Raw genomic sequence first — 57,671 nt, forward strand, 5'->3', positions numbered from 1 at the left:
GTAACCCGTCCCTCGACCCGTCCCAACGGGCGTGCGCGGGGGGGGGTTGGGGGGCGGCCGTTCCCGCCGCCGAACCCGCCAGAGCGATCGCGCCCACGGTCGCGACGACCGCGCGGCGCACGCCGTGGACGGCGGCCGAGCAGCGTGAACCGTCCGCGGCGGTACGCCGACCGGCGTCGGCGCAGCCCACACAGGCGCAGCCCGGGGGTCTCTCATCGGTGAAGTCGGGGGTGGTGAACCGGTGGGCGGGGTGTGCGTCGGCGGTGTCCACGGGGTCGGCGGTGTCCACGGGGTTGGCGGTGTCCAGGGGGTTGGTGGTGTCCAGGGGGTTGGTGGTGTCCAGGGGGTTGGTGGTGTCCACGTTCCTCTTCACTCCTGACGGGGGTCGGCCGGGCTGCCGCTCCGGGTGTAGAAGGCCACGGTCAAGTCCTTCACCAGGGCCTGGCGTTCGAAGTCGTCGAGTTCGACGAGACCTCGCGCGGTCAGCCGGGTCACGGTGTCGTCCACGGCGTCGATCACGCCGGTGAGGACGGAGTCCCGGTGCTTGGCGTCCAGGGCTGCGATCTGACGGCGCCGCATGGCGGCTGCGACCTCGGGGGCGTACTCGATCCGGGTCGGCTGTGCGGAGAAGACGGCGATGCCCACCGGCCGGCACTCCGCGGCGAGCACGCGCGTCAGCGCGTCGCCGACCGCCTCGGCATCCCGCAGGGTCGGCGTGCCGCCCCGGAAGGCGTCGGCGGGAAGCCGTGAGAGCACCCGTGCGACGGCGGCCTCCACCTGCTCGCGCAGATAGCCGAGATGGTCGTCGACGGAGAGCAGCGCGCGCGCCGTGTCCCGCACCGACCACACGACCAGGACGACGACGCGCAGCGCCGAACCCTCGGCGTCGACGACGGCGATCGGCTCGCTGCGCCAGTGGCGCAGGCGTACGTCGATCCGGCGGCGCAGTACGAAGGGGCTGATCCAGACGAGGCCGGTGCGGCGGACGCTGCCCCGGTAGCGGCCGAAGAGCGAGAGCACCCAGGCGGAGCCGGTCCGCCCCCGGGTCAGGCCGCCGAACGAGACGACCGCGACGACGACACAGCTCGCGAGCGCGGCCCACTGCCAGGGCAGCAGCTCGACCTCGCGGAGCGGTCGGGCCCGCCGGAGCGTGGTGGCGATGCCGGTGAGCGCCGTGAGCCCGGTCAGGACGGCCACCCAGCCGGGGACGGCGGGTCCGGGGCGTTCCCCGAGACCGGGGTCGACGGGCGGGGGACGGCGGGGGAGCGGTGCGGAGGTCGCCTCCGGCGCCCCCGGCGATGCGGAACCGGAGAGCGCCGACGGCTCCGGGAGGCCGGCGGGCTCGGGTCGGCATCCGGAGCCGGAGCCGGAGCCGGAGTTGGAGTCGGTGCCGGAGTCGGGTTCTGGTTCGGTCCGGCCCTTCGTCAGGGCCGTGCTCCTGGGCAGGGTCGTGGTCGGTCGCCGGGCGGGGTCCGACCGGAAGAGGTCGTCCATCGGTATGCCGTCCGCGTGCCGGCGCGCACGGACGGGCAGGGGCCGCTTCTGGTGCTCGGTCATGAGGCCCTTCCGGCCGTTCCTGAGGTGACGGCACGTCGGATGATCTTCAGGGACCATCGTCACAGCGGTGTATGTCCGGAATGCCGCGCCGAACGTCCCGAATGCCGGGGACTTAGGTCCTGTGGCCAAGGCTTCACCGGGGGCCGTTGTCAGTGGGTGCCCCTACCGTTTTCACCATGACGACGACGACCTATCTGGAGCTGTCGCAGGACGACGGCGGCGCCCACAAGTTCTACGAAGTGACCGTCGAGGACCTCGCGGTGTCGGTCCGTTACGGCCGGATCGGGACGGCGGGCCAGACGCAGAGCTCCACCTTCCCCACGGCGGCGAAGGCGCAGGCGGCCGCGGCGAAGAAGATAGGGGAGAAGGTCCGCAAGGGATACGCCCCGGCGGTCCGTGGACAGCGGGCGGCCCGTGCCGTGACGCGCCGCGCGGTGACCTCCGCGCCCTCCACCGCGCGCGCCGTCGCTCCCGTCCTGTGGCGCTTCCGGACCGGTTCGGCTGCCTTCGGCATCCATGTCGACGAGGAGCGCTGCTGGGTCGGCAACCAGGCGGGTGACGTCTTCACGCTGGACCGCTCCGGCGAGGTGCAGGCCCGGTTCAGCCTGCCGGACGGCGTCAAGTGCCTGGTCGCCGACGACTTCTGGATCTACGCCGGCTGTGACGACGGCAAGGTGTATGACCTGTCGTCGAAGCTGCCCTTCGCCGCGTACGACATCGCCACCGACGTCGACATCTTCTGGCTCGACATCCACGAGGGCGTCCTGCACGTCGCCGACCGCTCGGGCCGGCTCACCGTCATCGACCACGAGGACGAGCACCAGTGGGCGCGCGGCGGCCAGGGCGAGCACGCCTGGATGGTCCGCGCCGACGGGGAAGCCGTCTACTACGGGGACACGCGGGGCGTCGCCGCCCACGCACCGGACGGCGGCGGTGAGCTGTGGCACACGGCCACCGAGGGCGGGGTGCTCTTCGGCTGGCAGGAGGACACCGCGGTCTACGCGGGCACGGCCCGCAAGAAGGTCCAGCGGCTCGCGAAGAAGGACGGGCGCGTCGAGGCGGTCTACAGCTGCGACAGCCCGGTGTACTCCTGCGCCACCTCGCCCGGCGGCCGGTTCGTCTTCGCGGCCGACTCGGCCTCCTCGGTCTACTGCTTCGCGGAGGACGGCACCCGGCTGTGGAAGCTCGGTACGGGCGGGGGCTCCGCGCTCTCCATGCAGTACCGCGACGAGCGTCTCTACCTGGTGACCACGGACGGTTCGCTGGTCTGCGTGGACGCGAGCGAGGCGGCGATCCAGGCCGCGCAGGGGGGTACGGTGCCGGTCGCGCGGGACATCAAGCTCGCCGCGGCCATGCCGGTGTACGAGCCGGCGACGACGGTCACCGCCGTCACGACCGTCAGCGTCGCCCCGGCGGGATCGGTGGTCGTGGAGTGTGTGAACGAGTCGGGCAGGACGCGGGTCCGGGTCCTCTCCGAGGGCTACGACTCCGCGTGGAACGTGCAGTTCCCGCGTGCGATCCGGGAGCCCGGCGCGCGGTACGTGGTCGATGCCCTGCACGCGGCCGCGGGAGGCTTCTACCGGGTCCGTGGTGACATCCGGCGGCTGCAGTGACGGCGGGCCACGGCGGCGGCACCTTCGACGCGGCCACCGGGGACGGCCCGCCGGTCTCCCCGGCGGACGTCGAGCAGCGGTCGAGGGAGGTCAGGGCCGCCCTCGACGGGCTGCTCCAGATCAGACGGCTGACCCAACGCGCCGACGGCGGTGACCCGAAGGCCGTCCCGGCGGACTGGGAGCGCCGGCAGCCGGTCCGCGCGGTGGCCCTCGCGCTGGAGTCGGGCGGCCTCACACCCTCGGCCGTGGACGCCTCCGGGGCGCGGATCGCCACGGGCTACCGCGTCCGGCCGGGGGACCGGCCGGGGACGGCCGTGGTCGAGTGGCTCGGCCCGGCGGGCTCGGGAGCCGCCCAGGAGGAGGCGACGACCCTCGGCGGCTGCGTGCCCGCCCTGACGCGGCTCGGCTGGGAGGCCCTGCTGTACAAGGGGCCGCGCGGGCGCCGCTTCCTGGAGGTGGAGCCGATGGCGGGCTGAGGCCTTGAGGGGCAAGGGCTCCGTCGCTGGCCTCGGGCGTCCCGGTTGGTTGGCCTCGGACGTCCCGGTCGGCCTCGGACGTCCCGGTTGGTTGGCCTCGGACATCCCCTTGGCCGCGGACGTCCCGGTTGGTTGGCCTCGGACGTCCACTTGGCCTCGGACGTCTCGGAGGGATCGGACGTCCCGGTGGGATCAGGCGATCGAGGCCGAGACGATCGCCGAGACGGCGATGTTGCAGGAGGCGGTCACCCAGACCGCCGGGTGCGGCTCGGGGTCGACCAGGGTGGCGCCCAGCTTGCCCGGCGTCACCAGGTCCACGACCAGGAACGCCACGGCCATCATCACCAGGCCGAGCAGGCCGAACGCGGCCGTCGACACGAGGCCCTTGCCGAAGTTCTCGTACGTCGTCCAGATCGACGTGAAGACGATGCCGCCGATGCCCAGGAGCGCCGAGCTCAGCAGGATCGCGGCGTTGCGGTTGCGGTCCTCCCAGATCTGCCGGCGGAGCTTGCCGGGGGTCAGCAGATCCACGAGGACTATGCCGAGGATCAGCAGGACCACGCCGAGGGCGCCGTAGGCGCCGGCCCGGCCGAGGCCGTTGACGATGTCGCTCATGGTGTGCCGGTCTCCGGGGATCACGATCACGGGGGATCGGTGGTCAAGGACCGGCAAAATGTAGCGCACGCGTCAACAGCACTCGCCGCCCGCCCGGGAATCGGGCGGACGGCGAGGGGCGGGAGAGGGGCCGGGAGGGGCAGGGCGAGCGCACGGGCGGGGGAGGCGCGGAGGCCGTCAGGCCCCCGGCGGCAGGTTCTTGGCACGGCCGCGCACCTGGATCGCCGTGACGATCTCGACCGCGCCGACGGCGAGCAGCCAGATGCCTCCGAGGACCATCAGCACCCTGGCCGACTCCAGCGGGGAGACGATGAGGACCACACCGGCGAGCACGTTGACGATGCCGAGGAAGATGTGCCAGCCGCGCGCCGGCATGGTGGCGTCGGACGCCGCCGCGAGGGTCTCCGTGATGCCGCGGAAGAGCCAGCCGATCCCGATCCAGAGCGCGAGCAGCAGGATCGACTGCGTCGCGCCCCGGAAGCACAGCAGGCCGAGCAGGATCGACAGCGCGCCGCTGATGAAGGCCATGACGCGCAGCGCGGTCGTGGTGTGCGTGCCGAAGGCGGCGACCAGCTGCATCACACCGCTGAACAGCAGGAAGAGACCGAAGAGCAGGCCGGCCACGAACAGCGAGGCCTCCGGCCAGGCCAGCACGATGATGCCGAGGACCAGGGACGCGATGCCGGCGAAGAGGAGCGCCTGCCAGGCGGCGCCCGCGAGCATGCTCAGCGGTCCGGGCGGTATGTCCTGGTGCCTCGGGCCGTCTTGAGTCTGTGTCATGGACGGTTCCGTCCTTCCGTGGCGGGGGCGGAGCTGCGGGCGGTCAGCGCGGGGTGGCGTAGCCGCTGAGGAAGAGCGCCTCGGCCAGCGCCATGTGCTCGATCTCGGAGGGGTCCACGCTCTCGTTGGGCGCGTGGATGAGACAGCCGGGTTCCTCGACGCCGATCAGCGCGATCTCCGCGTGGGGGAAGTGGGCGGCGAGCACGTTGCAGAGCGGGATCGAACCACCCTGGCCCGACTGGACCATGTCCTTCCCGTACGCCTCCCGGAGCGCCGTCGCCAGGGCCCGGTAGGCGGGGCCGTCGGTCCTCGCGCGGAACGGCTGGCCGCCGCTCTCGGGCTCCACCTCCACCCGGGCGCCCCACGGCGCGGCCGAGGTCAGATGGGCGGCGAGGGCGCGCTGGGCGTCGTCGGCGTCGACCCCCGGCGGGATCCGCAGGCTGACCCGGGCGCTGACCTTCGCCTGCACGGCGGCCGAGGAACCCACCACCGGGGGGCAGTCGATGCCGAGCACCGTGACGGCGGGCCTCGCCCAGAGTTCGTCGGCGACCGAACCCGTACCGACCAGGGACACCCCGTCGAGGACGCCGACATCGGCGCGGAACTGTTCGGCCGGGTAGTCGACCCCGTCCCAGACGCCGTCGTCCGGCAGCCCCTTGATCACGGTGTTGCCGTGTTCGTCGCGAAGGCCGTCGAGGATCCGGATCAGCGCGGCCAGGGCGTCGGGCGCGGGGCCGCCGAACATGCCGGAGTGCATCGCCCCCTTGAGGGTGGAGACGGTGACGACGACGTTGGCGAGCCCGCGCAGCGAGGTGGTCGTGGTGGGCAGGCCGCGCGCGAAGTTGCCGGTGTCGCAGATCAACAGGGTGTCGGCGGCGAACAGGTCGGGCTGCAGGGGGACGAGCTGCTCCAGGCCGCCGGTGCCCTGCTCCTCCGAACCCTCCGCCACGAACTTGATGTTCACGGGGAAGCCCCGGCCGTCCGGACCGCCGAGGGCGCGGAGGGCCGTGAGGTGCATCGCGATGTTGCCCTTGCAGTCGGCCGAACCGCGGCCGTACCAGCGCCCGTCGCGCTCGGTGAGCTCGAAGGGCGGGGTCTCCCAGGCCGCGTCGTCCAGCGGCGGCTGTACGTCGTAGTGGCAGTAGAGGAGCACGGTGGGCGCCCCCTCGGGGCCCGGCGCGTGCCCCACGACCGCGTCCGAGCCGTCGGGGGTCGTCACCCGCCGCATGTCCTGGAGTCCCGCCTCCGTGAAGGCCCGTACGAGGAAGTCGGCGGTCTTCGCGCACTCCTCCGGCGGAAACTGGCGGGGGTCGGCGACGGACCGCATCGCCACGAGCTCGGTGAGGTCCTCCTTCGCCCGGGGCATCAGGGCCCGGACCTTCTCCCGCAGGGCTGCGGTCCCGGTGGACTCGGCGGTCATGCGTACCCACTTCCCTCGGGCCGTGGCGGGGCGCGGCTCGCGGAGCCCGGGACGGCGACGGCCCTCTCACCCAAGCACTCGTGGACAAACGCCGCAAAAGGTGACTCGTACGGAGTACGCGCCGGTGGTCCCGGGCGGCGGAGGCCGGACGGGCCGACGACAGTGGACCGCGTACCAGTCCGCCCCTTCCTCTTCCCGCACCTGGAGAACCCCATGGGCCACCCCAACCGACGCGACCTCGGGCTCCTCGTGCTGCGGGTCGGCACCGGAGCCGTCCTCGCCGCGCACGGCACCCAGAAGCTCTTCGGCTGGTTCGGAGGCGGCGGCATCGAGGGCACCACCAAGGCCATGGAGGCCATGGGCTTCCACCCGGGCCGGGAGAGCGCCATCGCCGCCGGTCTCGGCGAGGCCGGCGGCGGCGCCCTGCTGGCCCTCGGCCTCGCCACCCCGGCCGCCGGAGCCGCGGCCGCCGGCGCCATGACCGGCGCCGTCGCCGTCCACGCCCCGGCCGGCTTCTTCGCCCAGAGCGGCGGCTACGAGTACCCGGCGTTCCTGGGCTTCGTCGCCGCCGCGATCGGGGTCACCGGCGCCGGCCGGTACTCCCTCGACCACGTCACGGACCATGTCCTCGACCGTCCCTGGGTGGTGGTCACCGCCTTCCTCGGCACCGCGATCGCCGCCGCGGCCGTGGTCAACCGGCGGGCCGACGAGCAGGCCGCCGCCGAGGCCGCGGCGGAGGAGGCGGGGCCGGAATCCGCGTGAAGCCGCTCGAGGACGGGGGTCCGCACGCGTCCGCCGCGCGGGAGGGTTAGGCTCGCCGCAGAGGAAGGGACGGTCGCCGCGCATGAAGATCGATCTGACGGACACCAACTCCAGCAAGATCAACAAGGCGATCCTGGAAGGCCGCAGGGCCGTCGGCACGCCCGCCGCCGGTGTCGTGCTCACCCTTGTCGTCGTCACCGACGAGGAGAACGCCTACGACGCGGTCAAGGCCGCCAACGAGGCCTCCCGGGAACACCCCTCCCGCATCCTGGTGGTCATCAAGCGCCACGCCCGCTCGCCCCACGGGCGCCACGAGACCCGCCTCGACGCCGAGGTCCGGCTCGGCACGGACGCCGGTTCGGGCGAGACGGTGCTGCTCCGGCTCCACGGCGAACTCGGCGACCGGGCCGACTCCGTGGTCCTGCCGCTGCTCCTGCCCGACGCGCCCGTCGTCGTCTGGTGGCCCGTTGACGCCCCCGAGGTGCCGTCCCTCGACCCGCTGGGCTCACTCGCCCAGCGCCGCATCACCGACATGTACGCGGTCGAGGACCCCCTCGCCGCCCTGGAGAAGCGGGCCGCCTCGTACGCCCCCGGCGACACCGACCTCGCCTGGACCCGGCTCACCCCGTGGCGCTCGATGCTGGCCGCCGCGCTCGACCAGGCCCCGCAGACCGTGACCTCGGCCGCCGTCGAGAGCGAGGCGGAGAACCCGAGCGCCGAACTCCTCGCCCGCTGGTTCGAGGTGCGGCTGGGCGTCCCCGTCGACCGGGTCGTGACCGACGGGCCCGTCGTCACGGCCGTCCGCATGGGCACCGCGGACGGCGAGATCCGCATCGACCGGCCCGAGGGGCCGGTGGCGCGGCTCTCCATTCCCGGTCAGCCCGGCCGGGTCCTCGCCCTCAAGGTCCGGACCACGGCCGAGCTGATCGCCGAGGAACTGCGCCGTCTCGACCCGGACGACGCCTATGCGGCGTCCCTGCGCGGTGGCGCGGCGAGGCCGTCGGCCGACCTGCGGTCCCGCGCCTGACCTCAGGGCTTCTCGAACACCATGACGAAGTCGGCCGTCTCCCGCACGCGGGGAACGTCCGGGTCCGGGAGTGCGAGGAGCCGTTCCTGGGCCTCCGCCACCAGGCGGGTGGCGTCGCCCGTGACCGACCAGGCGCCGGTGAAGAGGCCGCCCGACAGGGATCGGGCCATCGCGCGGGGCGACACCCGGAAGGTCGTGGGCCGCTCGGAGGCCGCGCCCCGGTAGACGAGTCCCCGCGCCTCGGCGATCGGCGCGAGGGCCCACGGCCCGTCCTGACGGGTCCGCAGCGGGTCGAGCCGGTCCTCCAGCTCGCCCACCACGACCCCGACATCGTCCGTGGGGCGGGTACCCCCGGCCGGGATCACCAGGTAGCGGCCGCCCGGCCGCAGGACCCGGGCGACCTCGTCGAAGACCATGCCGTGGTCGGGCCCGGTGTGCAGCAGCCAGGTGGACACCGCCTGGCTCACCGAGGCCGTCCGTACCGGAAGGCGGCAGGCGTCCGCCACCGCCACCCGCGGACCGAGACGCTCCAGGGCCCGGGCGAGCATCCCGGTGGACAGGTCGAGTCCGTACACCGCGTGGCCGCGCGCGGTCAGTTCGGCCGCCACGATGCCCGTGCCCACCCCGATGTCGAGCACCGGGAGGGCGGGGTCGAGCAGGGGCGCGAGCTGCTCGGCGAAGCCGGCGGCCCGGGCCGTGCCGCCGCGCGAGGCGTCGTAGCCGGGGGCGATCGCGTCGAACTCCGCCGTACCGGAGGCCGAAGTCATCCGTCTGTCTCCGTTCGTCCTCGTCGTCGGGGCGGGTCAGGCCTCGGGCGTGAACGCCACGGGCAGGGTCGCCATGCCGCGCAGAATGCCCTCGCGCCGGCTCAGATCCGCGTCCGGGTCGGCGAGCCGCAGGTCGGGGAAGCGGCGCAGCAGCGTTCCGATGGCGATCCGCGCCTCCGCACGGGCCAGTGGCGCACCCAGGCAGAAGTGCACACCATGGCCGAAAGCGAGCTGTTGCGGAACCTCGCGGCGTGCGACGTCGAGGATGTCCGGACGGTCGTAACGGGCCGGGTCGCGGTTGGCGGCGGCGAGCCCGATGATGATCATCTCGCCCGCCGGGACGGTGACCCCGCCGATCTCGTACGCGTCGGTGGTGAACCGTGCGACACCACGGCTCACCGGGCCCTCGTAGCGCAGGAGTTCCTCGATCGCCCCCGGCAGCAGGGAGGGGTCGTCGCGGAGCGCGGCGAACTGGTCCGGGTGTCGCAGCAGGGCGTGGACACCGTTGGCGATGAGGCTCGCCGTCGTCTCGTGTCCGGCGAGCGTGAGCAGGATCGTCATCGCCGTCAGCTCGCGGTCGCTGATCCGCTCCTCCGCCTGCGCGGCGCACAGCGCGCTCAGCAGATCGTCCTTCGGGTCCGCCTTGCGCTGGGCGATCAACGGCTGGAAGAACTCGGTGAGTTCGGCCCGAGCGCGAGCGCCCTTGGCGAGTCGCTCCGGGGTGTTGGGCGGCATGATCAGACCGACCGCGAGACGGGCGAAGTCGGGCTGTCCCTCGGCCGGGATGCCGATGAGTTCGCTGAGGACGGCCATGGGCAGCGGCAGCGCGAACTCGGAGACCAGATCGGCGGTTCCGCGTGCCGCGAAGGAGTCGAGGAACGCGTCGGTGTGCGCCTGGACGCGGGGCGCGAGCTGCTCCACGCGGCGGGCCGTGAAGGCCTTCGACACGAGGTTGCGGAGCCGGGTGTGGTCCTCGCCGTTGGCGACGAGCATGCTGGCCATCAGGACGTTGGTGCGCTCCTGGTGGGCCATCTCCTCCTCGAGTCCGTTCACCCCGACGGGACTGCTGCTGAGCCGGGGGTCGGTGAGCGCGGCGACGGACTCGTCGTAACCGGTGACCATCCAGACTTCAAGAGTGGGATTCAGCCGCACGCGCTGGACGACACCGTGCTCACGGATGCGCTCGAAGAGCGGGTAGGGGTTGGGCTGTTGGGCAACGTTCACCGGGACATCGTGAATGATTGCCTGCTCTTGACCGGTCATCTTCCGTAACTCCCCGCAGCTTTGTGAAAGATCTCTGGCAAGTAGTCATACCAGCCACCCCAGTTGCGTGGTAGCGTCACCGGCGCTCGGCTCGCATTGATGTTCGGAAAAGCACCGGCGAACTGCCGGTGACAAGATCAGCGGGGTGCTCCACCCACCGGTGACCGGTGCCTCGTACAGCTCGACTCGGTAGCAGCCAAGGCCTCAACCAGGCCCTATGCGCAGGGGAGACGTTTCGTGGAGCAAGCGGCAGCCGTGGACCCGATTCTGGATCTGGCCCGTCCGTCGATCCTGCGGAACCCGTACCCCTCGTACGCCCGGATGCGCGAGGCCACTCCCGTCCTGTGGCACGAACTGCTCGGTTCCTGGGTCCTGACCCGGCATGCCGACTGCCTCGCCGTGCTCACCGACAGCAACCGTTTCGCCTCCGACTGGCGGCGTGCCGGGGAGGAGATCCCCGCCCCGCTGCTCAGCGTGCAGACCCTCGACCCGCCGGAGCACACCGCCATCAGGCACCTGCTGCTCGACGGTTTCCGGGCGCAGGACCGGCAGGCGCTCCATGACGACCTGGAGGGGCAGATCGCCGATCTGCTCGTGGAGTTGGCCCGGCGCCCCTCCTTCGATCTCGTCGGGGAGCTCGCCGAGCCGGTGGCGCTCCGCTTCGTGACCGCCTTCCTCGGCGTCGAGGCTCCGGAGCTCGACTGGTTCGTGCCCATGTCCCGTACCGTCGTCGACGGCATGGACGCCGGCCTCTGGCCCGAGAAGCACGAACCTGCCGTCGCCGCCCGCGCCCGGCTCGCGGAGTACGCGGGAGGGTGGCTCGTGGACCCGCCCAAGGAAGGTCTCATCGCGTACGTCGCCGAGCACGCGGCGGACAGCGGCGTGGCAGAAACGGTTCTGCGCAACAGTCTGCGCGCCGTCCTCCACGCCGGCTACGAATCCGCCTCCCGGCTCCTCGGCAACGCGGCGGCCGCCCTCCTCACCACCCCCGGCGCGCTCGAAGCGTTCCGGGCGACCCCGGCCACGGCCGTGGACGAACTCATCCGGTACGACGCACCGGTCCAGGCGGACGCCCGGGTCTGCGTCACCGACACCGAACTGGGTGGCGTCACGATGAAGGCGGGTGATCCGGTCACGCTCTTCCTGGGCGCGGCCAACCACGACCCGCTCCGTTTCGCCCACCCCACAGAGCTGCGACTCGACCGCGCCCCGAACCCTCACCTCGGGTTCGGCCGCGGGGCCCATGCCTGTCTGGGCGCGTCCATGGCGATCCGGCTCACCGGATCCGTCCTCGGCGCCCTGGCCAGGGACCATCCGCAGGCACGGGCAGTCGCGGAACCGGAACACCGGCGCAATCTGACCCTCCGCGGTCTCGACCGCTTCGAGGTCACCCTGCGTCCAGACACGGGGGAGGAGGTACGACCATGAAGTACTGGCACTGAAACCAGTGAGCGTGCGGCCCGTCCGTGAGGCGGGCACCACGCCCGTGCACGGCATCCGTGCACCCCGCCGGAGTCCGAGTCCGCTGCACGGCTCGGGCTCCGGCCCCTACGCGCGGCGCGCGCTCGGCGAACGGGTCATGCGCACGTCGTCGACGACCAGGCTCAGCGCGCCGTCGACGGGACACCGCAGGCCGACCGACAGGCGGCGCATGGATCCGTCCGGGCCCAGGGTGTAGGCGGCGGCCACCTGGAACAGGTCGTGGCCGGCGGGACACGTCACCATGTTCATGTCCGTCACCGGGGACGGAGTCGTGGGTGGCCGAAGCTCCAGGACCACCGGGTCCGCAGCGCCGCACCCGTCCTCGTGCTGGACGTCGAGCGGCAGGCAGCAGCCCTCGCAGAAGCATTCGTCCGACGTCACCTCGAACCGGTCCCAGGCGCAGTACCGGCAGACGAGCGGTCCGGTCACGACCCGCCGCCCGGCCCCGCCGACCTCCGCACCCGGCTCGGCCCCGTAGGCCGCCGCACCCGGCTCGGCCCCGTAGGTCTCCGCACCCGGCTCGGCGCCGCCGACCTCGACACCCGCCCCGGCACCGTCGGCCGCTGTACCGGGTTCGGCCCCGCCGAGCAGCCGCAGCAGACCGCCGCTCGCGGCCGCCTCGTCACCGACCGGTCCGTCACTCCACATGTGCGTGCTCTCCACGGCAGTGATCCTTTCACCACCGCCGTGCGGCTCGCGTCCACCGGAGGATGCGAGCGGACCGGGCCGCCGGTGTCCCTCACGCACTGCGCGAACCCGGCGGTGGCCCGGAGCAGATGGGTGTGCGAGGGCCGCGCCCGACGCCGTACCCGAAGAACTCCACCACGACGGGGAGCGGTTGGGAGGTGTCGGCGGGAGGACGAACCGGCCCTTGGCCGGCTGCCCGTCGAACCCGGCGACGGGGATTCACAGACGTGAGAACCGTCGGTCCGGCCGGACACCCCACGCCGTCGGCGTCACGAGAAGGGCTCCGGGCCGGTCGCCGTGGCATCCTCGGACGAACCGCCCACAGCGTGTCCAGTTGTGGGCCTTCGTCGTCCTGCGCGGAGGGACCATGCTCATCAGCCACGCCGTACGTCACCATGTGCTGCACGTGACGCTCCACCGCGACCTGGACGTCACCAACCGGGCCGCCGTCGCCCTCCAGGTCCAGGCCCTGGTCCAGACGCTCCGCCCGGTCCGGGTGACCGTCGCCGTCCCGACCGCCGATCCCACCCCGGCCACCCTCAGCGCCCTGGCCCGCGCCCATCGCATGTGCGCGAGCCTGGACATCCCGCTGACCCTGAGCGGCGCGAGCGCCCGCACCCGCGGACTCCTGGACGTCACGGCCGAGTAGCCGGCCCCGCGGCCCGTGCCGGCCGTGACGGACCCGCCGGGCGCCGGCGGGCTGCCGAAGGGTGCCAGGCGCGCAGCCGCAGGCTGTTGCCCACGACCAGGACCGAGCTCGCCGACATCGCGGCCGCCGCCACCATCGGGTTGAGCACGCCGAGCATCGCGAGGGGCACGGTCACCACGTTGTAGCCGAAGGCCCAGACGAGGTTGACGCGGATCGTGGCCAGGGTGCGCCGCGCGAGCCGCACGGCATCGGGCAGGGCCTCGATCCCCGTACGGACGAGGGTGACGTCCGCGGCACCGATGGCGGCGTCGGCTCCGCCCGCGAGGCCGATGCCCAGGTCCGCGCCGGCGAGCGCGGCGGCGTCGTTCACGCCGTCGCCCACGACCGCGACCCGATGCCCCCGTTCCCGCAGCGCGCGGACCAGAGCGGCCTTCTCCTCGGGGGCGCAGCGGGCGTGGACCTCCTCGATGCCCAGGTCGGCGGCCACGGCCAGGGCCGGAGCCTTCGCGTCCCCGGTGGCCAGGACGGGGCGTACGCCGAGGCGGCGGAGGGCGTCCACGGCGCGATAGGTCCCGGGACGCACCACGTCCCCGATCTCCACGAGAGCGACCGCCTCGCCGTCGACGCGCACGAGGACCGGCGTACGGGCGGTGGCCTCGGCCGCCGTCAGCGCGTCCGCGAGGACGGCCGGCAGGTCGCCCGTCGGCGCCCCGACTTCGATCAGCCTGCCGTCGACGACGCCGCGGGCCCCTCGTCCCGGCAGGGCGCGGAAGTCGACGACGTCGGGAAGGTCCGCCCCGGCGTTCGCCCGCGCGTAGTCGACAACCGCCCGGCCCAGCGGATGTTCCGAACCCCCTTCCAGGGCCCCGGCGTACCGCACGACGGCCCGCTCGCCGAGGCCGCCGGCACCCGGGACGACGGTGAAGCGCGCGACGGTCGTCCGGCCGGAGGTCAGCGTGCCGGTCTTGTCGAGCACCACGGTGTCGACGTGCCGGAGCCCTTCCAGCGCCCGGGCGCCGCCGACCAGGATCCCGAGCTGGGCTCCCCGTCCCGTCGCGGCCATGAGGGCCGTCGGCGTGGCCAGGCCCAGCGCGCACGGACACGCCACGACCAGGACGGCCACGCAGGCCGTGACCGCCGACTGCGCGTCCCGGCCGGTCCCCAGCCAGAAGCCGAGGGTGCCGGCGGCCAGGGCCAGGACGACGGGGACGAAGACACCGGCCACCCGGTCGGCAAGCCGCTGGGCCCGGGCCTTCCCGGCCTGGGCCTCCTCCACCATCCGGGAGATGCGGGCGAGCCGGGTGTCCGCACCGACCGCCGTGGCGCGCACGAGCAACAGCCCGGCGACGTTGACCGAGCCTCCGACGACCCGGGAGCCCGGCTCGACCTCGACCGGCTCGCTCTCCCCGGTCACCAGGGACAGGTCCACCGCCGAACCGCCCTCGACCACTTCGCCGTCGGTGGCGACCCGCTCGCCCGGCCGTACGAGGAAGGTCTGCCCGGCGCGCAACCGCTCCAGGGGTACGAGGCGTTCGCCGCCGTCCTTCTCCCGTACCGCCACGTCCTTGACGCTCAGCCCGGCCAGTGCGCGAAGGGCCGCCCCTGTACCCTGCCGGGCCCGGGCTTCGAGGAAGCGGCCCGCCCACACGAACAGCGGTACACCGACGGTCGCTTCGAGATAGACGTGCGCCATGCCGTCCGCGGCCGCCCCGGGGGCCAGGGTGAACGGCATCCGCATGCCGGGCTCTCCCGCCCCGCCGAGGAACAGCGCGTACGCGGACCAGCCGAACGAGGCCACCACACCCAGCGACACCAGCGTGTCCATGGTCGAAGCGGAGTGACGCAGCCCCCGCACCGCCCGCACGTGGAACGGCCACGCTCCCCAAACGGCCACCGGCGCGGCCAGCGCGAAGCACAGCCACTGCCAGTTGCGGAACTGCAGGGCGGGCGCCATGGACAGGACGAGCACCGGCAGAGCGAGGACCCCCGTGATCACGAGCTGTCGGCGCTCCGCCGCGGCCGTCCCCTCCTCCTCCTTCGCCTTCCCTTCGTCGCGGACCGGGGCGGGGCCGGACCGCGGGCCGGCGGAAGGCTCCGGAAGCGCAGCCGTGTAGCCGGCCTTCTCCACCGTGGCGACCAGCTCGTCGACGGGCAGACCGGACGGGTGGCACACCCGCGCCCGTCCGGTCGCCAGGTTGACCGACGCGGTGACTCCCTCCAGGCGGGAGAGCCTCTTCTCGACCCGGTTGACGCACGCGGCACACGTCATGCCGCCGACCAGGAGGTCCGTGGTGACCGAGTCGACCGTTTCCAGGTCCGCCCGGGCGACGGCCGGCCCGCGCGTCACGAGTGACCCCCGTGGTGCGGGTGCTCCGTGGCGGAGGTCGGGCCCGTCGTCGACGGCGGGTCGGGCGTGGGGCCGACCGGCCCCACCGCGGCTCCGAGCGCGTACGACCCGGTGAAGACCAGGGCAAGCAGCAGGAGGAAGCCCCCGAGGACGACGGGCGGAGATCCGAACCGCCCCGTGCCTCCCGAGGGGGAGGAGGATGCGCGTGACTTTTCCATCGGTCGCCTCTCCAGAGCGCGTCGTACGGCACCGGAGGGATCGGGCCGTGTTTCCGGAGGAGTCGGCCGGCCGCCCGGTCCGGTTCCCGAGAGAGGGGCATGTACGGGGGCACGTACGAGGACGTGTAGGGGACGGAGCCCGTACGGGGACGCGTACGGGGCGGAGCACGTACAGGCACACGTACGGGGAGTACCGGGCGGCCGGGGCCGATGCGGGCACGACGTACGGGGGCGAGGGCGGGGGCGGGGCGGATCGCGGCGCGCTGCCGCGACCCGCCCCGCCGCCCCCCGTCGGTCATGCGAGGCGGGGGGACGGACGAACGGTCAGGCGAGCGCGGGCGCCCGCGTGAACCGCTTGCGTGCCGGAATGCCGCCGCCCGGGACGAGCACCGGCGACGGCACCGGTTCCTCGGCGCCGCGCACCAGGGCGACCAGCGAGGTCCGGGCCCGTGCGACCCGTGAGCGGACCGTGCCGACGGGACAGCCGATGGCTTCGGCGGCCTCGGCGTAGGGCAGGCCGAGGAGCTGGGTGAGGACGAAGGCGTCCCTCCGCTCGGTCGGGATGGCGGCCAGGAGTTCGGCGAGCGCCACGCCGTCCTCGAAACCGGGCAGGCCCCGGGGCTGGGTGTGTTCGGCCTCCGCCTGCCAGTCGTCGCGGTCGGACAGGCGCGGGCGGGCGGCCGCGTGCCGCAGGCTGTCGACCACCGTCCGGCGGGCTATCGACAGCAGCCACGTGCGGGCCGAGGAACGTCCCTGGAAGCGGGGCAGTGCGGCGAGCGCGCGGAGGAACACCTCCTGCGTGAGGTCGTCGGCCGCCTGGCGGTCTGCACTGAGGTAGGTCACGTAGCGCCGGACGTCGCGGTGCAGAGCGCGTACGAAGAGGTCGGCCTTGGCCGGGTCGCCGTCCCGGGCGGCCAGCGCGAGCCGCGTCGTCGCCGCGTCCGTGTCGGCGTCCGGTGCGTGCGCCGAGCGGGAGGTGCTCGTCGGGCGCTGAAGGAGGGTGTCGTGGGCAGGAGTCATCGCCACAAGTCCTTAGGAGGCAAAGGGAATCCGGCCGGACGCGGAGATGAGGTCGGCGCCGTGGCCGGTGACTGGTACGGCCGGCCGCGACCGGTGGGAAGCGGCATGACCGATGCCCGAGTGACGGAACGGAGCCGTCGAGCTCGGGGAGCCGGCTGTCAGAGGACAGCGAGTGCCTGGGGAGGACCTCGGGAGATGAGCGAATGGGCGAGGAGGAGCCGGCGTGGTGGCCTCTCGTCACCGGCTCGCACCGGCCGGAAGCGGGGCCGGTTCCGTACGACGGGGACGAAGGACGCGAGCAGCGGACGCAGCGGGCGGAAGAGCCGCAGGGACGTGGCGAGCAGCAGGCGGAACGCCGCCTGCTCGCCGAACGCCATCCACAGTCCGCTCAGGAGCGCGGCCAGGATGTGGGCCGACAGCATCCCCAAGGAAGACGACATGTCTGTCATGTCGTGCCCGGCGGGCGTCTCGGACAGCATGCCGACGGACGTGGTCGATTCCCCGTGACCCATGGCCGCGTGCGCCATGTGCGCGTGCGCCGCGTGCACGTCGCTCATGGGCGGCGGCATCGGCATCCGCATCGGCAGAGCCATGGGCATCGGCATGGCCGTCGGTGCGGTCGTCGTCGGCATGGACGCCGTCTGGGACCACGAGAACACCGTGTGGAGCGTGCTCTGCACGGCCAGGCTCGCCGCGGTGACGGCCAGGAGACCGCGCTCGCGGCCCGCGAGAACCCAGGTGACCGACACGGTGGCGGCGAAGGCGAGGGAGAGGGTCCAGGCGGGCACGCCCTGGCCCGACATGAGGATGTGGCCGGTGGCAGCGAGCAGCACGCAGACGGCCGCGAACATCGCGGCCCGCACCCCTCGCGAACATCGGCCTGGTGTCATGGCGCGCCCATCCTTGCACCCTCCCCGGGGGATTGAGGGCGGGAGCGGCCGTCCCGCGGCCGCCCCCACGACCTGTCGGGACATGAGTACGCGACTGTGACGGGTCCCACAAGAGTGCCTCGGGAACTTCCGGCACGGTCGCCACGACTCCTCGAAGGCGACGGCCACGGCGACGGCCACGGCGACGGCCACGGCGACGACCACGGCCACGAAGACGTAGACGACGGTGAAGGCGAAGGCGAAGGCGTTCGGCCCGATCGCCGAACGGGGGAGGGTACGCGGTGACGAGCGCGGGTACGGCGGCGGAGGCACCTGTCGACAGCGGGCAGGGGTCGGCCCGCGGGCTCACCGCGCTCCTCACGACGGCCATGGCCTTCTCGATGATGCAGCTGTTCCTGATCGGTGCGCTGGGTCCGCGTCTCGTCGACCGACTCGGCGTCTCGGAGACCGTGTTGGGGCTCACCACCACGGTGGGCTTCGGCACGGCGGCCGTCCTCTCTCCCGTCGGAGGCCGGGTCGTCGACCGGGTCGGCCCCCGCCGGGCCCTCGTGGCCCTGCTCGCCCTCTCCGCGGTGGCGTTGGGCCTGATCGGCTCCGCGCCCGGTCCCGGAGTACTGCTCGTGGCCGTCGCGCTCGGCGGGCTGCCGCAGGCGCTCGCCAACCCGGCGACGAACAAGGCGATCCTGGCGTCCGTACCGGCGCCGAGGCGGGGCGCGGTCACCGGCACCAAGCAGTCCGGCGTCCAACTCGGGGCCTTCGTCGCCGGGTTGCCGCTCGCCGTGGCCGCCGGTGCGATCGGCTGGCGGGGCGCCGTCTGGGTGGCCGCCGGTGCCGCGCTCTTCGCGGCCCTGTGGGCCTGGAGAGCACTGCCGGTCGACGCGTCACCGCCGCCGAAGGGCGCCGCCGGTGGTCCGGCACCGTCCCGCCGCGGTGGTCCCGTGCCCTGGCTGGCCGCCTTCTCGCTCTTCCTCGGCGCGGGCATCGCCTCCGTCAACACTTACCTCGCCCTCTTCGGGGTCCAACGCCTCGGCATGGGGCCGACGGTGGCGGGAGCGCTGGTCGCCGTCCTCGGTGTCGCCGGGATCGGCGGTCGGGTCGGCTGGTCCCGGGCGGCCACGCCCGGCCGGGCTCCGTGGCTCCCGGCGCTGCTCTCGGCCGGGGCGGTGGGAGCGGCCGTGCTCCTGGCCGCCGCCGTCCACGTCGACCCCCTGGTGTGGGCGGCGGCCGTGGCGGTCGGCGTGTTCGCCGTGTCCGGCAACGCGGTCTCGATGGTCCTGGTGATGCAGCGCTCCGCGCCCGGCCGGGCCGGTCAGGACTCCGCGCTGGTCGCCGCCGGCTTCTTCGCCGGGTTCGCCGTGGGACCTCCCCTGTTCGGGCTCCTCGCGGAGCGCGGGCGCTACGGGGAGGGCTGGGCGCTGGTCGCCGCGGAGTTCGCCGTCGCGGGGGCGGTCGCACTCGCCTGGGCGGTACGGGACCGCCGTACCCGCGCGGGCGGTTCGCGGTGAACGTCACGGACCGCCGTACCCGCGCGGGCGGTTCGCGGTGAACGCCACTGACCGCCGGACGCGCGTGGACGCGCCGGGGCGACCGTCACGGGACCGCCGTACCCGCGCGGGGAGTCCGCGGTGACCGTCACGGGCTGGGCCGAGGAGGCCCTCGGACTCCTCCTGGCGCGGGTGGGGGAGACCGCGGAGCAGGTGGGTGACCGCTTTCCCCTGTACGCCGATCCGGCCGACGGCCGGTGGACGACCACAGGCCGCGGATCATGGACGGGCGGCTTCTGGGCGGGACTGCTGTGGCTCAGGGCCGGCCGCACCGGGAGCGACGCGGACCGTACGGCGGCTGCCGCCGTCACCGGCCGGCTCGCCCCCTGGGCCGAGGCGGACACCGCGACCCGAGGCCTCATCCTCTGGTACGGCACGGCCCTGGCCGCCGGGGACGCGGCGGCGCGAGCCCTTCGGGAGCGGGCGGCGCAGGCCGCCGTCGACGCCTTCGATCCCGGACTCGGGCTCGTACCCTGGGGCTCGGCCCTCGGTGGTGAGCGGCTGCGGGCCCGTGCGGACGGTGTCCCCGGTCTCGTCCCCCTGCTCGCCTCGGCCGGACCCCAGGGCCGGGGAGCGGCCGCCGGGCACCTCCACCGCCATCTGGACCTGTGCCTGCCCGGTGACGGCACCGGGCGGCCCGTCCCGGCATGGCGCCGCGACCGGACGCGCGGCTGGCTGGCCGAAGCCGATCCCGCACCCGGCTGGACCCGCGGTGAGGCCTGGCTCCTGCTGGCCGTCGCCGACGCCCTGCTGCTCGCGGACGCCCCCTCCTGGCACACGGACCGGCTGACCCGGACGGCCGAACTCCTCCTCGCCGACTGCGCGATGCTCGTCGGCCCCCCGGTCCCGCCGACGGACGTCCGTCACCCCGACGGCCCGCTCGACACCTCGGCCGCCGCCATCACCGCGGTCGCCCTCCTGAAGCTCGCGCGCGTCCCCGGAGCCGTGTGGTCGACGGCGTGCGCGGCCCGGGCGGAGGCCGTGCTGCACCGGCTCGCACACGACCACCTCACCCGCCCGGGCGGGACCCGTCCGGCCGGGATGCTCCTCGACGGCTGTTACGACGCGCACAGCGGCACGGCCGTCCGCCACGAACTCGTCTGGGGCGACTACTTCCTCGCCCTCGGTCTCGCGGCCCTCCTCGGCCGGGCCGACCTCAGACGGGTGTGACGGCGAAGTCCCGTCGGCTCCGCAGGACGCGCCGGGCGACGGAGGAGACGTGCTGCTCGTCCGGCCCGTCGAGGATCCGGGCCGTCCGCCCGGTACGGAACAGCGCCGGCAGAGGTGTGTCCGGGCCGAGCCCGGCCGCGCCGAACACCTGGACGGCCCGGTCCGCGACCTCCTGGAGGGTGCGGGCCGCCGCCGTCTTCGCCAGGCCGACCTCCACCTGGGCGTCGCGACCGTCCGCGACCAGCGCCATCGCCTCGTACACGAGCGGGCGAGCCGTCCGCAGCGCCAACAGCGCTTCGAAGACGTGCTGTTGGACGAGCTGGCGGTCCGCGAGCGGGCCCCGGGTGCCCTGCCGTTCGGCGGCGCGGTCGCAGAGGAGGTCGAAGGCCCGCTGGGCCTGCCCGATCCACCGCAACGCCCGCAGGGTGCGCCCCAGTTGGAGGCGCTCGCCCGCGACCGCCAGGGCCTGTCCCAGGCCGCCGACGAGATGGTCCTCGGCGACCTCGACGCCGTCGAAGTCGATCTCGTACTGCCCGGTCGCGCCCAGGATCGGCAGCTCGCGCACGACCCGGAAGCCGGGTGAGCCGGTCGGCACGAGGAGGAGGGAGAGTCCGGTGCGGTCTCCCGTCGATCCGCTCGTCCGGGCGAGCACGGTCACCAGGTCCGCCTGCGCCGCGTTCGACACGAACCACTTGCGGCCGGTCACCCGCCGCCCGCCGCCCGGCAGGCGCTCCGCCCGGGTCGCCGTCAGCGCCGGCTCCGTCCCGGGCGTGTCCGGCTCCGTCATCGCGTAACAGGTGCGGAGAGCTCCGGACACCAGGCCCGGGAGGTACGTCCGCCGCACCCGGGCCGAACCGTGCCGGGCCAGCATGGTCACGTCGAGGAGCGAGGCCGACCCGAGTGCCACCGGGCCGTGGTCGCTGGCGCCCTCCGCCTCGGCGATCGACGCGTACGCGCCCAAGGGCAGTCCGCCGCCGCCCAGTTCGGCCGGGAGGGGAAGCGCCCACAGACCGGCCTTGCGGGCCTCCTCGCGCAGCCGCTCGCGTAGGTCCCCGGCGTGCGGTCCGCCGGCGTCGAGCGCCTGCTCCACGGGGAACACGCGGTCACGGACGAACGCGGAGACCCGCTTCCGCAGCAGATCGGCATCCGGTACGTCATGATCCGTCACTGTTTCCTCCGTCTCGGGAACTCGGCAGAACACGCGTCCGACTGCCTGCCCGTGGAAGAGGTCGGGCCCACCGGCCCCCGAGTTCCCGTGACCGTGACAGTCCCCGCGTGCCGGCCATCACCGCCGCGCCAGGAGAGGAGAGCCATGGCGTCATCGCCGACCGCGCACACCGCGGTCCGCCGCCCGCTCGACACAGCCCGTCCGCTCGACGCGATCCGGTGCGACATCGGCGGCCCCGAGCCCCTGACCCGGGTCGTCTCCGACCACCTGCGACGACTCGGGGCGACGGTGAAGGACGGCGCCCCGGGGGACATCGCCCCGGACGGCGCGCCAGGCGACATCGCCCTGGACGGCGGGGGGTTCGCGCCCGTCCTGGCCCGGACCGCCTGGGGGACCGAGGGCTCCGGGATCGAGGACGAGGCCACCGCCCAGGCCGTCACCGGGGTCATGGCCGTCCACGGCCGCCGCCACGGGACCCCGCGCGGCCTCGCCGTCGACTACCTGGCCACCGCCACCGGCGTGCTCACCGTCCAGGGCCTGCTCGCGGGGCTCGTCGGGCAGGCCCGGGGCGGCCCGGCGGCCCCCGTGCGGACCACCACGGCCGACCGGGCCGGGCTGCTCACCGTCTCCCAGTACCTCGCGGCAGCCGGCGCCGACGAGCCGGAGGCCGTCGAACCCGCGCCGGGAGGACCGCCGTTCACCTCCGCCGACGGCGTCCTGTTCGAACTGGAGACGCTCGATCCGGGAGCCTGGGCGGCGTTCTGGCGCGCCCTGGAGGCTCCCGCCGACGCGATACGGGCGGGCTGGCGGCCCTTCCAGTTCCGGTACGCCACCGCCTGCGCGCCCTTCCCCGTCGACCTGCACGAGGTGACCCGCCGCCACCCGTGGGCACGGATCCGGCAGGCCGCCGCGCGGTCCGAGGCCGAGGTGTGCCGACTGCGGACCCTCGCCGAACGCGCCGCCGAGGACGACGGCGCCGACCCCTGGTCCCTGCGCGCGCTCGGCCAGGCCCGCCCGACGGCTGCCGGCGAACGGCCCGCCACGACGGCCACGGCGGACCGGCCGCTGGCCGGGCTGACCGTCCTGGAGGCGGGCCGCCGCATCCAGGCACCGCTCGCCGCCCACCTCCTCGGCCTGCTCGGCGCCCGCGTGATCCGGATCGAGCCCCCGGGCGGTGACCCGCTCCGGGGCATGCCGCCGGCCTGCGACGGGATCTCCGCCCGCTGGCTCGCCCTCAACCGCGGCAAGGAGGCCGTCGAGGTCGACATCAAGGCCCCCGGGGACCGGACGCGACTGCGTGAACTCGTCGCCGAGGCCGATGTGTTCCTGCACAACTGGGCCCCGGGCAAAGCGGCGGAGCTCCAGCTCGACGCCGAGCACCTCGCCACCGTGAACCCGTCCCTCGTGTACGCGTACACCGGCGGCTGGGCCGACCGGATCGACGACGCCCCCATGGGCACCGACTTCATGGTGCAGGCCCGGACCGGCGTGGGGGAGGCCGCCCACCCCGCCGGCGAACCGCCCGTGCCCTCCCTCATGACGCTCCTCGACGTCCTCGGCGGCCTGCACGGCACCGAGGCCGTCCTCGCGGGCCTGCTCCTGCGCGAGCGCACGGGCCACGGCGTGCGGGTCGAGTCCTCGCTGCTCGGCGCTGCCGACACCCTTCTCGCCCCCGCCCTGCGCCGGGCCGCCACCGGTGCCGGCCCCCGCCGCACCGCCGGGTTCCGGCACCCGCTCAGGACCTCCGACGGCTGGATCGCGCCGAGCGACAACAGCGCGGCCGCCGCCACGGCGTACGACGTCTCGGGCATGTGCACCGAGGACGCGCTCGACCAGCTGCGCGGCCACGGCCTGACCGCCACGGCCGTCACCACCGATCTGTCCGCCCTTCACCACGACCCGCGCCTGTCCGGCCCGATCGGCCGGGACGCGCACGGCGCCCCCGCCGTTCCCGACCCCTGGAGCCTCGCGTGACCGTCACCCTGACCGACCTGCTCCCCGCCGACCTCCGCCGTTCCTGGGCGGTGGACGGCATCTGTCCCGACCTCGACCTCTACAGCCTCTACCGGGCCAGACAGATCGCCGATCTGCACCGCACCGCCGTGATCGACGCCAAGGGCAAGCTCTGTTACACGGCCCTCGACCGCAAGGTCCGATCCCTTGCCGAGGGCCTTCGCGGGCTCGGCGTCGGCGCCGGCGACGTCGTGGGCGTCCAGCTGCCCAACCACCGCAACGCCGTCATCGCGGACCTGGCGCTCGCCGCACTGGGCGCGATCGCCCTCCCGTTCCCCGTCGGACGCGGGGCGGTGGAGGCCGAATGCCTGCTGCGCCGGGCGGAGGCCGTCGCGGTCATCGCCGCCGTGGAACACCGGGGACAGACCCACGCCGCCGACCTCCAGACCCTCGCTCCGGCGCTCCCGGCCCTGCGGCACGTCATCGCCGCCGGTCGCGTCCCCGCACCCGAGGGAACGATTCCGCTGTCCCAGCTGCTGCGCACCGACCCCGCCCGCTTCGTCCCGGCCCGCCCCGACCCCGACAGCGCCGCCCGCATCCTCGTCTCGTCCGGCTCGGAGGCGGAGCCGAAGATGGTGGCGTACTCCCACAACGCCCTGGCCGGAGGGCGCGGGAACTTCCTCGCCTCCCTCATGCCCGACGGCACCCCGCCCCGCTGCCTCTTCCTGGTTCCCCTGGCCTCGGCCTTCGGCTCCAACGGCACGGCCGTCGCACTCGCCCGCCACGGCGGCACGCTCGTCCTGCTCGACCACTTCACTCCCGAGGCCGCGCTCGCCGCCGTACGGGACCACCGGCCCACCCACGTCCTCGGCGTGCCCACCATGATCCGCATGATGCTGGAGGCCCTGGAGCGGACGGACGAACCGCTGCCCGCCCCGACCGCGCTGGTCCTCGGCGGCGCGCCCCTCGACGAGGCGACCGCCAAGGCGGCGGCCGACGCCTTCGGCTGTCCCGTCGTCAACCTGTACGGATCGGCCGACGGCGTCAACTGCCACACCGGGCTCCAGCACACCGTGCCGCCCACCGACCGCTCCGGTGTCGTCGCCGGCCGCCCCGACCCCCGGGTCGCCGAGATCCGCATCACCGACCCCGACACCCACGAGCCGCTGCCCGAAGGGCGGATCGGCGAGATCGTCTCCCGCGGCCCCATGACCCCGCTCTGCTACGTGGGCTCGCCCGAGCTCGACGCCCGCTACCGCACACCCGAGGGCTGGGTCAGGACCGGCGACCTCGGGTTCCTCGACGCCGACGGCGTCCTGCACGTCGCCGGCCGCCTCAAGGACGTGGTGATACGCGGCGGTGCCAACATCAGCCCCGCCGAGGTCGAGCGCGAACTCGTCTCCCACCCGGGGGTCCGGGACGCCGTCTGCGTGGGGGTGCCCGATCCGCTCATGGGCGAGCGGCTCGCCGTCTGCCTGGTCGCCAAGGACCCGACGGCCCCGTCCCTCGCCGAGCTCGGGGCGTACCTGACCGAGCGCGGACTCGACCGGCACAAGCACCCCGAGCACCTCCTCGTCCTGCCCGAACTGCCGCTCACCGCCGCCGGGAAGCCCGACCGCGCCGCGCTGCGGACCCGTATCGCGGAGGACCGGAAGTCCGTTCTCGTCCAGGCGTGACGAGGAGAGCCTGAACCTTCGGGTCGGGTGGAGAGGGCGCGGCCCCCGGGCCTGATCCGCCGGACGAACCGAAGGGGGGAGGGCCGCACCGCGGCCCTCCCCCCTTCGCTCTTCGCCCCGCCGTGCGGCCCGGGCGGTCAGGAACCGCTCATGGCCTTCTTCCACTCGGCCGCCGCGTTGCGGTACACCGCCAGCAGATCCAGGTCCTCGCCCGGGTAGTTCACGACGGTGATCTGCTTCGCGCCCGAGTCCGGCAGCACGGTGCCGGTCGACATGTGCGCGTTGTCGAGGACGAAGGCGGGCTTCTTCGCCGAGAGGGAGGCCAGCTGCGCGGGGGTGACCGGCTCGGGGCCGTACGAGCCCACCGGCGTGGCACCCGCGAGACCGGCCGCCCAGGCCGTGAAGACCTGGGACACGACCGTCGGGCTCTTGCCGTCCGGCCAGGCGGCCCTGAGGTCGCCGTTCAGCTTCGTGACCTCTTCGTCGAGACGGGTCTTCCACCGCGAGGCGGTGTCCTTCGTGCCGAACAGGCCGCCGAGGCGCGCCACTTCGGCCGCGGCCTTGGCCGGGTCGTTGTCGAGGTTCACCTCGACGAGCTTCGCCTTCGAGCCTGCCGCCTCCTTGATCTTCGCCGCGTACGGCTCGAACGGCGCGTACAGCACGAAGTCCGCCTTCGCGACGGCCGCCAGGTCGGACGGCTTCGGGTCGTAGTCCGGGGCGTGGTGCACGGACTGCGGCACGATCACCGTGACGTCCTCGGCCCCGGCGGCCTTGGCGAAGGCGCCCTCCCAAGTGGTCGTCGCGACCACCACCGGCTTGTCTCCCGCCCCCTTGGCGTCGGTGCCGGAGGCCGGCTTGTCCTCCCCGCACCCCGCGAGCAGCGGCAGGGCCGCGCTCAGTGCGACGAGGGAAGCGAGACGGGCTGTGCGGACGCGGGTGCGCGCCATGAGCTGTTTCTCCGTTCGGGAATGAGATGCGCGGCGAGGACGACAACCCCCGCCGTCAGGACGAGGACCGGGCCCGGAGGCCAGTCCAGCCACAGGGCCAGCAGGAAGCCCGTGACGTTGACCGCGACGCCGATGCCGACCGCCCACAGCGTGATCGACCCCAGCGAACGGCCCAGTCGGCGGGCCGCGAGCGCGGGCAGCAGCGTCAGCGCGTCGACCAGGAGCGCCCCGGTCAGCTTGATCGCGCCGGCGACCGCGACCGCGACCAGGACGAGAAGGGCCGTGGTGAGGAAGCGGACCGGCACACCCGAGCACTGGGCGAGCTCGCGGTCGTACAGGAGCAGCGCCACCTCGCGGCGCCGCCACCAGAACAGTGCGGGTACGACCACGGCCAGCGCGCCGAGGACCACGAGGTCCGCCGTGCCGACCGAGAGGATCGACCCCCACAGCAGGGCGAAGGCCCCCGACGCGTTGACGCCGGAGACGGCGAGGACCAGCAGCGCGGCGGCGATCGCGAGGCTCATCAGCAGACCCATCGCCCCCGAGAGCCCCGCCGGCGTCCGGGCCAGCGGCGCGACACCCGCCCCCGACAACGCGCAGGCCACGAGAGCGCACACCATCGGATCGATCCCGGTCAGCAGCCCGACCGCGATGCCGAGCAGCGCCACGTGCATCATCGCGAACCGCACCGGCATGATGTCGAGCCCCACGATGACGACGCCGATCACCGGCAGGCCGACGGCCGCGAGGAGCAGCGCCACCCCCGCCCGCTGGACCGGCACGAGCTGGAGCATGGCGCCGAGATCGGCCGCCGCGAGCGTGCTCACCGCACCTCCCGCAGCCGCCCCGCGGCCATCTCCAGGACCCGGTCGCAGCGGTCCGCCAGCGCCCGGTCGTGGGTGACGACCACGAGCGTGACCGGCAGCTCGGTCAGCACGTCGGCCGCCTCCTCCTGCCCCTCGAAGTCGAGGGCGGCGGTCGGCTCGTCCGCGAGCAGCACCTGGGCGCCCGCCGCGACACAGCCGATCGCCCGTGCCAGGTACATGCGCTGCAACTGCCCACCGGACAGGGTGCCCACGGGGCGCGAGGTCAGTGTCCCGACCCCGAGCCGTCCGGCCGCCAGCACCGCCTCGCCGGGCGCCCCGCTGCTCGCGAGCAGCTCGTCGCCCCGCAGCGGGAACCGGCCGGCGGCGGGCTTCTGCGGGATCCAGGCGCACGACCGGCGCCGCCACGCCCAGTCGGCGGCCGAGCGTGCGCCGCGCCCGCCGACCTCGATGGAGCCGCTCGTCTGCCGGTGCATCCCGAGGACGGCACGCAGCAGCGTCGTCTTCCCGGACCCGTTCGTCCCCGTGAGGGCGACCCGCTCGCCGGCGGCGATCTCCAGGTCCACGCCCACCACGGCCTCGGCGCGGCCGTGCCGACAGACGACCCCGCGCATGCGTATGTCCAGTCCGCCCATCCCGTGCCTCTCGCCGCTTCCGTGCCGGTGCGGTGGAGGAGTCGTACGGCGGAGCCGTCGAGTTCCCGGCCCCTCGCGGGAACCGGGCGGAGACGAGGCCCGACCTCCTCCCCGACGTCCCTTCCGAAGCAGGAGTCCCCATGAATCGCAGGCAGTTACTCCGCGCGACCACGGCCGTCGGCGCCACGGCCGTCGGTGCCACGGCCGTCGGCGCCACGGGCGCGCTCGCGGGCACGGCGACGGCCCACGCGCCCGCCGCCGGACCGACCGGGCCGCTGCGCGTCCACGTGGTGATGTTCGACGGCGTCGAGGAACTGGACTTCGCCGCCCCGTACGAGGTCTTCTCGGCGGCCGGGTTCTTCACCCCGCGCCCGGTCGAGGTCCGCCACGTGTCGGCGACCGGAGCCCGTTCGGTCACCGCCGCCTACGGCACGCAGGTCAGGGGCCTGCACCGCTGGGCCCCCGAAGAGGCGGACGTCCTCGTCGTCCCCGGCGGCGGCTACGCCCGCCGCGACAGCCCCGGCGTATGGGCCGAGATCGACCGGGGCACCCTGCCCCGCGCCCTCGCGGAGGCCTCGTCCCGCCCCGGCCTCACCCTCGCGGCCCTGTGCACCGGGGTCATGCTGCTCTCCGCCGCCGGGCTCACCCGTGGCCGCCCCTGCACCACGCACCACAAGGCCAAGGCCGATCTCGCCCGCCAGGGCGGCCTGGTGAAGAGCGCGCGGGTCGTCGACGACGGCGACCTCGTGACGGCGGGCGGCATCACCTCGGGCCTGGAACTCGCCCTCTGGATCGCCCGCCGCGAACTCGGCGCCGACACGGCGAACGGCCTCGAGACCATGCTGGAGTACGAGGCCCGGGGCACCGTATGGACACCGGGACCCGCCGCCTGACACCGGGACGGCGGCCCCCCCGCCTGACACCGGGACGGCGGACCCGCAGCCTGAGGCCGGGACGGCCGAGCGGCGCGACTCGGCGGGCACCACCGCCGACGTCTGCGGCGGAACCGACGGAACCGCGGACGGAACCGGGGACAGGTGATGCCGGATCAACCGTGGTTGCTAGCCTTGCAGGGCCTCGACCGAAGACCGCGGGAGTTCTTGTGAGTGATGGGCCTGCTCAGGACCTGATGGGCACGGTGCGCCGGATCGACTCGCTGTTGGACCGCATGGGATTGCAGCGCGGGGACGTGCTGAGGGTGGACGGCGAGGGCGGGCTGTCGTACGCCTCCGGGCTGGCCCCCGACGACGTACGGGAGCTGCTGCGTGGCGAGCGGCCCGCCGGACCCGGCCCCGGTGCGGACGCGGTCGAGGCGCGCCACCGGCGCGTGGTCGAGCGGATCCTGTTCCTGCGCGCGACGCGGCTGCGCTCCGCCGCGGACGGCAGCCGGCGGGCCCACTCCCTCGCGGAGATAGCGGCCGGCGCGGGAACGAGCACCCAGTGGCTCGACAAGATGATCAAGACGGGCCGGGCGCCGAACCTCGACCACGCCGCCGGGATCGCGGCGTTCTTCGGAGAGAAGATCGAGTTCCTGGTGGCCGAGCCGGCCGAGGCGCTGGACCGGGTGCTGCAGCAGATCCACAAGGACCTGCTGGAGCGGACCGTGGAGCGCCAGGACCAGGATCTGCGGCGCCTGCGGACCGCCGGGCCCGCGAGCGAGGTGGATCCCTCGCTCGGCATCGTCGCGTACGCTGCCCGGGCCCTGGCCGACGTACCGGACGACACCGCCCAGCCCCTGATCGCCCTGATCGAGTCCGTCGCACGGCGTTCCCGGGAGGAGCGCGCCCGGGAGGCCCGCGCGGCCCTCGAGAACGGGGTGGGGCACAATGACGTCGATTGACCCCGGTGGCTTGGAGACGACGTCTCACCGGCGTTAGCGCGAGAAACGGTGCACGGGGGGCTGTGCATCATCCGGTACGAGGGGACGGGTGGCACGGGGTGGGGGTCTCGCGAGAGATGAGGCGGTATCGCGATGCGCTGTTCACGGGTCTGCCGAAGCCGGCTCCCGTGCGACCGGTGGAGCTCCTGAAGGCCTTCTGCGCGTGCGCGGCGCGCGACAGCGGGCGCGAAGTGCGCCTGATGCTCGAGGAGTTCCCGCCGGACACGGTCACGGGCCTGTGGCTGGACCTGGGCGACCACGATCTGATCGTCCTCGAGGCGAACACCTCCCCCCTGCACCAGGTCGTGATCCTGGGGCACGAACTGTGGCACCTCAAGGAGGGGCACTGCGGTCACGGCGGCGCGGCCGGTGCGACGGCCGCGGCCCGCATGCTGGGGGATCGCTGGAGCCTTGCCGACGCCGTCACCCACGTCGCCGCCCGTACGGAGCCGGACCTCGAGGAGGAGCGGCGCGCGGAGAAGTTCGGCCGGATGCTGGCCGACCGGGTCAGGCCCGACCTGGAGCGCAGGCGGAGCACGAGCCCCTCCGGAGGAGTGCCCGGCCGCATCTGGGCTTCGCTCAGAGGGTGACGGGCGAGAAGCCGTGAATCTCTACATCCCGGCCGCCGCGCTCGGCATCGTACTGATCGTCAAACTTCCGTCGCTGGTGCGGCGTTGGTCCAGTCCCGTGGTCCGCAGCGTCAACGCCGTGATCCTCCTGCAGGCAGCGGCGTTCTTCTTCTCGGCGCCCCCGACCATCGCGGTCGTCAACGAGAGGACCGGCGTCAGCAACTTCTCGGCGGTCCTGGTCTACTGCATCCTCTCCGCCTACGCGTGCGCCTGCCGGGTCCTCATGGAGAACTGGCGTGAGGACGTCGACGTCCTTCCCCGTACCCGCCGCCGGGTCAGGCGTTGGATCTGGGGCCACGGTCTCGTGACCGTCCTGCTCATCGGCTGCTTCGTCTGGGGCGAGGCGCCGACCGAGCGGCAGCGTGACTTCGAGACGTACTACGCCAACACCCCCTTCATACGCGAGATGGTGCTGCTCTGCCTGTTCGCCGTCACCGCGGCCGCCGCCGCGGCGGCGGCCGCGTGCTGGAAGTGGGCGCGTGACATCCGCGGGGAGTCCCGCGAGCGGAGGACACCGGCCGGAGGCCTGCTGCGCCTGGGGCTCACCGTCCTGGCCGTCGGCTTCCTGACCAACGTCACCTACGGCGCGGCCAAGCTGGCCGCGGTCGTGGCCGCCTGGAACGGCCGGGACTGGGAACCGCTCAACCGGGCGGCCATGTCCTTCGCCTGTCTCGGCACGCTCCTCGTCGCCGCCGGCTTCCTCATCCCCATCGTCGGACCCTGGATCACCGCCCATGTCTTCGGGCCGCTGCGGACCCTGCACTCCCTGGGCCCCCTGCGGCGGGCGATGTGCCCCGTCGGCGGTCCCCGTGGCCGGATGCGGCTCCCCACCCCCTGGTACGCCGACCCCGGCCGGCGCCTCACGGACCGGATGACCGACATCCACGACCGGATGCTGGAGCTGGGGGCGTACTGCTCGGAGGAGGTACGGGCGGAGGCCTACGCCCGGGCCCGTGAGGACGGCAGGACGGAGGCCGAGAGTGTCGCCTTCGGTCTGGCCGCGATGTTCAGGGCCGCGGCGGACGCCCGCGCCTTCGGGACGCCCGCCGACAAGGAGCAGGGCGCCGAGGCGGTCCGGGCGCTGCGGGCTGCCGAGGCCACGTACGGCGACCTCCTGGTCGGCATCTCCCGGGCTCTTTCGGCCTGGCCTTCATCCCGTACGGGGCCCGAGCCGCGGCTTCCCCGAGCCGGGAACCGGCACTGCTCCGGGCAGTCTCCGGAAGGGGCCGTCGGCATGGAGGCCGCCTAGGGCCTGTCCGGCTGATCAGGTCCGGACCGGCCCCGGGTCGGACCGGCCCCGGGTCGGACCGGCCCCGGGTCGGACCGGCCCCGGGTCGGGCAGGCCTTGGGTCGGGCAGGCCTTGGGTCGGACAGGCCCCGCGTCGGGCCGCCCCGCGTGCCCATGAGGACGACCGGGCCCTCCCGGGCAGGACACGGCGGGGCCGCCGGTCACACCGGCGGCCCCGCACTGTCTCATTCGGTCCTGCGATCGCCGGCTAGGACGCCGACGGGTCGTACGCCTCCAGTTCGGCGAACTGCATCCGGTAGTGGCCGGCGGAGTCCTTGGAGAGACGGGTGCCGGTCACCCGTATGTACCGGGCGTTCTGGGTCGGGAACGGGAACTGCTGTACGGCGTTGCCGGGCTTGGGGTAGCCGGTGCGCTGGGCCACCCTGGTCCAGGTCGTACCGTCCTGCGAGACCTCGATGGTGAGGTCGACGGGGAAGCCGCTCCCCGTGTCGGCGGCACCGTCGTTGCGCGGGTAGAGGTTGATCCAGCCCACCGGCAGGGACGCGCCGAGGTCGACCTTGGCCCACTCCTGGTGGTCGGCCGTGGGCGTGTTGTCGCTGCTCCACCCCTGCAGGCCGGGCAGTGCGGACGGGTTGCCGTCGGTGAGCGCGGCGACCGTCCAGCCGGGGCCGGCGTAGCTGCTGCTGGCGGTGACCGCCGCGCCCTTCGCGACGTTGCGGCTCTCCCGGGGCAGCGACTTGCCGCTGTACGCCCCCAGCTCGCTGAACTGCATGTGGTACTCGCCGCGGCTGTCCGTGCTCAGCTTCGTCCCGGTGATCCGGACGTACCTGCCCGGCCGCGGCTCGAAGAGGAAGTGCTGCGGCGAGCCGTCGGGCTTGGGGTAGCCGCTGCGCTGGGCCACCTTGGTCCAGGTCGTACCGTCCTGGGAGGTCTCGACGGTGAAGTCGACGGGGAAGCCGTTCCCGGCGTTGACCCCGTCCGTGCGCGGCCGCAGCGTGATCCAGTTGAGGCTCTGGAGGGTGCCGAGGTCGGCCGTCACGTGCTCGGTGTGGCTCGCGCCGGTGTCGTTCGAACTGCTCCAGCCGGTGGCGGTGTTGTTGTCGACCAGGCCGCCCGGGCTCCAGGTCGCGTCCACGTAGCTGCTGCCGGCCGTGACCGCGGCGCCGAGCGCCAGGTTGGGCTGCGCCGTGTTGAAGGCCTTCTGGCCGTACACCTCGAGCTCGGCCAGCTGGAGCCGGTAGTCGCCGGGCGTTGCCAGCCTGGTCGCGTTGACCTTGACGTAGCGCGCGTTGCGGTTGTTGAACGGGAGGGCCTGGACGGCGTTCCCCGGACGGGGGTAGCCGGTGCGCTGGGCGACCTTGGTCCAGGTGGTGTTGTTCTCGGACACCTCGACGGTGAAGTCGACCGGGAAGCCGTAGCCCGTGGACTCCGGTGTGCCGGTGCGCGGGTGGAGGCTGACCCAGTTCACGGACTGGCGGGTGCCCAGATCCACGGTGACGGACTCGGTGTGGTTCGCGCCGGTGTTGTCGTTGCTGCTGAAGCCCTGCGAAGCAGTCGTGGAGTCGCGCCTGCCGTCCACGATGTTGGAGCGGCTGAAGCCGTCGGCCTCGTAACTGCTCGTCGACGTGACCGGGGCGCCCTTGGCGAGGTTGACGGCGGAGGACAGCAGGTAGCGGCCGCCGCTCGCCTCCAGCGCGGCCAACTGCATCTGGAAGCGGCCGAAGTTGTCCTGGGACAGCTTGGTTCCGGTCACCTTGATGTAGCGGGCGCTCTGCGCCTGGAACCAGAAGGACTGGCCCGCGTCACCGGGCCGGGGGTAGCCGGTCTGGCTGACGACCGGCGTCCCCCAGGTGGTGCCGTCGCCCGACAGCTGGACGGTGAAGTCGACGGGGAAGCCCATGCCGGTGTTGGCACCGTCGTTGCGGGGACGGAGGTTGACCCAGTTGAGCGACTGGCTCGCGCCGAGGTCCACCGTCACGGATTCGGTGTGGTCGGCCAGGGACGCGTTGCTGCTCCACCAGGTGGAGGGGTTCGCGTCGACGAGCGCGCCGGCGGGACCGCTCGCCGCACTGCTGCTCGCGGTCACGGCCGTGCCCACGGCGAGGTCCGGCACCCGCGGGTCGTAGGCCTGGTCGCTGAACGCCTCCAGTTCGGCGAACTGCATGTGGTGGTTGCCGAAGTTGTCCTTGGAGAGCTTCGTGCCGGTGACCTTGATGTAGCGGATCTGCTGGGTGTCGAAGGGGAATTCCTGCGCGGCGGCGTCCGGGCGCGGGTAGCCGGTCCGCTGCACCACCTTGGTCCAGGTGGTGTTGTCCGGGGAGACCTCGATGGTGAAGTCGACGGGGAAGGCGGCTCCGGTGTTGACGCCGTCACCGCGCGGACGCAGTTTGATCCAGTTGACCGAGCGCGGTGCCCGCAGGTCGACGGTGACGGACTCGGTGTGGCTGACACCCGTGTTGTCGGCGCTGCTCCAGCCGGTCTTGCTGCTGCCGTCGACCAGGCCGTTGAGGGTCCATCCGGAGCCTTCGTAGCTGCTGCTGGCCGCGACGGTCATGCCCTTGGCGAAGTTGAAGGCACCCGTCGCGAGCTTCTGGGGTCCGTAGACCTCCAGTTCGGCGAACTGCAGGTGGTAGTCGCCGTGCGGGTCGGTCGACAGTTTCGTGCCGGTGACCTTGACGTACCGGGCGCTGGCGGTTTCGAAGGAGAAGGACTGGACGGTGTTGCCCGGCTTCGGGTAGCCGGTGCGCTCGATCACGCTGTCCCAGGTGGTGCCGTCCTCGGAGACCTGGACGGTGAAGTCGACGGGGAAGCCCATGCCGGTGTCGGCGCCGTCGTTGCGCGGGTACAGGTCGACCGAGTTCAGGGCCTGCCGGACGCCGAGGTCCACGGTCACCGATTCGGTGCGGTCGCTGTTGGGGCTGGCGGTGGTGGTGCTCCAGCCGTACGAGCCGGGCTGGGAGTCGCGCCGGCCGTCGACCAGGGCGCTCCTGCTCCACCCGTCGGCCTCGTAGCTGGCGGTGGCGGTCACCTGGACGCCCTTGGCGAGGTTGGGACCGGTGTGGGTGGAGCCGGCGGTCAGCGGGGCGTCGAACGTGTAGCCGCCCTGGGCGGAACCCTTGCCGGGCCAGACGGTCAGGGAGTTGCCCTGTGCGCGGCCCCAGAGGTCGGGACGGCCGTCGCCGGTCAGGTCGGTGCTGGAGGACAGCTCGGGATAGGTGGCGGCGCCCGCCCCGGTGAGGATCTTCACGGGCTGGGCGGACTCGCCCCAGGAGCCGAGGTCGAAGCGCCCGTCGGGCGTCTTCTTGCCGACGTACTGGTAGACGTCACCCGAGTCGTCCTGGCGCACCCACAGGTCGGCGATGCCGTCGCCGGTGGTGTCGCCCGGAGCGATCAGGGTGTGGCCGCGCCAGCGGTTGCCGCCGATCTGGATGGGGTCGCTCTGCTCGTCCAGGTACCGGCTCTCGGAGCCGTAGTAGAGCCACAGCTTGTCACCCTCGCGGACCAGCAGGTCGGCGAGGGGGTGGGTGCCGTTGAGGGAGCGCGGTCCGCCGGTGAGGTCGTCGACGGCCAGGATCTGGGTGTCCTCGTCGTGCCAGAAGTCCGTGCCGGGGCCCTGGCAGTCGCCTGCCTCGGCGGCGTGGCGCGGGCAGGCCACGGTGAGTTCGTAGGCGTCCTCGGGGCGGACGATGCCGTAGCCCGTGTTGGGGTAGACGTACAGCTTCTGCCGCTTGTCCACCTCGTCGTACCGGCGGACCAGGAGGTCCTCGATGCCGTCGTTGTTCCAGTCGCCGCGGTGGCTGATCAGGCCGCCCTGGAGGGCCGCGCCGCCGTAGGCGGCCGTGCCGAACTTGCCGTTGCCCTGCCCGAGGTAGCTGCGCAGGGTGCCGGAGGGGTCGAGCGACCAGGCGTCGGCGTTTCCGTCGCCGTTGAGGTCGCCGGGGCGGTCCTTGGCGCCGCTGCCGTTGGCGTACAGCAGGTACGCGCGCTCGTCCGAGCGGTTGCCGACCCGGTCCAGGCTGTACGCGTAGACGTAGCCGGGGCCGACGGCGGGCGGGGTGATGGTGACGGTGGCCGAACTGCCCGGCGCGCTGCTCACGTTGACGCCGCGCTCCTGCGGGTCCCAGCTGGTGCGGTAGCGGTACGCGACGACGTCGCCGATGCCCGCCGCACCGAAGGTGAACTTGCCTGCGGTGACGCGCGCCTTGCCGGTGACGGCGGGCCAGCCCGCGTCGCCGTTGGGGTACTCGGGAGAGGCCACCGTCGGCGGCTTGCTGGGCCGGTCGCGGTCCACCTCGAAGGACTTGACCGCGCTCCAGCCGGAGTACGCGCCGTCCTGGTCCTTCGCGCGAACCCGCCACTGGTAGGAGCCGGTGGGGATCTTCGCGTCGGGCAGGGCGAGGGTGGCGATGCGGCCGCGCTGGGCGGAGATGTGCTCGTCGACCACGGGGGCCTGGCCGGGCTGCCACACCTGGAAGTTGGCCTGGAGGTTTCCGGCGTCGGAGTCGTTGATGAGCGCGTGGACGCTGATGTTGGTGTTGCCGATCAGCGGGTTGCTCGGGTTGGTGCCGAGTTCCGTCGGGACGTCCGGGGCGGTGTTGTACTCGGTGGACAGGACGGCGGTCTTGGGGTCGAACTTCTTCCAGGCGAAGGTGTCGCCCTCGTTGGCGGCGTACATGCCCAGGGTCACCGAGTTGTCACCGGCCGCCGCGACCTGGCGGATCCGGTCGGTGACGTCGAACTCCAGGTTGCCCTCGGGGCAGTCGGAGCTGCCCTTCCAGCCCTTGGATTCGTTCGTCGAGTCCAGCAGCGTCTTCTGGGTCGGCTGGTTGTACCAGTTGGTGCCCGCGTGGATGCCGCCCCTGGTGTCCCAGAGCTGGACGACGCGGGGCTGGCAGGACCAGGACCAGGTGTTCTTGATCCGGAAGGTGGACGCCTTGACGTCCTTGCCCTTGATGTTGGAGGTGTCCAGCTGGAAGAAGGAGCGGGACAGGCCGTTCGTCTTGTTCTCGTAGCCGACTCGGGCGACGTCGTTCGCGTTCCAGTAGGTGTTGTCCTTGTACACCGCCGAGACCCGGGTCCAGTTCTGCCGCTTGCCCTCGGCCCAGGACGGGTCGATGAAGACGGGGTAGACCGTCTCGGGGGCGGTCAGCAGGTCGCGGTCGGGGGTGATCTCCAGCGACTGCCCCACGACCCGGGTGGTCATGAGCGCGTCCCTGGCGCCGGGGCCCGGCTCGAAGGGGTCTTCGGGGCCCGCCGCGGCCGCCGTCCGCGCCGTCCCGGCCGTGCGGGACCCCGTCGCGCTGATCTCGGTGGAGTCCCACATCATCGGTGCGGGGCTGACGAAGGCGGCCTGGCCGGCGGGGTTGCGCGCATAGAGGTTGCCGGTGGTGTCGGCGGTGACGGAGAGCCCCACCGTGCCGATGCCGAGCTTGAGGGTGGCCAGGTCCGGATGCGCGGCCGCCGCGGGGGTCTTGACGACCAGCAGCTGGGAGAACCCGTCGACGTCCGCCTTCAGTTGGAGGTCCACGTCCGGGAGGATGTCGGCGTACGTCGCCACGTTGCCGTCGAGGGTCGGCCTGGGCAGCGGCTTGGGCCAGCTCAGCTCCATCCGCCGGCCGTCCTCGGCGATGTGGGCCATCGGGCCCGAGCCGCCGGAGAAGGACATGGCCACCGTGGCGGCCGTGGGAACGACCCGGCCGTCCGCGGCGAAGGTGAGGGTGGGGTCGGTGGGCACCCAGTTCTGGCCCACCAGGACCCGGACCGCCGATCCGTGACGGTCGGTGGAGAACGAGCCGTTGGGATTGGCCCAGGTGTCCGAGTTCTCGGTCCGGCGGGAGAGCAGTTCGACGCGCTTCCCGGTCGCCTTCGCCTGGGCCGAGGCCGTTTCGGCCTCGGTGGGTTCGGCCCCGGTGGGGGCGGCGTCGGCGACGGGGAGCAGGCGCGATGCCTGCGGTACCGGGGGCTGCAGGGCGGCGACGGCGCCCAGCACGGCGGTCGCCAGTCCGGCGGCCACGACCCGGCGGCCGAGGAACCGCAAGGACGGTCTTTCTCGCAAGGCAGACACCTACTGCTCCTTTGTGGGCTGAGGTTGCAGCGGACCGTGACCGACCCGCCAGGGATGGCGCCGAGCGCTCACCTCTGGCCGGGCCCATATGGAGGTCATCAATTCCAGTTGTAATGGAATCAACTACGGTTGATCCGGCGGTGTTAGCGTACCTGCCTCCAACCATGTGGTTCAGCCTGGGAGTTGAAGTGAGAAGGTTCACAAGTCGTTCCGCGGGGGGCTCTCCCCGGGTACGCAGGCCACTGAGCTGGGCCGTACGGCACGCTCTCGTCTCCAGCCTGGTGCTCGCCGGGCTCGCCCCGGCGGGCGCCTCGGCCGCGACCGCCCCGGGCTGGCGGCCGCCGCAGCTCGAGCAGGCGACGGCGATACCCGTCGGCCCGGTCAAGAGCGGCCACAGCGCCGCCCTCAGGAAGCCGGACCAGACGGCGCGGGCCCTTGCCGAGGCGGCCACGTCACGTCCCGCGGAGGCGAATCGCCTTCTGCCGAAGCCGCATTCCGCCGAGCTGACGGCCGGCGGCGCCGAGGACACCGGGACCTTCCCGGTCACCCTGGTCTCGCTCTCCGGACGGGCGCCCTACGCGGCATCCGCGCAGCCCTCGCAGCGCGTGAAGGTGACCGTCGCCGACCACAAGGCGGCCCAGCGCTCCGGAGTCCAGGGTCTGCTGTTCAGCATGGCCGGCACGTCGACCGCCCCGGGCCGGGCGAAGATCCGCGTCGACTACTCCGCGTTCCGCGGCGCCTACGGCGGCGACTGGGCCTCCCGCCTGCGCCTGGTCCAACTGCCGGGCTGCGCGCTGACCACCCCCGCCGTGCCCCGCTGCCGCGTGCGCACCCCCCTGCCCACGGTCAACGACACCGATACCGGCACGCTGACCGCCTCGGCCCCGGTGGCCGTGGCCCCCAAGGGCGGTACGGCCGCCGCCCGTTCACTCGTCTCCAGCGCGGGTGCCACCGTTCTCGCCGCCGAGGCCGGCAGCTCCGGCACCAACGGCGACTACAAGGCCACCTCCCTGCAGGCCTCCGGTTCCTGGAGCGCGGGCAGCTCCTCGGGCGGCTTCAGCTGGGACTACCCCCTCGCCTTCCCCGCGGTGCCCTCCGGTCTGGCACCCAAGCTGTCGTTGAGCTACTCCTCGCAGAGCGTGGACGGCCGCACCTCCGCCACGAACAACCAGCCCGGCTGGGTCGGTGACGGCTGGTCGATGGAGCCCGGGTTCATCGAGCGCCGCTATCGTTCGTGCAACGACGACATGGCAGGCGGCACCAACACCGAGAAGTCCGGTGACCAGTGCTGGTTCACCGACAACGCCACCATGAGCCTCGGCGGCCGGACCACCGAGCTCGTCTTCGAGCAGGGCAAGGGCTGGCGCGCCCAGTCCGACAACGGCGAGCGGATCGAGAAGCTCACCGGTGCCTCCAACGGCGACGACGACGGCGAGTACTGGAAGGTCACCGCGACGGACGGCACCCAGTACTTCTTCGGGCTCAACCGCCTCCCGGGCTGGTCCGACGGCAAGTCCGAGACCAACTCCGCCTGGACCGTACCGGTCTACGGCAACCACGCCGGGGAGCCCTGCCACAGCAGCTCCTTCGCCGCAGGCTGGTGCAAGCAGGCCTGGCGCTGGCAGCTGGACCACGTCGTGGACGTGCGCGGCAACGCGCAGGCGTACTACTGGAACGCCGAGACCAACAACTACGACCGCGGAGCCGTCGCCAGCGCCGACAAGGGCACTCCCACCCCGTACACCCGCGGCGGCTGGCTCGACCGGATCGACTACGGACTGCGCGCGGACTCCGTGTACTCCGCCCCGGCCATGGCGCAGGTGAAGTTCGACGTCGCCGACCGCTGCACCGACGAGTGCGGGCTGTTCGACAAGGACCACGCCGACAATTGGCCCGACGTGCCCGTCGATCAGAACTGCGCCGACGGCGCCGCCCGATGCGAAGGCCAGTACAGCCCGACGTTCTGGTCGAAGAAGCGGCTGACCGGCATCACCTCCAAGGTGCTGACCGGCGGCGCGTACAAGGACGTCGACACCTGGGCCCTGGAGCAGACCTTCCCGCCCTCCGGTGACGGCACCGCACGCCCGCTGTGGCTGTCCACCATCCAGCGCACCGGGCACACGAACGGCAGCATCACGCTGCCCAAGGTCACGTTCCTGGGCCAGCAGCTCGCCAACCGCGTCGACAAGCTCGGCGACGGGCTCGCGCCCTTCATCCGCTACCGCGTCTACCAGATCAACACCGACACCGGCGGCAGCATCGGCATCACCTACTCCGCCCCCGGCTGCACCGCCACCACCCTGCCGCCCGCCGACGCGACGAACACCACCACCTGCTACCCGGTGAAGTGGGCCTTCGAAGGCGAGACCGCGAAGCTGGACTGGTTCAACAAGTACCTCGTCCAGGAGGTCGACGAGGGCGACAACCTGGCCGAGACCCCGGACGCCGTCACCCGCTACAGCTACCTCGGCGGGGCCGCCTGGGCCAAGGGCGAGGACGAGTTCACCAAGCCCGAGGACCGCACGTACGGAGACTTCCGCGGCTACGGCCTGGTCCAGGTCCGCAAGGGCGACGGCCTCGACCGCCGCACCCTCGCCGAGTCCCGCTACTTCCGGGGGATCGACGGCGCGGAGGTCGCCGACTCGACCGGCGCCGTCGTCACCGACCGCCCCGAGTTCGCCGGCCAGACCCGCGAGACCATCTCGTACGACGGGGAGGACGGCTCCTGGATCAAGGCCACGTCCAGCGTCCCGTGGCGGTCCTCCGTGACCGCGACCCGGCAGCGGGACGGGCTGCCCGCCCTGGAGGCCAGGTTCGGCGGAGTGGAGAAGGAGACGACCCGGGTCAAGACCTCCACCGGCGAACGCAAGGCCTCCACGACCCGCACCTTCGACTCCGTCGGCATGGAGGTCACCTCCGCCGACTCCGGCGACGAGTCCAAGAGCGGCGACGAGAAGTGCACCCGCACCGAGTACGCCCGCAACACCGGACCCAACCTGCTGTCCCTCGTGGCCCGGGTCGAGACGGTGGCCGTCTCCTGCGACTCCGCCGTCACCCGCCCGGCCGACGTCATCGCCGACAACCGGAACGTCTACGACGGCGGCTCCTTCGGCGGCGCGCCCACCCAGGGCAACGTCACCCGCACCGAGGTGATCGACCCCGACGGCGACGGCTACTCGCCCAAGGGCAGCACCACCTACGACGTGTACGGCCGCCCGACCACCGTGACCGACCCCTACGGCAAGAGCACCCGGACCGACTACACACCGGCCACCGGCGAGGTCGCCACGAAGACGGTGGTGACCAACCCGCTCAACCATGTCGCCACGACCACCTACGAACCGCTGCGTGCCCTGCCCATCGTCCAGGAGGACCTCAACAAGAAGGTCTCCACGACCCGGTACGACGCTCTCGGGCGGGTGACCGGGGTCTGGCTCCCGGGCCGCTCGGCCGCCACGTACCCGGACAGCCCGCACCTCTCCTACAGCTACCTGGTGCGCACCGACGGCCCGATCGTCGTGGCGACCAGCACCCTCACGGAGACCAGCGGCTACCGCACGACGTACGAGTTCATGGACGGCCTGCTGCGCAGCAGGCAGATCCAGGAACCCTCTCCCGGCGGAGGCCGGCTGGTCAGCGAGTCGTCGTTCAACACCCTCAACCAGAACTGGAGGAACTCCGGCAAGTACTACGCCGCCGGCGCCCCCTCCGACGTCCTGGTCACGGGAGCGGAGCTGAGGTACCCGGCCGCCACCGAGACCGTCTTCGACGGCGCCGGCCGCGCCACCGCCGTCATCAGCAAGAAGTTCGGTGAGGAGCAGAGCCGGATCACCACGATCGACGAGGGCGACCGGACCACGATCGTCCCGCCGGCGGGCGGCACCGCCAGGACCACCCTCACCGACAACCTGGGCCGGACCGTGGAGACCCGGGAGTACACGAACGCCGCGCGCACGGCCTACGAGTCCACCCACTACGGCTACGACCGGCTCGGCCGTCTGGCGAAGGTCACCGACGCGGCCGGGCGGAACTGGACGTACGGCTACGACGTACGCGGCCGCAAGACCTCCGTCAAGGACCCGGACACCGGCACCACACTGATCACGTACGACATCGGGGACCGGGAGACCGACACGAAGAACTCCCTGGGCACCGTCCACCACACCGACTACGACGCCCTCGGACGCAAGACGGCGCTCAAGGTCAACGGCGTCCTGACCACCGAGTACGTCTTCGACACCGTCGCGAAGGGCAAGCAGTCCGCGGCCAAGCACTACGTCGACGGCCACGCCTACGTCTCCGAGGTCACCTGGTACAACAACCGCTACCAGGCCACGGCGTCCCAGCTCACCATCCCGGCCGTGGAGGGCGCCCTGGCCGGCGTCTACAAGTGGACCGCCGGCTTCAACGCCAACACAGGCAAGCCGGAGTACTCCGAGGAGCCCGCGGTCGGCGGCCTCCCCAAGGAGCGGGTCGCGATCCGCTACGACGGCGACGGCCTGCCCGTCGCCACCACGGTCGGCGGCGCCATGCTGGCCGGCGCCACCACCTTCGACCACTACGGGCGGACCATCAGCACCGAACTGGGCGAGGCCGGCAGGAAGGTCCGGCAGGTCAACGAGTACGACGAGCACACCGGCCGGCCGACCCGCACGGTCACCGACCGCGAGACCGCTCCGCAGCGCCTGGACGACACCCGGTACGGGTACGACCCGGCCGGGAACCTGACCAAGGTCGTCACCGCCTCGGGCCAGGACGCCCAGCAGACCACGGACACCCAGTGCTTCGGCATCGACGGCCTGAGCCGCATCACCGAGGCGTGGACGGCGAACGACGGCTGCGCCGCCGCTCCCTCGGGCACCACCGTCGGGGGCCCGGACGCGTACTGGACCTCGTACACCTACGACGCCATCGGCAACCGCAAGACCGAGGTCCAGCACAAGGCACCGGGCGGTCCGGCCGCCGATGTCACCCGCGCCTACGGCACGCCGGTCACCGGAAGCCGGCTGCCGTCCGTCTCCATCTCCGGCGGGCCGGACAACGGCAAGAAGGAGACCTACGCCTACGACAACGCCGGCAACACCGTCCGCAGGCAACTGCCGTCCGGCGACCAGGTGCTGGCATGGGACAAGGAGGGGCACCTGGCCAAGGTCACCGAAGGCGCCAGGACCACCTCGTACGTCTACGACAGCGAGGGCCAGCGGCTGATCCGCAGGGACGCCACCGGATCCACGCTCACCCTGCCCGGCGGCACCGAGGTGCTGATGAAGCCGGACAACACGCTGGTGGGCACGCGCTACTACGCCCACAACGGCGGCACGGTCGCGGTGCGCACCCAGGGCAAGCTGTCCTTCGTGCTCACCGACCACCACGGCACGGGCACGACCCAGGTGGACTCCGCGACGAACGCCGTCACCAAGCGGCGGACGATGCCCTTCGGGGCCGCCCGGGGTGCCCAGCCCGCCGGGTGGACCGGGGACCGGGGCTTCGTCGGGGGCACGCGCGACGTGTCCACCGGACTCACCCATCTCGGGGCACGTGAGTACGACCCGGCGATCGGCCGCTTCATCTCCGCCGACCCGGTGATGGACCTCAGCGACACACAGCAGATCAACGGGTACGCGTACGCCCACAACAACCCGCTCTCCTCCAGCGACCCGACCGGCCTGTACGACCCCGACCTGAGGGACTACTGCCGGCAGAACCGGACGGAGTGCGCCGGGGACCGGCTCAAGGAGGAGGAATCCGAGGAGGACGAGTGGGAAGAGGTCGTGGACCTCTTCGACAACCACCCGAAGGGCTCCCAGTGGAAGCGGTTCGAAGTCGGCCCGGGAGAGGACCGCGGCATCATCATGGTCCGCTTCTACATCCACACGGAGAAGGCCGCCCTGGGCATGCTCGTCGGCGACGACCGCGAAACGACCTCGGATCCGAACGCACCGTTCCGGATGACCCTTCTGTGGGACACCGCCACGGGCCAGTGCCTGTTCACCATCACCGCGTCGGAGACGCCGGAGAAGCGCCGGGCCAAGCAGGTGGCCGCGGACCCGGGGAGCAAGGCGCCGTGGAAGTGGGAGACCACGACCACCCCCGGCAGAACGATCCCGGCCCGCCCGATCGACGTCGACGGGTTCAGCGGTGACACCGTCATCAAGGGGCACAACGTCGTCAACCTCCACAACCGGGGGGCAAGCGTGTCCCCGGAGAAGCTCGACATCGGCATCCACGCCGTCAACAGCCTCACGAGGCTCTTCGCGGTGGACGCCAACCTCACGGTCGAGGCGACCAAGACGGACGTGAAGATCACACGGACGGGCGACCCCTACCCGGACATGGAGGTGTTCCAGTACCGCAAGGGCATCAAGCCGCGGGTGATCGCCCATGACAGCATGGCCAGCCCGACCGGGCTGGACTCCATCCCCGCAGATCCGAAATACAAGATCAACCGCTCGTGGGTGAACGGCCAGTGCGTCAGCGGCTGCTGATCCCCGTCCGATGAACCGGCGGCCCGGTACCCCTCCCACGGAGGGGCACCGGGCCGCTCCGCGCCCGGGCCGTCGCCCGAACACGAGAATCCCCCGCTCCCGCCGCACGCCGGCCGTAGGCTGTCGCGGGAGAACAAGGGGAGACGATGATCGACTACCGCAAGGCGACCGTTCCGGTGTGGACGCTGGCGACCGGTGACGTCCGGGTGCCCGCACTGACCGGAGAGACGTCGATGACGGCCGAGCGCCTGGACGAACTGCGCAGCGTGCTGGCGGCCCTTGCCGAGGAGCCGATCGCCACCCTCGAGGTGCATCCGCTGCCCGACAGGGTCGACCGCAGCCGAGGCATCCCGCTCGACGCCGTGAGTCCGTTGGCACAGCACCTGTCGCAGCTCGTCACCTCGTCGGCGCGAGGTTCCGCCGCTGCGGCCAGGGCGACCGCCGCGGGCGAGGGCCTGTTCCGCATGGTGGTTCCGGCGAAGGTCGCCGCCCAGTTCGGTCAGGGCATCGTTCGCCCGATGACCGCGCAGGGGTTCGCCTGTGGCATCCGCGGGCCGCTCGTGAACTCGACGGGCAGGATCGTCGCCGGGGCGACGTTCGTGCCGGTCGGGAAGGTGGCAGCGGCAGGCGCGGTCGGTGGGGCCGGTGCGACAGCCGGAGTCGCGGCCGCCGGCGGCGCGGTGCTCACCGTGGCCGCGCCGCTCGTGCTCATGGCCGTGGCGGTGGGAGTGAGCGCCCACGCCGACGGAAAGCGCCAGCAGGCCATCGAACGCATCACGGAACTGCTGGAGCAACTGCAGGAGGAGAAGCTCGAGAGCGAGCACAGCGAACTCGACGGCTGCCGCGATGCCATCGACAAGGCCACGGCCATTCTGCTCGACCAGGGCCGGCTCGGTGTCTCGCTGGGACTGGACTCGGCGGTGCACGCCATCAATTCGGCGCTGGGCGCGGCCGACCGCCGCCTGGCCCGGTGGCAGAGCGCACTCGACAGACTGCCCGAGGGCGAGGCCGTCGAGATCGGCACGCTGGCCAAGTCGTTCCCCGGCATCGACGACCACGGCGGCGAGTTCCGGGCCCACCTCGAACTCGCCGCGCTGGCCATCGCGCTGAAGCAGCGGGTCAACGTCCTCCAGGCCGTCGAGCACGCCCAGAAGGACCCCGGCAATCCCTTCGAGACCTTCACCCGCGCGCTCAAGCGCGACCAACAGCGCCTCGAGGAGATGGAGTCGGGCATCGGGCGTGTCCTGCTGCGCCTGTCGGCACTGGAGTTGGCCCGCCCGCAAGGTCTGCGCCCTGTCTTCACGACAGGTGAGGTCGATCGCCTGATGCGCGCGACGCACCTGATTCACCGGTTGGGTGACAGCGTCCCGCCCGGCGGGCGCACCGCGGACGTGGCGATCGAGATCGCCCGCGAGAAGGACGGCTCGCTGGTCGTGTTCCCCGCGCTGCCCGCCCAGGCGTAGGCGCGCTCTCACCGGCTCGGGACAGGGGCCACTTCAAGGACTGCGGCTGCGCGAAGCGCAGCCGCGGCCCCACCCGTACTCGGTCCGCCTCCGTGAGGCGTTCGGCAGGCAGTGCGAGGAATCCGGGTTCGGTGTGCGGGGGACCCGGCGGCCACCTCCCGGATGAGAGAGGGATGGTGCCGTAGTTTCTCCCACGGTCGGCAGTGATGGCTCCATGGAGGTCACCCGTGCAGGAACCTACGCCTCGACGTACCCGGAACCGGTGGCTTTCCGAGCGGCGCCGGTCCGCGGTGAGTCTCGCCGTCGCGCTCGGAAGCGCCGGTCTGCTCGTGGGCGTCGACGGCAGCCAGGCGCGGATGTCGGCGGCCGACGTGGGCGTACTCGTGCTGGTGGCCTACCTCCTCCCCTACCTCCTGCTCACCTCGGTCGCCTTCTCGACCGCGCCCCCGGAGCGGATCCGCGCCTGGGCCAGGCGCGCCGAGCGCGGGACCGTCCTTCAGCGGTACGTCCTCGGTACGGCACCCGGGCCGGGGGTGTCCCTGTTCATCGCGGCCGGCGCCCTCCTCGTGGCGGTGGTGTGGTTTCCCGGGCACATCGGCTCGGCGCTGCCTGTGGTGACGCGCGGCGTGACAGCTCTTGTTCTGGTGGTCGTGGCGTGGATCTCGGTGGTCGTCGCGTTCGCAGTGGCCTTCCACGCCGACGACCTCGTCGAGGACGGGCAGGCGCTGGAGTTCCCCGGTGGTCAGGAGCCGCTCTGGGGTGACTACGTGTACTTCGCCCTGTCGGTCATGACGACGTTCGGGACCACTGACGTCACCGTGTTGTCCAGGGAGATGCGCCGGACGGTGGCGGCCAACTCCGTCATCGCCTTCGTCTTCAACACGATCACGGTGGCCAGTGTCGTCTCCGCGCTGAACACGGCCGCTTGAAGCACCCGGCTTCTCATGGGCCGGGACCGGGTGGTTCCACCGGCTCCTCGGGGCTCGGATGCCGGGCGAACCAACGGGCGACCGGTTCCGCGGTCACCCCGTGCAGGACCACGCTCAGAAGGACGGTCGCCGCGGTGACGTTGACCACGAAGTCCGCCTGTTTCTCCGGCAGCTGGACGTAGGCGAGAACGGCGAAGACGATCGAGGTGACGCCGCGCGGTCCCAGCCAGCCGATCGCGGCGCGCTCGGCGCGGGTGAAGGAGGTGCCGGTGAGCGAGACGACCACCGGCACGAACCGGGCCACGGTCAGCACGAGGAGCGCGTAGGCGAGGACCTGCAGCGCGATGCCGTCGGAGAACGCCTCCGCGGCCAGCGCGCCGAAGGCGTACCAGGCTGCCAGGGCCAGCAGGTGACTCGCGTCCTGCACCAGGTCGAGGGAGTCGCCGCCGACCGCCGAGACCGTGTTGGCGTACCAGAGGCCGGCCACGAAGGCCGCGACGAAGCCGTTGCCCTCGACGAGGACAGAGGCCGCGTACGTCAGGAAGGGCAGGGCCAGGCCCGCCATGCGGAGACTCGCGGGCTTGGCCCACCCGGACCGGAATGCCCGGCGCACCGCCTCGGAGGCCAGGTACCCGAGGACGCTGCCGACGACCGTGGCGTACACCGCGCCCTTGAGGGCGTTGAGGAGGAGGTCGCCGAAGGTGTCGCCCTCGGCGGAGACCAGGTTGGCGACGCAGAAGACGAAGAGCGGGGAGATCAGCCCGTCGTTGAAGCCGCCCTCGATGTTGAGCGCGGCCCGCACCCGCAGCGGCACCCGCTCGTCGCGCAGGATCATCAGGACCGGGGCGAGGTCCATGGGCATGACGACGAGGGCCGCGACCGCGAGCAGCCACCAGCTCGTTCCCGGGAAGACCAGGGCACCCGCCAACGTGGCGAGCACGACGGAGGCCGGCAGGGCGATCCCCAGGAGTCTGCCCTCGGCGACCGGGCCGCGCAGCCGGGCGTAGTCCCGCGTCTCCGTGGCGTCGGTGAACAGCATCACCGCGAGGACGAGTTCGATGGCCCGCTGGAAGGTGTGGGTGTCCATGTCGAGCGGAACGACCGGGTGGTCCTGACCGCTCAGGAGGATCCCGGCCAGGGCGAAGGTGATCGGGGCGGTGATGCTCCACCGCGCCAGCCGGTCGGACACGACGGTCCACAGGAACAGCAGGGACAGGAGGACGAGAAGAGCGATCACGGCGACTCGCAGAGCGGGAGCGGGGAAGAAGACAGGGAGGGGCGGGTGGTTTCCGGTCCGACGGTGCCATCCTCACAGGGAGGGGGAGGGTGTCGCCCCGGACACTCCGCGTCCGCCGCACTCGGCTTGGGCGTCGGGACGCCGGAGCCGGTCCTCCGGACGGGTGCACGCGCCGCTCTGTCGAGCGCTGCGGCCCGCCCCGTGCCGTCCTGGGGGGGCACCTGGAGGCGAAGGATCAGTGGCCCAGGCTCGACAGAACCGCCTTCGCCGCGTTCTCGCCCGACGTGGCAGCGTCGGCGAGCGACGGCATGGCGAGCTGGTAGTCGCCGGCGAGGTGGATCGGTCCCCAGGGGGCGCGCAGCGTCGGCAACGACTCACGCCCCCGAGGTGCCCAGAACGGCACCACGCGAGGATGGCGTCGCACGATCCCCTCCCCGAGCTTCCCTTCGAGCTGGGGGTAGACCGTCAGCAGGTCGCCGGAGAACCGAGCGACGATCTCTTCGTCGGAGAGCGTGAAGAGGGCGTCGGCCGAGGCGCCACCGGCGAAGCACGCCAGCGCTCCGCCCGGCTTCCTCGGGCCGTTCTTGCGCAGGGCGGCGGCGTGGTTGAACACCGCCTGGAAGGAGAGCTGCGGTGTGGACACGCCGAGGAGCCCGTCCCAGGGCTGAGGGCCCTCCTCCTCGGTGAAGAAGCCGACGATCACGTACCGGCCGTAGCGGATGTCGTCGAACGCCTCACGGTGCGTCCCGGGCAGGCCGGGAAGGATCCGCGAGGCGATGTCGCCGGGAACCGTCACGATGGCGCGTTCGGCGCGTATGCGCGCCGGGCGGCCCGCGACGACGAGGTTCACGACGACGCCGTCCCCGCTCCTCTCCACGGACCGGACGGTCGACCCGAGCCGAAGGCGCTCACCGAGGTCCGCGGCCAGGATGTCGGTCAGGGTCTGATTGCCCCCGACCGGCAGGGCGAAGTTCGGGACCTTCGCCGGGTCCGTCAGGGCGACTCCGATCGACGCCACGAGCTGGGTCGCCGCCGTCTCCTCCGGCTCGCACCCCATCCACTGCCCCGACCAGGACCGGACCACGGCCCGGGTCAGCTCGGAGCGGACGCCGCGCAGGAGGTCCGACGCGGGACGCCGGTCGAGCCTGGCCCGCACCCTCCGCGCCAGGAGGCCGTCCGACTCCAGGAACGGGACCGCGCAGAGGATGCGGGCACCGACCAGGGCCATGCCGACCCGGTCCATGAAGCTCATGCGGGTGCGGAACATGAGGGCGGCCACGTCGGACGTGTCGACCAGGGCACCGTTGAGGACGAGAGCCACGCTCGTGTCGGCCAGGGACCCCATCTCGACGCCGTGCCTGTCCAGAGCGTCGATCAACGGGCCGGTCCCCTCCGTGAACTGGGTGCCCACGTTGATCCAGTACTCGCCCTTGCGGACCGTTTCGACCCGTCCGCCCGGCCGGTCCTCGGCCTCGACCACCAGGACGTCGACCTGGTCCGCGAGGGTCGTGGCCGCCATCAGACCCGCCATTCCCGCGCCGATGACCACGACGTCGCAGGTCTCCTCGTCACTGTGTTGCGCTGCGGCCATGATTCGCGACTCCCTGTACCTGTTCTTCGATGCTGATTACTGAAATTCGACTCGGTTTCGAGATTACCGGGAGTTGGTGACTCCAGGACACCCGGACCGTGCGCGCTACGTGGCGCGGAACCGTCCGGGTTCGACCTCGGCGACCCGCCCCGCGCCGGCGAGACGGTCCAGGTGCCGCGCAGCGGTCCGGCGCTCCACCGGCATGACGTGGGGGCCCTCGACGTGCGGGCGGTACACCAGCCGACGGCGGGCGATCTCATCGACGGTCCGGGGTTCCGAGAGGAATGCCAGGAGGGTCTCGTCGCGCGTCGCCATCACGCCGACGAACGCGTCGAGGCGCTCCGAGAACTCAGCCGCGCCCTCGACGACACCCTTCTGGTGGGCCGTTCCGTACCACTGGGCGTCGACATCCCGGCAGCGGCGCATGGACGCCTCGAAGTCGGTGAGGCTGCTGCCGACGTCTCCGTAGTAGGGGCCGAACGACGTCAGGTCGATGTCCGCCACGAACAGGAAGCCGTCCGGCTCGATCAGGAATCCGCAGTGGCCCGCCGTGTGGCCGGGCAGGTGCACGACGGTCACCGTCCGACCGCCGAGGTCGAAGACCGTGCCGTCCTCGAAACCCGTCGCCTCGGGGCGGTCTTGGAGGTGGAAGCGGTCGCGCAGCACCAGAGTGGTGGGCTCGACGGCCTCCGGAGGGAGGCCGTAGCCGTCGACCATGGCCGCGAGGGATCGCACCGCCGCCAAATCCTGCATGTGCACGTGGACAGGTGTCTCGTAGTCGCCCAGAGCCGCGATGTGGTCCTCGTGGGCATGGCTCACGAGGACCACATCGGCGGGTGGCGCCGCTCCGGCGAGTGACAGCGACGGGTCGATGACCAACGTCTCGGCGCTGCCGCGTACGAGGACCGAGTTGGCGTAGGGGTAGGCGCCTCGCTCCGCTCCCACCATCACGGTGACTCCGCCGCCGTACCCCGTCTCCGTGTATCGGGTGCTGGGCAAGGTCGAACTCCTTCGTGTGGGTGCGGGCTACGGATGGGTGGCTTGGGGGACAGAGAGGTCTTCCTCCCGCGGGAGAGGGCCCGGGGCGCGGGGCGGAACGCGCCCCGTGCGACGCTGCGTTCCGGTCCGCCCGGGAGGAGGCCTGGTGCACGGCAGCCTTGCATGGCTGGTGGCGACCGGGACATCGCCGTACCCGGACCTCCCGAGTGCGTGGGTGCGGCGATGCCGTGGTCAGGGTCGAGTCGGCAACGTCCCTAGCGCAGCGACTCGACGATCTCGTAGCGCGGGGTGCCCACACGCTCCAGGGCGTTGTAGAAGGCTTCCGGCTCCGCCCAGTCCTCCGGGGCGAACGAACCGGCGCGCTTTCCGGCCTCGTCGAGCGCCAGCACCATGAACGCCGCGCAGGCGGTGCCCGTCACCGTAGCCATGCTGGCGACGAGGTACGCCCCCGGCCCGCTGACCGGCGTACGACGGACGGCTACGGCCGGGCGCCCATCGCGGGTACCGCTGACGCGGGCCAGCAGGCCGCCTCGCCAGGTGTAGCGACGACGGACGGCCGAAGCACCGAGGAACTTGAGCAGCTCTCCCGCTCCGCTCTCGCCACTGCGGACCTGCGTGATCATGCCGCCCAGGGCGTGACGCCAGCCGGTGAGGGTGCCGGGGCGGCTCTTGACGATCTCCATCATGAAATCGACCGCCTCGTCGGACGTCATCCGGCCCGACTCGATGGCCTGCCCGAGGCCCTTGACCAGGCCGTTGACCGGTGCCGGGTCCATGCCGCCGAGACAGCGGATGCGCTGCGCCCCGGGAAAACGGCGGGGCATGGTGACGGGCTCCGGGTGGGCCGTCTCGTACAGCAGTGTCTCGCCCAGACCGCCGCCCATCGGCGCCGAACCTGTCTCGACGTACGACTGGTGGGTGACCGGCCCGCCGTTCTCCCACGTCAGGCAGTCGCCAGCGGCGATGTGCATGAGGTGCTGGATCACGGCCCGGCCCACGTGGGGTCGCTCGTCGCCCACGGTCCAGAACATCTCGATGTCGTCGACCGTGTCCAGCTCGCTCGCGGCGTCCACGGCCAGCACATTGCTCATACCCGGTGAGGCGCCGCAGCCGATGTAGAGCGGGATGCCCGCCTCCTGGGCCTCGCCGGCGAGGCCCAGGGCGTGCTGGGTGCTCTCGACGTCGTCGTCGAAGTCGAGGTACGGCACCTTCAGCTCGATGCAGGCGGTGATCACGGGCTCGGAGGTGCGGATGTAGGGTCCCGCACCCAGGACGACGAGGGCGGCGCCGTCGACCACGTCGAGGAGGGCGTCGCGGTCGTAGAGGTCGAGCCGCCGGACCTTGACCCGGCCGGCCGGGAGCCTCTTCACGAGCGGCTGCAGCAGCTCGGGCCGGATGTCGCAGAGGACGAGGTCGAAGTCGCCCCCCGCCCGCGCGAAGCGCTCGATGGCCACCTTGCACATCTCGCCCGCGGCGCCGATGAACACGACTCGCCGTGCCGTCATGCGACGACTCCGGCCGTGAGCACCACAACGCCGTGACAGTGGGTCATGACCCGCTCCGTTCTGCTGTCGTCGCCGGGCACGCGCGGCGACCTCCGTGTCGCGGACGGCCGGGAGGGCCGAAGGCGCGAGATTCATTCTCGAATCGAATTCGAGTTTAGTCGTGAGTCATGTGCCGTCAAGGTCTTGTTGTGGATGAGGTCGACTCGAAACCCGCGGCCCGGCAGGGTGGAACGGCCTACGGAAGCGCCTGTTCGGCCCAGATGGTCTTGCCCTCGCGACCGTGGCGCGTGCCCCAGCGCTCGGCGCACTGGGCGACGAGCAGCAGTCCGCGGCCGCCCTCGTCGTAGGTCCGCGCGCGGCGCATGTGCGGCGCGGTGCTGTTCGCGTCGAACACTTCGCAGGTCAGGGCCGCGTCGAGGATGAGCCGCAGGCGGACGGGGGGCTTGCCGTAGCGGATCGCGTTGGTCACCAGTTCGCTGACGATGAGTTCCGTCGTGAAGGACAGCTCGTCGAGACCCCACGAGCCCAGTGTGTCGGCGGTGAAGCGACGGGCTCCGGAGACGGCGGCGGGGTCGGACGGGAGGTCGAGTGTGGCGACATGGCCGGGATCGAGCGCCCGGGTGCGAGCGACCAGGAGGGCCACGTCGTCGGAGGGGCGCGCCGGGAGCATCGTGGCCAGCAGCCCTTCGCATACCTCGTCCGGCGAGGCCGAGGACCGCGACGCCCGTACGAGGGTGTCGCTGAGCAGCGTCAGCGACGCGTCCAGATCGCGCGTACGGCTCTGGACGAGGCCGTCGGTGTACAGGGCCAGCAGGCTGCCCTCGGGCAGTTCCCACTGGGCGGTTTCGAACGGGAGTCCGCCGAGTCCCAGCGGCGGGCCGATCGGCAGGGCCGGGAGGTCGGCCCACGCCGTCCCGCCCGTCTGGACTTCGGCTGTGTCCGCGCCGGTCGTTCCGACGTAGGCGGAAGTCGCCACGGCCGGCGGTACGTGCCCGGCGCTGGCGAGGGAGCAGATGCGGGTGGCGGGGTCGTAGATCGCGTACAGGCAGGTCGCGCTGATCTCCCCGTCCTCGCGGGACTCCTCCGTCTGTAGGCGGATGACCACGTCGTCGAGGTGGGTGAGCAGTTCGTCGGGCATCAGGTCGATGTCGGCGAAGGCGCGGACGGCGGTGCGCAGGCGGCCCATGGTGGCGGCGGCGTGCAGTCCGCGGCCGACGACGTCGCCCACGACGAGGGCGACGCGGCCGCCGGAGAGCGGGATCACGTCGTACCAGTCGCCGCCCACGCCTGCCCGTGAGCCGCTGGGGAGGTAGCGGGCAGCGGTTTCCACGGCGGACTGCTCCACCGGACGCTGGGGCAGCAGGCTGCGCTGGAGCGTGAGCGCGGTGGTGCGCTCGTGGGTGTACCGGCGGGCGTTGTCGATGTACAGCGCGGCTCTCGCGGCGATGTCCTGCGCCAGGAGGAGGTCGTCGTCATCGAACGGGGTGGGGGTGCGATGGCGGACGAACTGTGCCAGGCCCAGGGTGGTTCCGCGTGCGTACAAGGGCAGCAGCAGGACCGAGTGGAAGCCGAATCGGGGCGGACCGGGCGCCGCGAGCCACGGCGGGGCGTCCGCGGTCGTGACCGGCAGCAGCACGGGTCGCCCGGTGGCCAACACCTCCGCCGGCACCGAGTCCGGCGCGTAGACGTGCCGTTCGTCCGTGTCGACGGGGGAGTCGGGGCAGCCGTCCAGGACGGACCGCTGGGCGACGCGCCGCAGCACCGGCGCATCCGCCGGCGGGAGTTGCTCCCCGTCCTGGAGTACGGAGTCGAGGATGTCGACGGTGGCGAGGTCGGCGAATCCGTCGGCGCCGACCTCTGCCAGCTCCTCGGCGGTGCGGACGGTGTCGAGGGTGGTCCCGATCCGCCTGCTCGCCTCGTTGGTGATCATCAGCCTGTGCTGCACCCGCCGGTCGCGCACCTCCTGGTAGGCGGCGACCACCTGCTCCGAGCTCTGGTCGACGTACGCGAATCCGGTCTCGATCAGCCGGAGGTACGCGGCGTTTGCCAGCCGCTGGTCGTCGGTGAACCGGGTGGCCTCGTCCTGGAGCAGCTGGAGCAGGCCGATGTGCCCGAGGCGGTAGGTGCGCAGCAGTGTACTGAGCGGTACACCGGCTTCGGCGAAACCGTGAGCGAGTTCCAGGGCGGCGGGAGGTGCCTTGGCCTCGGTGACATCGCGGCCGTGCTCCAGGGCGTCGAGGAAGGCGGTGACGTGGTCGGCCGTCTCGCTCAGGGCGCGCTGGGCCAGGTCCGCGCGCTGCCACAGTTCGGGAAGCTCGCCGCGCATCTGCTCCATCAGGAGACCGGCCCACTGGTCCGAGCGCGGTCTCAGATCGTGCGCCAGGCGACCGAGGAAGGCGGAGACGTCGTCCTTCTCCATGAGGGAAACGTATCCAAGGACCCGGTCGCTCGCCTGTCCGGGCGGCAGGGGGTGCGATGGTGGTAAGCCGGGTGCCTGTATCCGGCGCGGGATCGCCGGCCGATCGTGAGGGGCCGGGGTGTCTCCATGACCGCGATGGGTCTGCATCGACGCGTCATCCTCGGTTTCACATCGATTCGGAATCGAATCTCCTGGCCGGTTCTGTGGCGGTGGCCGCGAGCAGGCCTGTGCCGAGAGCGCACGGCGTATGCGGGGGACCGCCCTCCAGGTGGAGGGCGGCCGGCAGGGGGGCAGGGCGACGCTCTCGACGTCGTGGTGCGTCAGAGCGCGCCGACGATGTCCTCGACCCGGGCCTTCGCGTCGCCGAAGAGCATCGAGGTGTTCTCCTTGAAGAAGAGCGGGTTCTGCACGCCCGCGTATCCGGAGGCCATCGAGCGCTTGAACACGATGACCTTGCCGGCCTCCCAGACCGTCAGGACCGGCATGCCGGCGAGCGGGCTTGAAGGGTCCTCGGCGCCGGCCGGGTTGACCGTGTCGTTGGCGCCGATGACGAGGACGACGTCGGTCTTCGCGAAGTCCTCGTTGATCTCGTCCATCTCCAGGACGATGTCGTACGGCACCTTGGCCTCGGCGAGCAGCACGTTCATGTGGCCGGGCAGACGGCCGGCGACCGGGTGGATGCCGAACCGTACGTGGACGCCCTTCGCGCGCAGCTTCGAGGTGAGCTCCGCGACCGGGTACTGCGCCTGCGCGACGGCCATGCCGTAGCCAGGTGTGATGACCACGGAGCGGGCGGAGCCGAGCAGCTCGGCGGCGCCCTGGGCGGTGATCTCCTGGTGCTCTCCGTAGTCGACGTCCGAGCTGGAGGGGGCCTCGATGCCGAAGCCTCCGGCGATCACGGAGAGGAAGGAGCGGTTCATGGCCTTGCACATGATGTACGACAGGTACGCGCCGGAAGAGCCGACGAGCGCGCCGGTGATGATCAGCAGGTCGTTGCCGAGCAGGAAGCCCGAGGCCGCCGCGGCCCAGCCGGAGTAGCTGTTGAGCATCGAGACCACGACTGGCATGTCGCCGCCGCCGATCGAGGCGACCAGGTGCCAGCCCAGTGCCAGTGCCAGGATCGTCACGGTGATCAGCAGCCACAGCTCCGGCGTGATCACGAACCACACCGTCAGGGCGACGAACAGGCCCAGCGCGCCGAGGTTCAGTACGTTCTTGCCCGGCAGCATCAGCGGCTTGGAGCTGATCTTCGCGGAAAGCTTCAGGTAGGCCACGATGGAGCCGGTGAAGGTCACGGCGCCGATGAACAGGCCGATGAACACCTCACCGTGGTGGATGCCCAGAGTGCCGAGCGTGTCCAGGGCCTGGGCCTCGTGGCCGTCCGGGTGGTTCTCGACCTCCAGGAAGCCGTTCCAGCTGACCAGGACGGCCGCGAGACCGACGAAGGAATGCAGCAGCGCGATCAGTTCGGGCATGCCGGTCATCTCGACGCCGCGGGCCCGCTGGAGGCCGATCAGCGCGCCGGTCAGCATCGCGAGGCCCATCAGGGCGAGGCCGGCGGTGCTGACGTCGCCGTCGAGTGCGAGCACGACCGTCGCGACGAGCGCGACGCCCATGCCGAGCATGCCGAAGGCGTTGCCGAGCCTGGCCGTTTCGTGCTTGGAGAGTCCTGCCAGCGCGAGGATGAACAGCAGCGCGGCAACAAGGTAGGCCGCCTGTGCGGCGATGGTCGCAGACATGTCAGCTCCGGTTGAACATGGCGAGCATGCGACGCGTCACCGCGAAGCCGCCGAAGACATTGATACTGGCCAGCAGGATCGCGACGGCCGAAAGGACCGTGACCGCCGTGCTTCCGTGCCCGATCTGCAGCATCGCGCCCACGACGATGATCCCGGAGATCGCGTTCGTCACCGACATCAGCGGCGTGTGCAGCGCGTGGTGCACATGGCCGATCACGTAGTAGCCGATCACGATCGCCAGGACGAAGACCGTCACATGGGGCAGCAGCGCTGCGGGGGCGAACCCGGCGGCCAGGAACAGCGCCAGGGCGGCGACGGCCACGCCGCCGAACCTCCCCCTCGCCGACATCGGCTGCTTCTTCGGCGCCGGCTCGCGCACGGCCGCCGCCGCAGGTGCGGTGGCCGGGGTCGCCGAAACCCGCACCGGCGGGGGCGGCCAGGCCAACTCGCCCTTGCGCACCACGGTGATCGAGCGCTGCACCGGGTCCTCCCAGTCAAGGACCAGAGAGCCGTCCTTGTCCGGCGTCATCAGCTTCAGCAGGTTCACCAGGTTCGTGCCGTACAACTGCGAGGCCTGCGCGGGCAGTCGGCCCGCGAGGTCGGTGTAGCCGATGATCGTCACGCCGTTCGCCGTGACGGTCTTCTCGCCCTTCACGGTGCCCTCGACGTTGCCGCCGTTGGCGGCCGCCATGTCGACGATCACCGAACCCGGCTTCATGCTCGCCACCATCTCCGCGGTGATCAGCGTCGGCGCGGGACGGCCGGGGATCAGCGCGGTCGTGACGACGATGTCGGCCTCGCGGCACTGGGCGGCGTACAGTTCGGCCTCGCGCGCCTTGTAGTCGTCGCCCATCTCCTTGGCGTAACCGGTCGTGGAGACCTCGGTCTCGGGGGACTCGATCGACAGGTACTCGCCGCCGAGAGAGCGGACCTGGTCGGCCACCTCCGGCCGGGGGTCGGTGGCGCGCACGATCGCGCCGAGCGAGCCGGAGGCGCCGATCGCCGCCAGACCGGCGACGCCGGCGCCCGCGACGAGGACCTTGGCCGGGGGCACCTTGCCCGCCGCCGTCACCTGGCCGGTGAAGAACCGGCCGAACTCGTGCGCGGCTTCGATGACGGCCCGGTAGCCGGCGATGTTCGCCATCGACGACAGGACGTCCATCGACTGTGCCCGGCTGATGCGTGGCACGGCGTCCATCGAAAGCGCGGTGAAGGGGCGCCGGCCCAGCTCCTCGACCATCGCCGGGTCGAAGGCCGGCGAGAACAGGGCGATCACTGTCGCCTCCGGCCGGATCCGGTCCAGCTGCGACGGGCTCGGGGCGTTGACCCCGAGCACCACGTCCGCCGCCACCGCGTCGCCGACGGTGGCACCGGCGGCCTCGTAGGCGCCGTCGGTGAAGCCGGCCGCGAGGCCCGCGTCCGGGTCGACGACCACGCCGTACCCCAGTCTGCGGATCTGTTCGACAGAGGCCGGCGTGGCCGAAACGCGACTCTCACCTGCCCGCGCTTCCTTGAGGACTCCGACAATCACGAGTGTTCTCCGTTCCCTACCAAGGCCGTCATGGCCCATGGCCGTCATAGCCGTCATGGCCCATGGCCGTCATTAATATCGACTCTGAATCGAGTTGTGTCGTCCTTCGGAATCGGTCCGCTGTCGCCCCGATCGGAAGCGGGCCGGCCGTGATCCATGCCATACCCTGCCGTAACCGGGAGGGGCGGCGGAGAGGAATCATCACCAGAGGGCGACCAGCCCGGCGATGGGGCCGTTCCAGGTCGGCGGCCTCGCCGCTCAGGCAAGCGGCTGGTGTTCAGGACGCGGGCGCATCAAGCCAGTCGTCGTAGAACGGCGGCATCGCGGAGGCCTTCCGGGAGAACCGCGGGGAGCGCTTCTCGCGGAAGGCGGTCACGCCCTCGCGCCCGTCTCCGACGCTGCTGTAGAACATCGCGAGGGACTCCACGCGGTGGGCGTCCTCCGGGTGTTCGAGGGTCGCGT

The 57,671-nt window shown here is 72.4% G+C and carries 41 protein-coding genes and 1 pseudogene (1 of these 42 running past the window's edge); 17 read left to right on the plus strand and 25 right to left on the minus strand.

Annotation, left to right across the window (positions count from 1 at the left end; genetic code table 11):
* Both ACFQ79_RS07915 and ACFQ79_RS07920 read right to left on the minus strand, forming a co-directional pair.
* Positions 1 to 361, minus strand: a pseudogene (locus ACFQ79_RS07915) (hypothetical protein); the annotation flags it as partial.
* Between the two features lie 8 nt (positions 362 to 369).
* Positions 370 to 1,557 carry an SPFH domain-containing protein gene (locus ACFQ79_RS07920; RefSeq protein ID WP_383580078.1) on the minus strand — a complete coding sequence of 396 codons (1,188 nt, stop codon included), beginning with the start codon at positions 1,555 to 1,557 and terminating at the stop codon, positions 370 to 372.
* Between the two features lie 176 nt (positions 1,558 to 1,733).
* Here ACFQ79_RS07920 and ACFQ79_RS07925 point away from each other — a divergent pair, with 176 nt between their 5' ends.
* Together ACFQ79_RS07925 and ACFQ79_RS07930 are read left to right on the plus strand one after the other, a co-directional pair.
* Entirely contained in the window at positions 1,734 to 3,170 is a 1,437-nt protein-coding gene (locus ACFQ79_RS07925; RefSeq protein WP_383580079.1) for a WGR domain-containing protein, read from the plus strand.
* Positions 3,167 to 3,646 carry a hypothetical protein gene (locus ACFQ79_RS07930; RefSeq protein ID WP_383580080.1) on the plus strand — a complete coding sequence of 160 codons (480 nt, stop codon included), beginning with the start codon at positions 3,167 to 3,169 and terminating at the stop codon, positions 3,644 to 3,646. Before ACFQ79_RS07925 ends, ACFQ79_RS07930 begins: the two co-directional genes overlap by 4 nt.
* Positions 3,647 to 3,838: 192 nt before the next feature.
* Here ACFQ79_RS07930 and ACFQ79_RS07935 read toward each other — a convergent pair whose 3' ends face one another.
* From ACFQ79_RS07935 to ACFQ79_RS07945, 3 genes are all read right to left on the minus strand, one after another.
* Positions 3,839 to 4,261 carry a DUF350 domain-containing protein gene (locus ACFQ79_RS07935; RefSeq protein ID WP_073904594.1) on the minus strand — a complete coding sequence of 141 codons (423 nt, stop codon included), beginning with the start codon at positions 4,259 to 4,261 and terminating at the stop codon, positions 3,839 to 3,841.
* 177 nt (positions 4,262 to 4,438) lie between these two features.
* Positions 4,439 to 5,041 carry an HdeD family acid-resistance protein gene (locus tag ACFQ79_RS07940; RefSeq protein ID WP_383580081.1) on the minus strand — a complete coding sequence of 201 codons (603 nt, stop codon included), beginning with the start codon at positions 5,039 to 5,041 and terminating at the stop codon, positions 4,439 to 4,441.
* Between the two features lie 43 nt (positions 5,042 to 5,084).
* Positions 5,085 to 6,461 carry a dipeptidase gene (locus tag ACFQ79_RS07945; RefSeq protein ID WP_383580083.1) on the minus strand — a complete coding sequence of 459 codons (1,377 nt, stop codon included), beginning with the start codon at positions 6,459 to 6,461 and terminating at the stop codon, positions 5,085 to 5,087.
* 213 nt (positions 6,462 to 6,674) lie between these two features.
* Here ACFQ79_RS07945 and ACFQ79_RS07950 point away from each other — a divergent pair, with 213 nt between their 5' ends.
* Positions 6,675 to 7,223, plus strand: a complete 549-nt coding sequence (locus ACFQ79_RS07950; RefSeq protein WP_383580248.1) for a DoxX family protein — start codon at positions 6,675 to 6,677, stop codon at positions 7,221 to 7,223.
* Between the two features lie 82 nt (positions 7,224 to 7,305).
* Complete coding sequence (gene opcA, locus ACFQ79_RS07955) at positions 7,306 to 8,250, plus strand: glucose-6-phosphate dehydrogenase assembly protein OpcA (protein ID WP_383580084.1); 945 nt, start codon at positions 7,306 to 7,308, stop codon at positions 8,248 to 8,250.
* A gap of 2 nt (positions 8,251 to 8,252) precedes the next feature.
* Here opcA and ACFQ79_RS07960 read toward each other — a convergent pair whose 3' ends face one another.
* Positions 8,253 to 9,017 (minus strand): class I SAM-dependent methyltransferase, encoded by a 765-nt coding sequence (locus ACFQ79_RS07960; RefSeq protein WP_383580085.1) that lies wholly within the window; start codon positions 9,015 to 9,017, stop codon positions 8,253 to 8,255.
* Positions 9,018 to 9,053: 36 nt separating this feature from the next.
* Positions 9,054 to 10,241, minus strand: a complete 1,188-nt coding sequence (locus ACFQ79_RS07965; protein ID WP_383580086.1) for a cytochrome P450 — start codon at positions 10,239 to 10,241, stop codon at positions 9,054 to 9,056.
* A 294-nt stretch (positions 10,242 to 10,535) separates the two neighbouring features.
* Here ACFQ79_RS07965 and ACFQ79_RS07970 point away from each other — a divergent pair, with 294 nt between their 5' ends.
* The gene (locus ACFQ79_RS07970; protein WP_383580087.1) at positions 10,536 to 11,708 is read left to right on the plus strand and encodes a cytochrome P450; all 1,173 of its coding nucleotides are present in this window, start codon (positions 10,536 to 10,538) and stop codon (positions 11,706 to 11,708) included.
* Between the two features lie 120 nt (positions 11,709 to 11,828).
* Here the strand turns inward: ACFQ79_RS07970 and ACFQ79_RS07975 are convergent, their stop codons facing one another.
* Positions 11,829 to 12,425: a hypothetical protein gene (locus tag ACFQ79_RS07975; protein ID WP_383580088.1), complete on the minus strand. Its 597-nt coding sequence runs from the start codon at positions 12,423 to 12,425 to the stop codon at positions 11,829 to 11,831.
* A gap of 391 nt (positions 12,426 to 12,816) precedes the next feature.
* Here ACFQ79_RS07975 and ACFQ79_RS07980 point away from each other — a divergent pair, with 391 nt between their 5' ends.
* Positions 12,817 to 13,098, plus strand: coding sequence for a hypothetical protein (locus ACFQ79_RS07980; protein WP_383580089.1), 282 nt, complete (start codon positions 12,817 to 12,819; stop codon positions 13,096 to 13,098).
* Here ACFQ79_RS07980 and ACFQ79_RS07985 read toward each other — a convergent pair.
* The 4 genes from ACFQ79_RS07985 to ACFQ79_RS08000 all read right to left on the minus strand — a co-directional run bounded on the left by ACFQ79_RS07985 (position 13,085) and on the right by ACFQ79_RS08000 (position 17,573).
* Entirely contained in the window at positions 13,085 to 15,367 is a 2,283-nt protein-coding gene (locus ACFQ79_RS07985) for a heavy metal translocating P-type ATPase (RefSeq protein ID WP_383580251.1), read from the minus strand. The genes ACFQ79_RS07980 and ACFQ79_RS07985 overlap by 14 nt on opposite strands.
* A 74-nt stretch (positions 15,368 to 15,441) precedes the next feature.
* Positions 15,442 to 15,663, minus strand: coding sequence for a hypothetical protein (locus tag ACFQ79_RS07990; protein ID WP_383580090.1), 222 nt, complete (start codon positions 15,661 to 15,663; stop codon positions 15,442 to 15,444).
* Between the two features lie 324 nt (positions 15,664 to 15,987).
* A complete protein-coding gene (locus ACFQ79_RS07995) occupies positions 15,988 to 16,683 on the minus strand; it encodes a sigma-70 family RNA polymerase sigma factor (RefSeq protein ID WP_383580091.1) in 696 nt (231 codons plus the stop codon).
* Between the two features lie 158 nt (positions 16,684 to 16,841).
* On the minus strand, positions 16,842 to 17,573 hold the full coding sequence (locus ACFQ79_RS08000; RefSeq protein ID WP_383580092.1) for a hypothetical protein: 732 nt from the start codon (positions 17,571 to 17,573) through the stop codon (positions 16,842 to 16,844).
* Between the two features lie 281 nt (positions 17,574 to 17,854).
* Between ACFQ79_RS08000 and ACFQ79_RS08005 the strand changes: the two genes are divergently transcribed.
* Both ACFQ79_RS08005 and ACFQ79_RS08010 read left to right on the plus strand, forming a co-directional pair.
* Entirely contained in the window at positions 17,855 to 19,078 is a 1,224-nt protein-coding gene (locus tag ACFQ79_RS08005; RefSeq protein ID WP_383580093.1) for an MFS transporter, read from the plus strand.
* A 120-nt stretch (positions 19,079 to 19,198) separates the two neighbouring features.
* Positions 19,199 to 20,287, plus strand: coding sequence for a sugar ABC transporter permease (locus ACFQ79_RS08010; RefSeq protein ID WP_383580094.1), 1,089 nt, complete (start codon positions 19,199 to 19,201; stop codon positions 20,285 to 20,287).
* Here the strand turns inward: ACFQ79_RS08010 and ACFQ79_RS08015 are convergent.
* On the minus strand, positions 20,274 to 21,455 hold the full coding sequence (locus ACFQ79_RS08015) for an acyl-CoA dehydrogenase family protein (protein WP_383580095.1): 1,182 nt from the start codon (positions 21,453 to 21,455) through the stop codon (positions 20,274 to 20,276). The two genes, ACFQ79_RS08010 and ACFQ79_RS08015, sit on opposite strands and share 14 nt — an antisense overlap.
* A gap of 144 nt (positions 21,456 to 21,599) precedes the next feature.
* Between ACFQ79_RS08015 and ACFQ79_RS08020 the strand changes: the two genes are divergently transcribed.
* Positions 21,600 to 23,429 (plus strand): CoA transferase, encoded by a 1,830-nt coding sequence (locus tag ACFQ79_RS08020; RefSeq protein WP_383580096.1) that lies wholly within the window; start codon positions 21,600 to 21,602, stop codon positions 23,427 to 23,429.
* Complete coding sequence (locus ACFQ79_RS08025) at positions 23,426 to 25,084, plus strand: class I adenylate-forming enzyme family protein (protein WP_383580097.1); 1,659 nt, start codon at positions 23,426 to 23,428, stop codon at positions 25,082 to 25,084. Before ACFQ79_RS08020 ends, ACFQ79_RS08025 begins: the two co-directional genes overlap by 4 nt.
* 137 nt (positions 25,085 to 25,221) lie before the next feature.
* Here the strand turns inward: ACFQ79_RS08025 and ACFQ79_RS08030 are convergent, their stop codons facing one another.
* The 3 genes from ACFQ79_RS08030 to ACFQ79_RS08040 are packed head-to-tail and all read right to left on the minus strand — an operon-like array spanning position 25,222 to position 27,490.
* Positions 25,222 to 26,031 carry a metal ABC transporter solute-binding protein, Zn/Mn family gene (locus ACFQ79_RS08030; protein ID WP_383580098.1) on the minus strand — a complete coding sequence of 270 codons (810 nt, stop codon included), beginning with the start codon at positions 26,029 to 26,031 and terminating at the stop codon, positions 25,222 to 25,224.
* Positions 25,980 to 26,858 (minus strand): metal ABC transporter permease, encoded by an 879-nt coding sequence (locus ACFQ79_RS08035; RefSeq protein ID WP_383580099.1) that lies wholly within the window; start codon positions 26,856 to 26,858, stop codon positions 25,980 to 25,982. Before ACFQ79_RS08035 ends, ACFQ79_RS08030 begins: the two co-directional genes overlap by 52 nt.
* Positions 26,855 to 27,490, minus strand: a complete 636-nt coding sequence (locus ACFQ79_RS08040) for a metal ABC transporter ATP-binding protein (RefSeq protein ID WP_383580100.1) — start codon at positions 27,488 to 27,490, stop codon at positions 26,855 to 26,857. The genes ACFQ79_RS08035 and ACFQ79_RS08040 overlap by 4 nt, the downstream gene beginning before the upstream one ends.
* Before the next feature lie 140 nt (positions 27,491 to 27,630).
* On the opposite strand from ACFQ79_RS08040, the gene ACFQ79_RS08045 reads away from it, so the two are divergent.
* From ACFQ79_RS08045 to ACFQ79_RS08060, 4 genes are all read left to right on the plus strand, one after another.
* Entirely contained in the window at positions 27,631 to 28,383 is a 753-nt protein-coding gene (locus ACFQ79_RS08045; protein WP_383580101.1) for a DJ-1/PfpI family protein, read from the plus strand.
* Positions 28,384 to 28,592: 209 nt separating this feature from the next.
* Entirely contained in the window at positions 28,593 to 29,330 is a 738-nt protein-coding gene (locus tag ACFQ79_RS08050; protein ID WP_383580102.1) for a hypothetical protein, read from the plus strand.
* A 176-nt stretch (positions 29,331 to 29,506) separates the two neighbouring features.
* Positions 29,507 to 29,959, plus strand: coding sequence for a toxin-antitoxin system, toxin component (locus tag ACFQ79_RS08055; RefSeq protein WP_383580103.1), 453 nt, complete (start codon positions 29,507 to 29,509; stop codon positions 29,957 to 29,959).
* 13 nt (positions 29,960 to 29,972) lie between these two features.
* Entirely contained in the window at positions 29,973 to 31,247 is a 1,275-nt protein-coding gene (locus ACFQ79_RS08060; RefSeq protein WP_383580104.1) for a DUF6545 domain-containing protein, read from the plus strand.
* A gap of 247 nt (positions 31,248 to 31,494) precedes the next feature.
* Here the strand turns inward: ACFQ79_RS08060 and ACFQ79_RS08065 are convergent, their stop codons facing one another.
* Positions 31,495 to 37,311 carry a discoidin domain-containing protein gene (locus ACFQ79_RS08065; RefSeq protein WP_383580105.1) on the minus strand — a complete coding sequence of 1,939 codons (5,817 nt, stop codon included), beginning with the start codon at positions 37,309 to 37,311 and terminating at the stop codon, positions 31,495 to 31,497.
* A 188-nt stretch (positions 37,312 to 37,499) separates the two neighbouring features.
* Here ACFQ79_RS08065 and ACFQ79_RS08070 point away from each other — a divergent pair, with 188 nt between their 5' ends.
* The 3 genes from ACFQ79_RS08070 (at position 37,500) to ACFQ79_RS08080 (ending at position 46,188) form a co-directional block, all read left to right on the plus strand.
* Positions 37,500 to 43,796: an RHS repeat domain-containing protein gene (locus tag ACFQ79_RS08070; RefSeq protein ID WP_383580106.1), complete on the plus strand. Its 6,297-nt coding sequence runs from the start codon at positions 37,500 to 37,502 to the stop codon at positions 43,794 to 43,796.
* A 146-nt stretch (positions 43,797 to 43,942) separates the two neighbouring features.
* Positions 43,943 to 45,259 carry a hypothetical protein gene (locus tag ACFQ79_RS08075; RefSeq protein WP_383580107.1) on the plus strand — a complete coding sequence of 439 codons (1,317 nt, stop codon included), beginning with the start codon at positions 43,943 to 43,945 and terminating at the stop codon, positions 45,257 to 45,259.
* Positions 45,260 to 45,486: 227 nt separating this feature from the next.
* Entirely contained in the window at positions 45,487 to 46,188 is a 702-nt protein-coding gene (locus ACFQ79_RS08080; RefSeq protein ID WP_383580108.1) for a DUF1345 domain-containing protein, read from the plus strand.
* 13 nt (positions 46,189 to 46,201) lie between these two features.
* Here the strand turns inward: ACFQ79_RS08080 and ACFQ79_RS08085 are convergent, their stop codons facing one another.
* From ACFQ79_RS08085 to ACFQ79_RS08120, 8 genes are all read right to left on the minus strand, one after another.
* Positions 46,202 to 47,425, minus strand: a complete 1,224-nt coding sequence (locus ACFQ79_RS08085; RefSeq protein ID WP_383580109.1) for a cation:proton antiporter — start codon at positions 47,423 to 47,425, stop codon at positions 46,202 to 46,204.
* Positions 47,426 to 47,660: 235 nt separating this feature from the next.
* Complete coding sequence (locus tag ACFQ79_RS08090) at positions 47,661 to 49,016, minus strand: flavin monoamine oxidase family protein (protein WP_383580110.1); 1,356 nt, start codon at positions 49,014 to 49,016, stop codon at positions 47,661 to 47,663.
* 105 nt (positions 49,017 to 49,121) lie between these two features.
* Complete coding sequence (locus ACFQ79_RS08095; RefSeq protein WP_383580112.1) at positions 49,122 to 50,015, minus strand: MBL fold metallo-hydrolase; 894 nt, start codon at positions 50,013 to 50,015, stop codon at positions 49,122 to 49,124.
* A gap of 254 nt (positions 50,016 to 50,269) precedes the next feature.
* On the minus strand, positions 50,270 to 51,520 hold the full coding sequence (locus ACFQ79_RS08100) for a saccharopine dehydrogenase family protein (protein ID WP_383580113.1): 1,251 nt from the start codon (positions 51,518 to 51,520) through the stop codon (positions 50,270 to 50,272).
* A 235-nt stretch (positions 51,521 to 51,755) separates the two neighbouring features.
* A complete protein-coding gene (locus ACFQ79_RS08105) occupies positions 51,756 to 53,939 on the minus strand; it encodes a SpoIIE family protein phosphatase (RefSeq protein WP_383580114.1) in 2,184 nt (727 codons plus the stop codon).
* A gap of 320 nt (positions 53,940 to 54,259) precedes the next feature.
* Complete coding sequence (pntB, locus tag ACFQ79_RS08110) at positions 54,260 to 55,678, minus strand: Re/Si-specific NAD(P)(+) transhydrogenase subunit beta (RefSeq protein WP_383580116.1); 1,419 nt, start codon at positions 55,676 to 55,678, stop codon at positions 54,260 to 54,262.
* A 1-nt stretch (position 55,679) separates the two neighbouring features.
* The gene (locus ACFQ79_RS08115) at positions 55,680 to 57,248 is read right to left on the minus strand and encodes a Re/Si-specific NAD(P)(+) transhydrogenase subunit alpha (protein ID WP_383580254.1); all 1,569 of its coding nucleotides are present in this window, start codon (positions 57,246 to 57,248) and stop codon (positions 55,680 to 55,682) included.
* Positions 57,249 to 57,486: 238 nt separating this feature from the next.
* Positions 57,487 to 57,671 carry the 3' portion of a crotonase/enoyl-CoA hydratase family protein gene (locus ACFQ79_RS08120; RefSeq protein ID WP_383580118.1) on the minus strand. It continues 700 nt past the right edge of the window, so 185 of the gene's 885 nt are visible here — the last part of the coding sequence; its start codon lies beyond the right edge, outside the window; the stop codon is at positions 57,487 to 57,489.

Origin of the sequence: Streptomyces sp. NPDC056480 (genome assembly GCF_042795405.1) — a bacterium.
Taxonomy (GTDB): Bacteria; Actinomycetota; Actinomycetes; order Streptomycetales; family Streptomycetaceae; genus Streptomyces.

Bases quoted from the DNA above. Each gene is read 5' to 3' on its own strand.
- ACFQ79_RS07920 (WP_383580078.1), bottom strand. From the start codon at position 1,557: ATGACCGAGCACCAGAAGCGGCCCCTGCCCGTCCGTGCGCGCCGGCAC.
- ACFQ79_RS07925 (WP_383580079.1), top strand. From the start codon at position 1,734: ATGACGACGACGACCTATCTGGAGCTGTCGCAGGACGACGGCGGCGCC.
- ACFQ79_RS07935 (WP_073904594.1), bottom strand. From the start codon at position 4,261: ATGAGCGACATCGTCAACGGCCTCGGCCGGGCCGGCGCCTACGGCGCC.
- ACFQ79_RS07940 (WP_383580081.1), bottom strand. From the start codon at position 5,041: ATGACACAGACTCAAGACGGCCCGAGGCACCAGGACATACCGCCCGGA.
- ACFQ79_RS07945 (WP_383580083.1), bottom strand. From the start codon at position 6,461: ATGACCGCCGAGTCCACCGGGACCGCAGCCCTGCGGGAGAAGGTCCGG.
- ACFQ79_RS07950 (WP_383580248.1), top strand. From the start codon at position 6,675: ATGGGCCACCCCAACCGACGCGACCTCGGGCTCCTCGTGCTGCGGGTC.
- opcA (WP_383580084.1), top strand. From the start codon at position 7,306: ATGAAGATCGATCTGACGGACACCAACTCCAGCAAGATCAACAAGGCG.
- ACFQ79_RS07960 (WP_383580085.1), bottom strand. From the start codon at position 9,017: ATGACTTCGGCCTCCGGTACGGCGGAGTTCGACGCGATCGCCCCCGGC.
- ACFQ79_RS07980 (WP_383580089.1), top strand. From the start codon at position 12,817: ATGCTCATCAGCCACGCCGTACGTCACCATGTGCTGCACGTGACGCTC.
- ACFQ79_RS07985 (WP_383580251.1), bottom strand. From the start codon at position 15,367: ATGACGTGTGCCGCGTGCGTCAACCGGGTCGAGAAGAGGCTCTCCCGC.
- ACFQ79_RS07990 (WP_383580090.1), bottom strand. From the start codon at position 15,663: ATGGAAAAGTCACGCGCATCCTCCTCCCCCTCGGGAGGCACGGGGCGG.
- ACFQ79_RS07995 (WP_383580091.1), bottom strand. From the start codon at position 16,683: ATGACTCCTGCCCACGACACCCTCCTTCAGCGCCCGACGAGCACCTCC.
- ACFQ79_RS08000 (WP_383580092.1), bottom strand. From the start codon at position 17,573: ATGACACCAGGCCGATGTTCGCGAGGGGTGCGGGCCGCGATGTTCGCG.
- ACFQ79_RS08020 (WP_383580096.1), top strand. From the start codon at position 21,600: ATGGCGTCATCGCCGACCGCGCACACCGCGGTCCGCCGCCCGCTCGAC.
- ACFQ79_RS08030 (WP_383580098.1), bottom strand. From the start codon at position 26,031: ATGGCGCGCACCCGCGTCCGCACAGCCCGTCTCGCTTCCCTCGTCGCA.
- ACFQ79_RS08040 (WP_383580100.1), bottom strand. From the start codon at position 27,490: ATGGGCGGACTGGACATACGCATGCGCGGGGTCGTCTGTCGGCACGGC.
- ACFQ79_RS08045 (WP_383580101.1), top strand. From the start codon at position 27,631: ATGAATCGCAGGCAGTTACTCCGCGCGACCACGGCCGTCGGCGCCACG.
- ACFQ79_RS08075 (WP_383580107.1), top strand. From the start codon at position 43,943: ATGATCGACTACCGCAAGGCGACCGTTCCGGTGTGGACGCTGGCGACC.
- ACFQ79_RS08090 (WP_383580110.1), bottom strand. From the start codon at position 49,016: ATGGCCGCAGCGCAACACAGTGACGAGGAGACCTGCGACGTCGTGGTC.
- ACFQ79_RS08100 (WP_383580113.1), bottom strand. From the start codon at position 51,520: ATGACGGCACGGCGAGTCGTGTTCATCGGCGCCGCGGGCGAGATGTGC.
- ACFQ79_RS08105 (WP_383580114.1), bottom strand. From the start codon at position 53,939: ATGGAGAAGGACGACGTCTCCGCCTTCCTCGGTCGCCTGGCGCACGAT.
- pntB (WP_383580116.1), bottom strand. From the start codon at position 55,678: ATGTCTGCGACCATCGCCGCACAGGCGGCCTACCTTGTTGCCGCGCTG.
- ACFQ79_RS08115 (WP_383580254.1), bottom strand. From the start codon at position 57,248: ATGGGCCATGACGGCCTTGGTAGGGAACGGAGAACACTCGTGATTGTC.